Origin of the sequence: Pseudomonas abietaniphila (assembly GCF_900100795.1) — a bacterium.
GTDB classification, from domain to species: domain Bacteria; phylum Pseudomonadota; class Gammaproteobacteria; order Pseudomonadales; family Pseudomonadaceae; genus Aquipseudomonas; species Aquipseudomonas abietaniphila.
Map to the genome: position 1 here is coordinate 507,791 of NZ_FNCO01000002.1, position 56,740 is coordinate 564,530.

57 protein-coding genes and 2 pseudogenes (2 of these 59 cut by a window edge) are annotated in these 56,740 nt (G+C 56.5%); 25 read left to right on the top strand and 34 right to left on the bottom strand.

Features of this window, described 5'->3' with window-relative positions; translation table 11 throughout:
- A protein-coding gene (locus BLS87_RS05770) for a CerR family C-terminal domain-containing protein (RefSeq protein WP_074750951.1) crosses the window boundary here: on the bottom strand, window positions 1-117 show its 5' portion. It extends 579 nt beyond the left edge of the window; 117 of the gene's 696 nt are visible here — the first part of the coding sequence; its start codon is at window positions 115-117; its stop codon lies off the left edge, out of view.
- Window positions 118-349: 232 nt separating this feature from the next.
- On the opposite strand from BLS87_RS05770, the pseudogene BLS87_RS34570 reads away from it, so the two are divergent.
- Window positions 350-472 (top strand): annotated as a pseudogene (locus BLS87_RS34570) (DCC1-like thiol-disulfide oxidoreductase family protein); the annotation flags it as partial.
- Window positions 473-791: 319 nt separating this feature from the next.
- On the opposite strand, the gene BLS87_RS05780 reads toward BLS87_RS34570, so the two are convergent.
- The 6 genes from BLS87_RS05780 to gcvA all read right to left on the bottom strand — a co-directional run bounded on the left by BLS87_RS05780 (window position 792) and on the right by gcvA (window position 10,487).
- The gene (locus BLS87_RS05780; RefSeq protein WP_074750953.1) at window positions 792-1,331 is read right to left on the bottom strand and encodes a P-loop NTPase family protein; all 540 of its coding nucleotides are present in this window, start codon (window positions 1,329-1,331) and stop codon (window positions 792-794) included.
- 776 nt (window positions 1,332-2,107) lie between these two features.
- Entirely contained in the window at window positions 2,108-3,739 is a 1,632-nt protein-coding gene (locus tag BLS87_RS05790) for a BCCT family transporter (RefSeq protein WP_074750954.1), read from the bottom strand.
- Window positions 3,740-4,017: 278 nt separating this feature from the next.
- Window positions 4,018-5,514 carry a CoA-acylating methylmalonate-semialdehyde dehydrogenase gene (locus BLS87_RS05795; RefSeq protein WP_074750956.1) on the bottom strand — a complete coding sequence of 499 codons (1,497 nt, stop codon included), beginning with the start codon at window positions 5,512-5,514 and terminating at the stop codon, window positions 4,018-4,020.
- Between the two features lie 48 nt (window positions 5,515-5,562).
- Window positions 5,563-6,720 (bottom strand): iron-containing alcohol dehydrogenase, encoded by a 1,158-nt coding sequence (locus BLS87_RS05800; protein WP_074750958.1) that lies wholly within the window; start codon window positions 6,718-6,720, stop codon window positions 5,563-5,565.
- A gap of 129 nt (window positions 6,721-6,849) precedes the next feature.
- Entirely contained in the window at window positions 6,850-9,348 is a 2,499-nt protein-coding gene (locus BLS87_RS05805) for a CoA transferase (RefSeq protein ID WP_074750960.1), read from the bottom strand.
- A 209-nt stretch (window positions 9,349-9,557) separates the two neighbouring features.
- Entirely contained in the window at window positions 9,558-10,487 is a 930-nt protein-coding gene (gene gcvA / locus BLS87_RS05810) for a transcriptional regulator GcvA (protein ID WP_074750962.1), read from the bottom strand.
- 77 nt (window positions 10,488-10,564) lie between these two features.
- On the opposite strand from gcvA, the gene acuR reads away from it, so the two are divergent.
- Window positions 10,565-11,197 carry an acrylate utilization transcriptional regulator AcuR gene (gene acuR / locus BLS87_RS05815; RefSeq protein WP_083370626.1) on the top strand — a complete coding sequence of 211 codons (633 nt, stop codon included), beginning with the start codon at window positions 10,565-10,567 and terminating at the stop codon, window positions 11,195-11,197.
- Between the two features lie 47 nt (window positions 11,198-11,244).
- Window positions 11,245-12,228, top strand: coding sequence for an acrylyl-CoA reductase (NADPH) (acuI, locus tag BLS87_RS05820; protein ID WP_074750964.1), 984 nt, complete (start codon window positions 11,245-11,247; stop codon window positions 12,226-12,228).
- 348 nt (window positions 12,229-12,576) lie between these two features.
- On the opposite strand, the gene BLS87_RS34575 is transcribed toward acuI, so the two are convergent.
- Complete coding sequence (locus tag BLS87_RS34575) at window positions 12,577-12,720, bottom strand: AbrB family transcriptional regulator (protein ID WP_074750966.1); 144 nt, start codon at window positions 12,718-12,720, stop codon at window positions 12,577-12,579.
- Between the two features lie 350 nt (window positions 12,721-13,070).
- The gene (locus BLS87_RS05830) at window positions 13,071-14,045 is read right to left on the bottom strand and encodes a DNA-binding protein (protein ID WP_074750968.1); all 975 of its coding nucleotides are present in this window, start codon (window positions 14,043-14,045) and stop codon (window positions 13,071-13,073) included.
- A 78-nt stretch (window positions 14,046-14,123) separates the two neighbouring features.
- Here BLS87_RS05830 and BLS87_RS05835 point away from each other — a divergent pair, with 78 nt between their 5' ends.
- The gene (locus BLS87_RS05835) at window positions 14,124-15,251 is read left to right on the top strand and encodes a tyrosine-type recombinase/integrase (RefSeq protein ID WP_208605139.1); all 1,128 of its coding nucleotides are present in this window, start codon (window positions 14,124-14,126) and stop codon (window positions 15,249-15,251) included.
- 147 nt (window positions 15,252-15,398) lie between these two features.
- Here BLS87_RS05835 and BLS87_RS05840 read toward each other — a convergent pair whose 3' ends face one another.
- The 7 genes and pseudogenes from BLS87_RS05840 to BLS87_RS05870 form a co-directional block, all read right to left on the bottom strand.
- A complete protein-coding gene (locus BLS87_RS05840; protein ID WP_143024302.1) occupies window positions 15,399-15,857 on the bottom strand; it encodes a hypothetical protein in 459 nt (152 codons plus the stop codon).
- A gap of 148 nt (window positions 15,858-16,005) precedes the next feature.
- Window positions 16,006-17,328, bottom strand: a complete 1,323-nt coding sequence (locus tag BLS87_RS33620; protein WP_143024303.1) for a hypothetical protein — start codon at window positions 17,326-17,328, stop codon at window positions 16,006-16,008.
- Window positions 17,325-18,278, bottom strand: a complete 954-nt coding sequence (locus tag BLS87_RS05850) for an ATP-binding protein (protein WP_143024304.1) — start codon at window positions 18,276-18,278, stop codon at window positions 17,325-17,327. Before BLS87_RS05850 ends, BLS87_RS33620 begins: the two co-directional genes overlap by 4 nt.
- On the bottom strand, window positions 18,278-20,254 hold the full coding sequence (locus BLS87_RS05855) for a hypothetical protein (RefSeq protein WP_143024305.1): 1,977 nt from the start codon (window positions 20,252-20,254) through the stop codon (window positions 18,278-18,280). The genes BLS87_RS05850 and BLS87_RS05855 overlap by 1 nt, the downstream gene beginning before the upstream one ends.
- Window positions 20,251-21,006, bottom strand: coding sequence for a hypothetical protein (locus tag BLS87_RS05860; RefSeq protein ID WP_074750979.1), 756 nt, complete (start codon window positions 21,004-21,006; stop codon window positions 20,251-20,253). The genes BLS87_RS05855 and BLS87_RS05860 overlap by 4 nt, the downstream gene beginning before the upstream one ends.
- Window positions 21,007-21,740: 734 nt before the next feature.
- Complete coding sequence (locus tag BLS87_RS05865; protein WP_074750981.1) at window positions 21,741-22,946, bottom strand: MFS transporter; 1,206 nt, start codon at window positions 22,944-22,946, stop codon at window positions 21,741-21,743.
- A gap of 55 nt (window positions 22,947-23,001) precedes the next feature.
- A pseudogene (locus BLS87_RS05870) lies at window positions 23,002-23,184 on the bottom strand (IS5/IS1182 family transposase); the annotation flags it as partial.
- Window positions 23,185-23,276: 92 nt separating this feature from the next.
- On the opposite strand from BLS87_RS05870, the gene BLS87_RS05875 reads away from it, so the two are divergent.
- Window positions 23,277-24,086 (top strand): DUF1206 domain-containing protein, encoded by an 810-nt coding sequence (locus BLS87_RS05875; protein WP_074750983.1) that lies wholly within the window; start codon window positions 23,277-23,279, stop codon window positions 24,084-24,086.
- Between the two features lie 72 nt (window positions 24,087-24,158).
- Here BLS87_RS05875 and BLS87_RS05880 read toward each other — a convergent pair whose 3' ends face one another.
- Entirely contained in the window at window positions 24,159-24,407 is a 249-nt protein-coding gene (locus BLS87_RS05880) for a hypothetical protein (RefSeq protein ID WP_074751397.1), read from the bottom strand.
- 594 nt (window positions 24,408-25,001) lie between these two features.
- Here BLS87_RS05880 and BLS87_RS05885 point away from each other — a divergent pair.
- The 4 genes from BLS87_RS05885 (at window position 25,002) to BLS87_RS05900 (ending at window position 27,395) form a co-directional block, all read left to right on the top strand.
- Window positions 25,002-25,466, top strand: coding sequence for a thiol-disulfide oxidoreductase DCC family protein (locus BLS87_RS05885; RefSeq protein WP_074750985.1), 465 nt, complete (start codon window positions 25,002-25,004; stop codon window positions 25,464-25,466).
- Between the two features lie 141 nt (window positions 25,467-25,607).
- Window positions 25,608-26,168 carry a GTP cyclohydrolase I FolE gene (folE, locus tag BLS87_RS05890; RefSeq protein ID WP_074750987.1) on the top strand — a complete coding sequence of 187 codons (561 nt, stop codon included), beginning with the start codon at window positions 25,608-25,610 and terminating at the stop codon, window positions 26,166-26,168.
- 36 nt (window positions 26,169-26,204) lie between these two features.
- Complete coding sequence (locus tag BLS87_RS05895; protein ID WP_074750989.1) at window positions 26,205-26,915, top strand: SDR family NAD(P)-dependent oxidoreductase; 711 nt, start codon at window positions 26,205-26,207, stop codon at window positions 26,913-26,915.
- A 33-nt stretch (window positions 26,916-26,948) separates the two neighbouring features.
- Window positions 26,949-27,395, top strand: a complete 447-nt coding sequence (locus BLS87_RS05900; protein WP_074750991.1) for a PAS domain-containing protein — start codon at window positions 26,949-26,951, stop codon at window positions 27,393-27,395.
- A 72-nt stretch (window positions 27,396-27,467) separates the two neighbouring features.
- Here BLS87_RS05900 and BLS87_RS05905 read toward each other — a convergent pair whose 3' ends face one another.
- Window positions 27,468-28,028, bottom strand: coding sequence for a carboxymuconolactone decarboxylase family protein (locus tag BLS87_RS05905; protein ID WP_074750993.1), 561 nt, complete (start codon window positions 28,026-28,028; stop codon window positions 27,468-27,470).
- On the opposite strand from BLS87_RS05905, the gene BLS87_RS33625 reads away from it, so the two are divergent.
- Entirely contained in the window at window positions 28,029-28,289 is a 261-nt protein-coding gene (locus BLS87_RS33625; RefSeq protein ID WP_143024306.1) for a hypothetical protein, read from the top strand.
- 82 nt (window positions 28,290-28,371) lie between these two features.
- Here BLS87_RS33625 and BLS87_RS05910 read toward each other — a convergent pair whose 3' ends face one another.
- Complete coding sequence (locus BLS87_RS05910; RefSeq protein ID WP_074750995.1) at window positions 28,372-28,908, bottom strand: cytochrome b; 537 nt, start codon at window positions 28,906-28,908, stop codon at window positions 28,372-28,374.
- Window positions 28,909-29,084: 176 nt separating this feature from the next.
- Here BLS87_RS05910 and BLS87_RS05915 point away from each other — a divergent pair, with 176 nt between their 5' ends.
- Genes BLS87_RS05915 through BLS87_RS05945 form a run of 7 tightly spaced genes read left to right on the top strand, consistent with a single transcriptional unit; the run spans window position 29,085 to window position 35,420 of the window.
- Window positions 29,085-29,762 (top strand): thermostable hemolysin, encoded by a 678-nt coding sequence (locus BLS87_RS05915; RefSeq protein WP_074750997.1) that lies wholly within the window; start codon window positions 29,085-29,087, stop codon window positions 29,760-29,762.
- On the top strand, window positions 29,752-31,233 hold the full coding sequence (locus BLS87_RS05920) for an AMP-binding protein (protein ID WP_074750999.1): 1,482 nt from the start codon (window positions 29,752-29,754) through the stop codon (window positions 31,231-31,233). Before BLS87_RS05915 ends, BLS87_RS05920 begins: the two co-directional genes overlap by 11 nt.
- Complete coding sequence (locus tag BLS87_RS05925) at window positions 31,230-31,919, top strand: iron-containing redox enzyme family protein (RefSeq protein WP_074751000.1); 690 nt, start codon at window positions 31,230-31,232, stop codon at window positions 31,917-31,919. The genes BLS87_RS05920 and BLS87_RS05925 overlap by 4 nt, the downstream gene beginning before the upstream one ends.
- Window positions 31,906-32,715, top strand: a complete 810-nt coding sequence (locus BLS87_RS05930; protein ID WP_074751002.1) for an SDR family oxidoreductase — start codon at window positions 31,906-31,908, stop codon at window positions 32,713-32,715. Before BLS87_RS05925 ends, BLS87_RS05930 begins: the two co-directional genes overlap by 14 nt.
- Window positions 32,712-33,350, top strand: coding sequence for a tetratricopeptide repeat protein (locus BLS87_RS05935; protein WP_074751004.1), 639 nt, complete (start codon window positions 32,712-32,714; stop codon window positions 33,348-33,350). Before BLS87_RS05930 ends, BLS87_RS05935 begins: the two co-directional genes overlap by 4 nt.
- 10 nt (window positions 33,351-33,360) lie before the next feature.
- Window positions 33,361-34,023 carry a response regulator gene (locus BLS87_RS05940; RefSeq protein ID WP_074751006.1) on the top strand — a complete coding sequence of 221 codons (663 nt, stop codon included), beginning with the start codon at window positions 33,361-33,363 and terminating at the stop codon, window positions 34,021-34,023.
- Window positions 34,020-35,420: an ATP-binding protein gene (locus BLS87_RS05945; RefSeq protein WP_074751008.1), complete on the top strand. Its 1,401-nt coding sequence runs from the start codon at window positions 34,020-34,022 to the stop codon at window positions 35,418-35,420. Before BLS87_RS05940 ends, BLS87_RS05945 begins: the two co-directional genes overlap by 4 nt.
- A gap of 37 nt (window positions 35,421-35,457) precedes the next feature.
- Here BLS87_RS05945 and BLS87_RS05950 read toward each other — a convergent pair whose 3' ends face one another.
- Window positions 35,458-37,962, bottom strand: coding sequence for a phosphoketolase family protein (locus BLS87_RS05950; protein WP_074751010.1), 2,505 nt, complete (start codon window positions 37,960-37,962; stop codon window positions 35,458-35,460).
- A 58-nt stretch (window positions 37,963-38,020) separates the two neighbouring features.
- Complete coding sequence (locus BLS87_RS05955; RefSeq protein ID WP_074751012.1) at window positions 38,021-39,229, bottom strand: acetate/propionate family kinase; 1,209 nt, start codon at window positions 39,227-39,229, stop codon at window positions 38,021-38,023.
- 161 nt (window positions 39,230-39,390) lie between these two features.
- Between BLS87_RS05955 and BLS87_RS05960 the strand changes: the two genes are divergently transcribed.
- Window positions 39,391-39,951 carry a GNAT family N-acetyltransferase gene (locus tag BLS87_RS05960; RefSeq protein WP_074751014.1) on the top strand — a complete coding sequence of 187 codons (561 nt, stop codon included), beginning with the start codon at window positions 39,391-39,393 and terminating at the stop codon, window positions 39,949-39,951.
- A gap of 45 nt (window positions 39,952-39,996) precedes the next feature.
- Here the strand turns inward: BLS87_RS05960 and BLS87_RS05965 are convergent, their stop codons facing one another.
- Window positions 39,997-40,908 carry a universal stress protein gene (locus tag BLS87_RS05965; RefSeq protein ID WP_074751016.1) on the bottom strand — a complete coding sequence of 304 codons (912 nt, stop codon included), beginning with the start codon at window positions 40,906-40,908 and terminating at the stop codon, window positions 39,997-39,999.
- Window positions 40,909-41,355: 447 nt separating this feature from the next.
- Between BLS87_RS05965 and fnr the strand changes: the two genes are divergently transcribed.
- A complete protein-coding gene (fnr, locus tag BLS87_RS05970) occupies window positions 41,356-42,108 on the top strand; it encodes a fumarate/nitrate reduction transcriptional regulator Fnr (protein ID WP_074751018.1) in 753 nt (250 codons plus the stop codon).
- Window position 42,109: 1 nt separating this feature from the next.
- Here fnr and BLS87_RS05975 read toward each other — a convergent pair whose 3' ends face one another.
- Window positions 42,110-42,994, bottom strand: coding sequence for a universal stress protein (locus tag BLS87_RS05975; RefSeq protein WP_167362031.1), 885 nt, complete (start codon window positions 42,992-42,994; stop codon window positions 42,110-42,112).
- 248 nt (window positions 42,995-43,242) lie between these two features.
- Here BLS87_RS05975 and BLS87_RS05980 point away from each other — a divergent pair, with 248 nt between their 5' ends.
- On the top strand, window positions 43,243-43,716 hold the full coding sequence (locus tag BLS87_RS05980; protein WP_074751399.1) for a potassium channel family protein: 474 nt from the start codon (window positions 43,243-43,245) through the stop codon (window positions 43,714-43,716).
- 10 nt (window positions 43,717-43,726) lie between these two features.
- On the opposite strand, the gene BLS87_RS34115 is transcribed toward BLS87_RS05980, so the two are convergent.
- Genes BLS87_RS34115 through BLS87_RS06000 form a run of 4 tightly spaced genes read right to left on the bottom strand, consistent with a single transcriptional unit; the run spans window position 43,727 to window position 45,708 of the window.
- Window positions 43,727-43,855, bottom strand: a complete 129-nt coding sequence (locus tag BLS87_RS34115; protein ID WP_244165808.1) for a cation transporting ATPase C-terminal domain-containing protein — start codon at window positions 43,853-43,855, stop codon at window positions 43,727-43,729.
- Between the two features lie 17 nt (window positions 43,856-43,872).
- Window positions 43,873-44,190, bottom strand: coding sequence for an HAD-IC family P-type ATPase (locus BLS87_RS34585; protein ID WP_074751022.1), 318 nt, complete (start codon window positions 44,188-44,190; stop codon window positions 43,873-43,875).
- Between the two features lie 23 nt (window positions 44,191-44,213).
- Window positions 44,214-44,651, bottom strand: coding sequence for a cation-transporting P-type ATPase (locus BLS87_RS05995; protein WP_074751024.1), 438 nt, complete (start codon window positions 44,649-44,651; stop codon window positions 44,214-44,216).
- Entirely contained in the window at window positions 44,635-45,708 is a 1,074-nt protein-coding gene (locus BLS87_RS06000) for an NAD(P)-dependent alcohol dehydrogenase (RefSeq protein ID WP_074751026.1), read from the bottom strand. The genes BLS87_RS05995 and BLS87_RS06000 overlap by 17 nt, the downstream gene beginning before the upstream one ends.
- Before the next feature lie 541 nt (window positions 45,709-46,249).
- On the opposite strand from BLS87_RS06000, the gene BLS87_RS06005 reads away from it, so the two are divergent.
- Window positions 46,250-46,945 carry a hypothetical protein gene (locus tag BLS87_RS06005; RefSeq protein WP_074751028.1) on the top strand — a complete coding sequence of 232 codons (696 nt, stop codon included), beginning with the start codon at window positions 46,250-46,252 and terminating at the stop codon, window positions 46,943-46,945.
- 138 nt (window positions 46,946-47,083) lie between these two features.
- On the top strand, window positions 47,084-49,357 hold the full coding sequence (locus BLS87_RS06010; RefSeq protein ID WP_074751029.1) for a heavy metal translocating P-type ATPase: 2,274 nt from the start codon (window positions 47,084-47,086) through the stop codon (window positions 49,355-49,357).
- A 76-nt stretch (window positions 49,358-49,433) separates the two neighbouring features.
- On the opposite strand, the gene BLS87_RS06015 is transcribed toward BLS87_RS06010, so the two are convergent.
- Window positions 49,434-50,381, bottom strand: coding sequence for a universal stress protein (locus BLS87_RS06015; protein WP_143024308.1), 948 nt, complete (start codon window positions 50,379-50,381; stop codon window positions 49,434-49,436).
- Window positions 50,382-50,709: 328 nt separating this feature from the next.
- Between BLS87_RS06015 and BLS87_RS06020 the strand changes: the two genes are divergently transcribed.
- Window positions 50,710-50,964, top strand: coding sequence for an Lpp/OprI family alanine-zipper lipoprotein (locus BLS87_RS06020; RefSeq protein ID WP_074751032.1), 255 nt, complete (start codon window positions 50,710-50,712; stop codon window positions 50,962-50,964).
- 133 nt (window positions 50,965-51,097) lie between these two features.
- On the opposite strand, the gene BLS87_RS06025 is transcribed toward BLS87_RS06020, so the two are convergent.
- The 4 genes from BLS87_RS06025 to BLS87_RS06040 all read right to left on the bottom strand — a co-directional run bounded on the left by BLS87_RS06025 (window position 51,098) and on the right by BLS87_RS06040 (window position 53,248).
- Window positions 51,098-51,517: a YeeE/YedE family protein gene (locus BLS87_RS06025; protein WP_074751034.1), complete on the bottom strand. Its 420-nt coding sequence runs from the start codon at window positions 51,515-51,517 to the stop codon at window positions 51,098-51,100.
- A 2-nt stretch (window positions 51,518-51,519) separates the two neighbouring features.
- Window positions 51,520-51,954: a YeeE/YedE family protein gene (locus tag BLS87_RS06030; protein ID WP_074751037.1), complete on the bottom strand. Its 435-nt coding sequence runs from the start codon at window positions 51,952-51,954 to the stop codon at window positions 51,520-51,522.
- A gap of 21 nt (window positions 51,955-51,975) precedes the next feature.
- Entirely contained in the window at window positions 51,976-52,203 is a 228-nt protein-coding gene (locus BLS87_RS06035) for a hypothetical protein (RefSeq protein WP_074751038.1), read from the bottom strand.
- A 61-nt stretch (window positions 52,204-52,264) separates the two neighbouring features.
- A complete protein-coding gene (locus BLS87_RS06040) occupies window positions 52,265-53,248 on the bottom strand; it encodes a zinc-dependent alcohol dehydrogenase family protein (protein ID WP_074751040.1) in 984 nt (327 codons plus the stop codon).
- Between the two features lie 348 nt (window positions 53,249-53,596).
- Here BLS87_RS06040 and BLS87_RS06045 point away from each other — a divergent pair, with 348 nt between their 5' ends.
- Window positions 53,597-54,244: a BON domain-containing protein gene (locus tag BLS87_RS06045; protein ID WP_074751042.1), complete on the top strand. Its 648-nt coding sequence runs from the start codon at window positions 53,597-53,599 to the stop codon at window positions 54,242-54,244.
- Between the two features lie 51 nt (window positions 54,245-54,295).
- Here the strand turns inward: BLS87_RS06045 and BLS87_RS06050 are convergent, their stop codons facing one another.
- Window positions 54,296-55,204: a universal stress protein gene (locus BLS87_RS06050; RefSeq protein WP_074751044.1), complete on the bottom strand. Its 909-nt coding sequence runs from the start codon at window positions 55,202-55,204 to the stop codon at window positions 54,296-54,298.
- A gap of 385 nt (window positions 55,205-55,589) precedes the next feature.
- On the opposite strand from BLS87_RS06050, the gene BLS87_RS06055 reads away from it, so the two are divergent.
- A complete protein-coding gene (locus BLS87_RS06055) occupies window positions 55,590-55,925 on the top strand; it encodes a hypothetical protein (protein WP_074751046.1) in 336 nt (111 codons plus the stop codon).
- Window positions 55,926-55,987: 62 nt separating this feature from the next.
- On the opposite strand, the gene BLS87_RS06060 is transcribed toward BLS87_RS06055, so the two are convergent.
- Window positions 55,988-56,740, bottom strand: the 3' portion of a protein-coding gene (locus tag BLS87_RS06060; protein WP_074751048.1) for an oxidoreductase. Its footprint extends 213 nt past the window's final position; 753 of the gene's 966 nt are visible here — the last part of the coding sequence; its start codon lies off the right edge, out of view — the gene reads right to left on this strand; its stop codon occupies window positions 55,988-55,990.

The window sequence follows — 56,740 nt, forward strand, 5'->3', positions numbered from 1 at the left end:
GGAGGCTCTCTCGTACCCACATTCTCCGAACACTGCGACGGCGGCCAGAAGAATGGCAGCACGGGTCTCTTCACCACGCTGATAGCCCCCCTCGCTTGCCGGTCTGTGTCTTGCCATTTACAGCTCCAATCAAAATCCGTATGAGTATGCCAGTCTGGCAAATACACGCTGGCAGAATCTATAGATAATTCGCAGCTGTACAGCCGCTCACTCTTCGCGTTAGGGCTATTCGATAATGATCATTCGTTGCATAGCGATCCCGCCATACGATGACCCTCAATTGCCGCTGCGCAGAGGCCGCAGTAGTGCCCCCTCTGATTCATTTTACCCCGCACCTAGTAAAACCCTGATGCTGTTTGACGGTGTCTGCAAGCTTTGTAACGGCGGCGCTAAATTTTTGATCCGATATGACCGCTACCATCGCGTCCGACTGGCAACTGTACAGTCGCCTGAAGGTCAAGCGTTGTTCTCTTGAGCAGGTTTAGGGGTGGATACATTTGACACGATGGCGGTCATTCGCGACCACCACGAAGGTAATGAGGCGGATCGAGTATCTACCCTAAATGCATACACTTCTGTCTTATTTTTGCCGCTGCAGGCCAGCAGCTTCAGGTCGGTAGGTGCCTCTGGGCCAATTCCACGAAGCGGGTTTCGTAGGGCGTGGACCGTTTCGCAAAGTTAACCAAGGGTGAAGGCATGTTGGTCTAGCCAAGTTTCTTCAACCGGCAGATATCGGCCAGAAGCGGCCGTTCACAATCGGCACCCTCCGTACCAAAGCTATCAGCCGTCGATCAATCTCGTGGAGTTCGACCCGCCGAATATCCAATGCTCGTGAGAAACATGTTGGTATCCCGGTTAGAGCGCAGACGAACAACGCGGCATGCTGATGGTGCAGTCGCCACGAGTTGCTGCATCTTCACCCGAGCTGTTTTATTCGTCCGCCACATGAATCTAAAAAACTCTGGCAGGTTCGCCAGCAGTTCGGGGCAGTTCTCCGGTAGATCAGGCCGAGATCGACCGCGCTGGATCAGCGTCCTCAGCAGCACGCGCCAGAATCGAAGCGTCGCTGAACGATCAATCCATATCAACAGATCTGCACGGGCCATTCGATTCTCCCAAGTGACTGAATGGCCACCTTCGAATATCCAACGATCACGGGCCTCGACCTCGTAACAAAGGTGTGTTTTCTCGTCCCGGCTTCGTTCAATCCACCCTGGCTGCCAGTGGATAGTGTCTATATGAACGACTGGCAAGCCCGTGCGTAGGCCAAGGTTACGCGCCAAAGTGCTTTTGCCCGACCCAGGCTGACCAATAATCATCACGCGCTGCATCGAAGCTCCTTCTCGCTATGCGCGCCGTTTTTTGGGGTGACGATTTTACGTCAACTTCCAACTCCGTCAACACGCGGCCAGCCAAGCCCTGGTAGTCGCGACCGTCCCCTTTGGGTCGACAGCTGTCTCAGGGTTGGTCATCCGCATCACGAATCGGTCTGAGCACTATCACCCCGTTAATCAGTTGCGAAATTGCACTCCACTTGACCACCTGATTGCATCGGTACTGACCACTCGTTTGCATTGCACGTGACCAGGCGATTGCATTCGATCAGACCACCGATTGCATCGGCTTTGACCAGCACGCTTAGTAAACATGATCGGTAGAGAGCTGCCCATTGCTGCCGCTGGCGAAAGGTAGTCATCGGCCGATTCTGTTGAAAAAGTCGGCCATGGTTTCCGCAGTTGAAAAGTACGCGTCCGAGATTGAAATCTTTACTTTTAGCAGAGGTTTCCAGAAGCAGATTTCACGTAGCAGCGTGTAAAAAAGGCGTTTTCACCGGTCAATGATCAGGCAGCTTTGGATGACCGATTTTTTCAACAGAATCGGCCAAAAGCTGCCTGTCACGAAATGTAGAAGTCGACCCATAGCGGCAGGTTAGAGTGTCTACGAAATTAGGGGCGATTCACCCACTCTCCTTCCACTCTGAGCCAGGACTGGATCTTGATGAGTGAGAGCCGCTCCAATAAGTACTCCTGCAAAAGCAGCGGAGACCAGCCCGAACAAAAGGGCCAGTCGATCCACAACACCTAGCCTCTGACCGTGCCAGTTTTAATCACTCGCGCAATGGGACAGGCATCGGCTCCAGCATGACTGGCCTTGCCGCATCTTCTGCTAGCTTCGCAACCGGATGCTGCGAAACAGCAAACACCACTTCTCCATGCTCCAACTGATCACCAAAATCCGTTTTGATCATGCGTATCAGTGACCAGGCAAGCACTCCAAGCACCGGAATCAAAGGAAGCGCCACAACGATGGTAGAAGTTTGCACAGCCTTGAGTCCCCCAACCTTAATCAGGCCAATGCCAATCACAGCCAGAAGCAGCGCCCATACAATCCTCAACCAACGTTGCGGTTCTTCATAGCCGCTAAGTTCGTAAGAAGTAACAGACGCCAGGACGTAAGCTGCCGAATCCAACGTAGTCGCGAGAAACACGAAACACAGCAACACGAACCCAGCGATGACAACGCTGGACATCGGCATGGTTTTTAGAATGGCAAGGACGGCTGCGGGGATACCTTGCTGGGTCAGGATCGCACTGATATCCAGCACGCCCGACAATTGCAGGTTCAATGAGTAGCCACCCCAGACGGCAAAGAATACCCAACAACCCAAACTGCCCCAGACCAACTCAGCAATGATCAACTCCTTGATGGTGCGGCCGCGTGAAATCCGCGCCACGAACAAGCCCATCATCGGTGCGTAGGCTATCCACCAGGCCCAGTAGAAGATGGTCCAGTCTTGTGGGAACGAGCCTTTGGCAATGGGATCAGTCCAGAGGCTCATGTGGACGAAGTTGTTGATCATCAATCCGAGGCTATTGGCCCAACCGTTGAGCAGTATCAGCGTCGGGCCAATGACCGCGACGAACGCCAGCAACAGCAGAGCCAGATAGACGTTGATATCGCTGAGTAATTTGATGCCCTTGCTCAGGCCAAACCAGACACTCATACCGAACATCAGGGTCCAGAGGGCCAGTATGACCATGTCAAATGTGAAGGATGGTTGAACGCCAAAAACATCACTTGCAAGGGTCGACACCAGTGGCACTGCCAGACCAAGGGAGGTCCCCACGCCACCGACAATGCCGAACACTACCACGGTATCCAATAACACCCCTAACCAGCCATTTGCCTTGTCCCCCAGGACACCACGCGCGGCAACCGACAGGCGCACCCCAGGTTGCCGACGCACATACATGGAGTAGGCAATGGGCAACGCTGGTAGACAGTAAAACGCCCACGGCGTCAGGCCCCAATGGAACTGTCCGTAGGTCAGCGCCCATTCGGCTGCCTCACGGCTATGGGCCGCAACATTCATGGGGGGGCTATTGAAATAGTAGATCGGCTCGACCCAGGCCCAGTTGACGATGGCAATACCAATGCCGCCGCAGAAAATCATTGCCACCCAACTGAAGTAGGAAAACTCGGGAGCATCCCCCTCCCGGCCAAGACGGATGTTTCCGTAACGTCCGAAGGCGAGCCACAGCAGGAATGTAACAACCGCCAACCCCGACGTCAGGTATAGCCAGCCGAAACTCCCGGTGGAGAAGGCGAACATCTGGTTGATGATCGCTTCGCCCGACTTGGGGAAAGCAAGTAGGGGGATGGTGATGCCCAGTATTACAATCAGTGAGGGCCAGAACACTCGTCCATCGAGCGCAGCCCCAGTACGGACCTTATTCATTTTTCAAGACTCCTCAGAAGCGCATACCTTCCACGAAAATAGAAAGCCTGGAAGCCGGATCAACTCCGGAAATAGTCCAAAGGGTCGATCGGTCATCCGCTTGACAGGAGGTGTTGGGAAGAGCAGCAGAGCGAGAACTTCTTGTGTTTTTTGTTCATTATCGTCTCTCGGTTATTTGGATTACCGCAGCGAATTAACGCCGCACAGGTAACGCTGAATGAGGCGAGTTTCAGCGACCAGACGGCAGCCAGGCAGCGCCGGCCGGTCGCCGCGACCTGTCATTTCATGGTTGGCATAGAGAACTCGACGCCCTCGCGCACACCCGAAGATGGCCAGCGCTGCGTCACGGTTTTGCGACGGGTGTAGAAGCGCACGGCATCTGGTCCGTAGGCATGCAGGTCCCCAAACAGTGAACGCTTCCAGCCACCGAAACTGTGATAGGCCACCGGTACCGGTAACGGTACGTTGATACCGACCATGCCAACCTTGATGTTGTCGGAGAAGTACCGGGCAGCCTCACCATCGCGGGTGAAAATACAGGTGCCATTGCCGTACTCATGGTTGTCGATCAGCGCCATCGCGTCTTTCATGCTGGCGACGCGCACCACCTGCAGTACCGGGCCGAAGATTTCTTCCTTGTAGCTGACCATCTCCGGGGTTACACGATCGATTAGGGTGCCGCCGACGAAGAAGCCGCCCTCATAGCCTGGAACACAGGACTCGCGGCCATCGACCACGACAGTAGCGCCCTGCTCTTCTGCGCTGTTGATATAGCCGATCACCTTCTGCTGATGCTGGCGCGTAATCACCGGGCCGAAATCGTTCTTGCTGTCGGTATGCGCACCGACTTTCAGGCTTTGCATGGCCACCTGCATTTTCTCGACCAATGCATCCGCAGCGGCATCGCCCACCGCAACAGCTACCGACAGGGCCATGCAGCGTTCACCAGAAGAGCCAAAGGCTGCACCGAGAAGCTGATTGACAGCATTGTCGATGTCGGCGTCCGGCATCACGATAGCGTGGTTTTTTGCCCCGCCCAGCGCCTGACAGCGCTTACCGTGGGCAGTAGCTGTGGAGTAGATGTATTCGGCAACTGGTGTCGAGCCAACGAAACTTACCGCCTGAACGCGGGGGTCGCGAAGGAGGATGTCTACTGCTTCCTTATCACCGTTGACAACGTTCAGTACGCCTTTGGGCAGGCCGGCTTCATGGAGCAATTGGGCAATGTACAGGGTGGAACTTGGATCACGTTCCGACGGTTTGAGGATGAAGCAGTTCCCGCTAGCGATCGCCATAGGGAACATCCACAGCGGCACCATGACCGGGAAGTTAAACGGTGTAATCCCCGCGACCACTCCCAGCGGTTGGAATTCGCTCCAGGAGTCGATGTTAGGCCCGACATTCTTGCTGTGCTCGCCCTTGAGCAACTCAGCGATACCGCAGGCGTATTCGACATTCTCGATGCCGCGTTGTAGCTCGCCGGCAGCATCGTGCGAGATTTTCCCATGCTCTTCGCCAACCAATCGGCAAATGGTTTCGGCGTTCTGTTCCAGAAGTTCCTTGAAGCGAAACATCACTCGCGCACGCTTCATTGGCGGCGTGTCACGCCACGCGGGGAATGCCGCTTCTGCAGCCGCGATAGCACGCTCTACGGTCTGCGCAGACGCCAGTGCAACCTGGTGAGAAACTTCGCCGGTTGCGGGGTTGAAAACGTCCTGGGTGCGTTTGGCGTCGGTGATGGTGTCGCCGTTGATCAGGTGGCCTACGGTGGTCATGAAAACACTCCTCGTACAGTCAAGACAGGTTCGAAAAAAGGTGCGGGATTACCAGAGATTGCGGTACAGCTCGACCATTTCGGCTTCGCTGGGGACTCGGGGGTTATTGCCTGGCGAGCCGGATGCCAGCGCCTGGCTGGCCATGGTCGGCATCAGCGCGAAAAATTGCTCACGGTCTATGCCGAATGCCGCCGGCGTAGGAACATTCAACTCGCGGTTGATCGCTTCCAGTTCAACCAGCAACTTCTCGACCGCAAAGTCATCGCTATCCGAGGAGGTGGCAACACCCATCGCCCGGGCGCAATCGGCGTAACGTCGCTGCGCCGAGGGAATGGAGTAAGCGGTAACGGCAGGCAGCAACATGGCATTGGAAAGCCCGTGCGGTACATGGAAGAACGCACCGATGGGTCGACTCATGCCGTGCACCAGCGCGACAGACGCCGACGAAAACGCCAGGCCAGCCAGAGTCGAGCCCAGCATGACGGCTTCACGGGCATCGCGATCATCGCCGTGGTGATAAACCTGCCTAAGGTTCGGCCCGATTAGACGCATGGCCGCCAGCGCCTGTGCATCGCTGAACAGGTTGGCCTTCTTGCTGACATAAGCCTCGATCGCATGGGTCAGCGCATCGATTCCAGTGTCGGCGGTAACCCGCGGCGGCAGGCTCAAGGTCAATTCGTAATCCACCAATGCAGCCACAGGCATAAAGCCTGCGCCGACGCAGAGCATTTTTTCGTCGCTCTGCTCATCGGTGATGATGGTGAAACGCGTCACTTCCGAACCGGTCCCCGCAGTGGTAGGAATGGCAATAATGGGCAAGCCGCTTTCTGTCACGTTTCTGGGGAATTTATAGTCGCGCATGACACCGCCGAATCTGGCGAGAATGCCAATCGCCTTGGCACTGTCGATGGGGCTACCACCACCCAGCGCAATGATGCTGTCGTACCCCCCATCACGGGCAACGGCAACACCGGCCTGGATCGAGGCGACCGTGGGCTCGGGTACGGTGTCGTAGAACACGTCGGCATTAAGACCTTGGCTGGTTAGGGCATCGCAAATGCGCTGCGCATAGCCCAACTCCACCATCATGCGATCGGTGATAATCAGAGGCCGAGAGCAGCAGAGGCTGGCCAGAATCTGCGGAATCTGTTGGCTAGCACCGGCTCCGGTTTGAAGGATGCGCGGAAGAATACTCGCGTAAGTCATGGTGCATTCTCTTTTCAGGACATGAGCGTGCCCGCAAGCAGGCTGGGCAACTCGTGTGTGAAGGATGGGTTGTCGTGGTCGGCGGCTCATTTCAGCTTCGATTGGAACCGCCGTGAAGCGTTTTGCCAGTCAGTTGGGCAGGTACGTTTCGCTCCAGCTCTCGCCGATGGCGCCGCTTTCCAGCAGCGAATGAATCTGCTCGGCGGAATATCCATAGCGCGCCAACACCTTGCGTGTTGAAGCACCAAACTTCTCCGCTGGCGCCAGCGCTCGGATCAGATGCGCGCGCGGACGGATTGCGTACGGATCAAGTTGGGTAATGCGGTGCCCACTTGGGTGGTCGCTGTACACGCTGAAGGCATAACTACCAACGCTGGTTCCTAGGAGACCATCTGTCGGACGGCTGTGTCGCTGGCGCAGGTTGTCGATATTGTCGGGCACCGCCGCTGCAATATTGGCAGCCTGCAAGCGATCCTGAAGCCTGATACCGCCCATCCGACTGAATGCCTGACTGAGGAAGGCTGCGCGATCAGGCGTGGCGATCACACCTGCCAACTCGACAATGGCAGCAAACTTAGGTAAATCGGACTCGTCGGCATCCAGGTAGATCCAACCGTCCGCCGTGCGATAGAAACGAGACAGATCGCTGTAGCCGAATGCTTCGCGACCGCTCGGTTCATCAAAGGGACCACGTCCTACAAAGTCATAGCAGAACGGAATCTGCACCAGGTTTCCGAGCGCAGCCAAAGACGTACGTGCACGATAAACTTCGCCAGTGTGATGCTTGCGGTACAACGCAGTGGCCACGCCCAGCGCGGCGGCGAAACCGCACATCACATCGATTGTGCCGACATGCGCATGTTCTTCTGGGGTGTCCATGCCACCACCGAATCGCAGCATGATGCCCGTGGTTGCCTGGATCAGATCGTCATAGCCGAGGTAGTCCGTACGCGGGCCACGACGCGGTCCGCCAAAACAGTCGAGCTGGCAGAAAATCACGCCGGGATTAACTGCCTGCAGGCTCGCCTCATCCAGTCCCAGTGGCGCCAGTTGGCGGTCGGGGGCATTCATGACAATGACATCGACTTCACGAACGAGACGATTGAAGACCTCACGCCCATCTGCTTGGTCGAGGTCAACCAGGATGCTTTCTTTGCCACGCGCCGAAGAGAGGCCAAACACGACCGTGTTCCATGGATCGTAGTTCGGAACCACCGGGTCGAGTTTGATCACCTCTGCGCCAAATCGGCCCAGGAACGAGGTTGAATGCGGTCCGGCAATCACGTTGGTGAGGTCGAGTACTTTTACACCGTCCAACCATCCGCCGGGGCTGTCGAGTTGAGGTGCTGGCAATATCGGCGCCGGACGCTCTTGCAACGTTGCCAGCGCCTCGTCGAAAGAGACATCCCGGCGGGACAGGGGCTTGAGCATGGTCTCAGCACAACCCTCCAGCCAGGCCAGCGGACCTGGTTGTTTCATTACGCCATACTCGTGGTCATTCACCTCGACGACCAAGCCTGCCGTATTGGCGTGCTCGTCATGGAGCCATTCCTGAGTGGAGCGGTGTGCGGCCCCCGGAAAGCGTCCCTCGCCAAAAATGACCTCCCACTCTGTTGCCGTTTTAGTGAGAAACACCTCTTTCATTCGCACCGAGATACGCGCAGCCCAATCGGCAGGGAGCGGATAGACGCCCAACGACGCATCGCCCTCCCGTTGATCCATAGACAAGTACGGATCGCTCACCTTAGGCAGACCGGCGGCGAGCATCTCCTCGTACAAGCCCATCGCCTGCAGACAACGCTTGGCATGTTTGCGGTGAGAAGGGCAAACCGCATAGAACTTGCGGCCATCTGCGCATTCATAGGTGCGATAGAACGGATCGAGATAGTCTTGCAGTTGCTCGTAGCTGAGGTTCATCGGCAAGTTTTGCGCTTTGCGCCGTTCACTTTCCTTCTCGCGCAAAGTCTTGTACCGCAGTGGGTAGCCGTCGATCTTGATGGAGTTATAGGACAGCCCCTCCATGACTGCAGCAGCCAGCGGCACTTCGATTTCATCACCAACACCGCTCTTTTCCCGTGCCTGTAACGCAAGTACCACGGACGAAACGGCGAGCATGGTTCCGTAGGCCGAAGCCAGTGGCAGCGGCGAGAAGCTCGGGTTGATACCCATCAACACACGGTTCTGCCCCATGTCGGTAAACACCCCGGACGCCGAGGCAATCACCGACTCGGTGGCACGCCATTCGCGGCGAAGTTGGTCGTTGTTGGCGAAGCCCGGAATGGACAGCGTGATCAGTTCTGGACGGGTGCGGCGGATCTCGGTGAAATTCAAACCGAGGTCAATCATTACCCCCGGACGAAAGTTCTCGATAACGATGTCTGCCTGTGCAATCAGTTCACGCACCTGGCGCAACCCATCAATGCTTTTCAGATCCAGACGCAGGCAGAGTTTGTTGCGATTGAGCGTGGCATTGGCCGGGCTGTCCCAGAGTGGGCCAGCAGGTGGGTCTATATGAATGACCGTAGCGCCAAGATCGGCGAGGATCATGGCCACCGCAGGACCGGCGATGTACTGCCCGAAATCGATGACGTTGACGCCCTGCAGAGGCAGTTTCTTAGCGTTTCCCATGAGGTAACCCTACGTAGCGCCGTGTAGGTCACGCGGACCTAACGCGGTTTATTGTTATTGTGAGTGCCTTGAGTAAACCGTTCATCCGGCCTGGCTTTCAGTACCGGCTGCTTGCGATCTGAGTGCTACTGTCAGAGAAATGCTCCACGACGGAAAGCAATAAAAAATGCCCCTAAGGGGGCATTTTTCTTATGGCTGTAATTTTCCTCTTATTGCTCGTAATCCTCCTGACTGCCAGACTTGGTCGCATTTCTGAAGTCTGTGGCCTCTGCACAAAGCCACTCGGCAAAAGCGGCCGCATCCGGGTTGACCATGCTGTGCGCGGCGTATACCAAGTAGAACGCCTCCTTCGTGGTGACCTCACTGCCAAAGGGCGCAACCAAACGACCGCTATCGAGCAAGTGCCTCACCAGCGATGAGCGAGCTAATGCGATACCCTGTCCCAACTCGGCCACTTCCAGCGCGGAAATCAGCGTGTCGAATTGCAACCCTTGAGATGAGTCGACATCCTCGGCACCGCTTTTCTTCAACCAATATCCCCAACCGTCTTCATACCCCAGCACATGCAGCAACTCATGCCGAATCAAGTCCTGTGGCTGGTTGAGAGGCGGCTCCCCTGCTGCAAGCGCCGCGGAGCAAACCGGCACCAGTGTGTCCCAGGTCAGACGCTCGGACTTGAGTCCCGGCCAACGACCTTGCCCGTAGCGGATATCCAGATCAGCGTCCGATTCAGAGTCTTCGACCCAGATGCTGCTAGCAATTCTCAGGTTGATCTGAGGGTACAAGCGGCGAAACTGAGGTAGGCGCATCGCTAGCCAATGGGTAAAAAACACCAGGCTGCTGCGCACGATCAAAGCGCTGCGATGACCCTGCCCGAAAATCTCATCGGTCGCCGCTGCCAGGCGCTCGACCGACTCCCGCACGACTGGAAAGTAGGACATTCCGGCCTCAGTCAGTTCGAGCCCGCGCGGTAGGCGCTTGAACAGAGCCGCGCCCAATTGCGACTCAAGGGCCTTCAATTGTTGGCTGATAGCCGCTTGAGTCAGATTGAGCTCTTGGGCAGCATGCGTGAAGTTCAATAGACGCGCTGAGGCTTCGAAAGCCCGCAACCAGTTCAACGGAGGAAGACGCTTTTTCATGGATCACCCAGGCTTCAATCGAAGCACTTGATCAATTGATGATTGACATTAGAGACAACCAGTCTAAATTAACTCGCATGACCACTATCAAGCCAGTCGTCCGTAGAGGACGCCCTCCGAAAGTTGCCCGCGAACATGCCGACACACGGGATGCGCTCCTGCATTGCGGGATGGAAATCCTCACGGAGCAGGGTTTAGCCGCAACCTCTATCGACACCGTACTCAAACTTATCCAAGTTCCCAAAGGCTCGTTCTATCACTATTTCGATAGTAAAGAAGCCTTCGGTCACGCAGTGCTTGGGCACTATGCCCAGTACTTTGCGCGCAAGCTTGATCGCTGTTTTCTAGACTCGCGCTTCACGCCACTGCAGAGGGTGTCCAACTTTGTCGAAGACGCCAAAGCCGGCATGACCAAGTACCAGTTCAGACGCGGTTGTCTGGTCGGCAATCTGGGCCAAGAGGTGTTGGTACTGCCGGAAAGCTTTCGCCAGCAATTAGACGCGGTACTGCACAACTGGCAGAACCGCTTGGCCATCTGCCTCGGTGAAGCGGTACAAGCAGGAGAGTTATCCAGCGACTGCGATTGTGACGCCCTTGCCGAATACTTCTGGATTGGTTGGGAAGGCGCAGTACTGCGTGCACGCCTAGTTCAAGGGGTTAGCCCTCTGGATGTGTTCATCAATGGTTTTCTTGCAGGCATCACCCGGTGACTGCTTGCGCCAATTTAAAGACGACCGGTCTAAATTAAGGAGTCGCTATGTTCAAAGCCATTCTCATCGACAGAAAAGACACAAATTATCAGGCCCGCATGGCCGAACTGGACGAATCACAATTGCCTGCCGCAGACGTTACTGTGCGCGTGGCATACAGCACACTGAACTTCAAAGATGCTCTCGCCATCACCGGCCAGAGCCCAGTTGTCCGACAGTTCCCGATGATTCCAGGTATAGACCTTGCGGGTACCGTGGAGAGCAGCGCCCACCCCGCCTACAAGCCGGGTGACCGGGTACTGCTGAACGGTTGGGGGGTGGGTGAAAGCCACTGGGGTGGGCTCGCGCAGAAAGCTCGAATCAATGGCGACTGGCTGATTCCCCTGCCCAGCGGCATTGATGAGCGTCAAGCCATGGCGGTTGGCACCGCAGGCTACACGGCGATGCTCTGCATCATGGCGCTTGAACGTCACGGCTTGGCTGCCGATCGTGGCAAGGTCTTGGTAACGGGGGCAAATGGCGGCGTCGGCAGCTTTGCGATCAGTCTGCTGGCACAGCGTGGCTATTCAGTGATTGCCTCCACTGGTCGCCCGACTGAAGCGGATTACCTACGCTCTCTAGGCGCAGAAACTATTATCGATCGCGCCGAACTCTCCGAACCTGGCAGACCATTGGCCAAGGAGCGCTGGGCCGCGGCCATCGACTCGGTCGGTAGCCATACACTGGCAAATGTCTGCGCAGCCACCCAAGCCGAAGGGCTAGTGGCTGCCTGCGGCCTGGCACAAGGCATGGACTTCCCCTCGAGCGTTGCGCCCTTCATTCTGCGCGGCGTCAGCTTGCTGGGCATCAATAGCGTTACTCAGCCATTCGCAAGGCGCGTCGAGGCTTGGGAACGAATTGCAGCAGAGTTTGACTTGAGCAACCTGGCACTCATCACTCGGGAAATCGGTCTGCAAGAAAGCATTGCTGCGTCGAGCGATCTTCTTAAAGGTAAGGTCCGCGGCCGACTGATTGTGAACGTGGACGGTTGACTCGAATGCTCAGAGAACACCCCGACGAGGCTGACCGGCCGCTTCTGGCCGATTCTGTTGAAAAAGTCGCTTCTTCCAGACTGCCCGCACACTGACCGCTGAAAACGTCTTTTTTACTCGCCACTACGCGATATCTGAGCCCGGAATTTCCTGTTCAACGCAAAGATTTCAATCTCAAGCGCGTACTTTTTGTCGTGGAAACCATGACGGACTTTTTCAACAGAATCGGCCGTTCTCTGCCGATCGTCACAACGGCGTGTACTGGTCAAGTCGAATGCAAACGGTTGGTCAGCACGGATGCAAATGGCTGGTCAGTGGCAATGCAAATGAGTGGTCAAGTCCATGCAATTACGCACCCAGTTCGATGCTCAGGGAGTCACCTAAACCGACGTTCATTCCTGCAAGGACATCTGGGGGAACATCAATGATGACGTCTCCGCTGCCATCACCCGGATCTTGGCATTTTACGACTGCCCGCACGGATTCACTCATAGGAAAAAGCCCTCTCGGGGATGATGGAGTGGGCCTCCATTTTACGCCCGCATAGCTCCACTGGCAGCTATCAGCCGATTCTGTTGAAAAAGTTGATTTTCTCGGATTGTCAGGAAGCTGGTCAATGAAGCAGCCTGTTTTGCGCGCTGCTACAAGAATTCTTTGTCCGAGTACCTGTGCGGCCACTCAAGATTTCAATCTCATGCGCGTACTTTTCTGTCGTGAAAACCGCGTCCGACTTTATCAATAGAATCGGCCAGGACCCGCCACTCAAATTATTCAGCTCCCGGGCGCGCAGGCAGACGACTACAGTTTCATAAGCCTGATCAGAAAACATCCGGCACCAAGGGCTAAGTGTCTTCCGGTGCCGCCGGTTTGGTGACACGTTTCCTGCGAGTCGGCTGCGCTTGGGAGCGCAAATGGGTAATCATTTGCTCCAAGGTTTCTGCCCTAGCTTGCTGCGCGGTTGCCGCATGCTGCGCGCTTTCAAGAAGGATGCAATTTTCGGCGAATTTGGCTTCCCACTCAACCAGCTGTCGCGCGCTTTGGGTTGAGAGGGCCTTCTGGGCGCCCTGCTCGGACTTAAGAAGGTCCAAGGCTTGTAGCGTTGTCTCGAGCCGCTTCTGCAGTTGGACCAATTGCTTCGCTGATTCCTTAAGTTGTACACCAGTTGCCTTGCTCTCCTCGCGAGCACGGTCGACCTCGCGGTGGGCACGCGCCTCCACGTCTCTCACATAGGTTTCCTGTGCTTTTCGAGCTTGGTCTGCGTCATACCGGTCCGACAGCAGTTGTCGTTCAAGCGACTGTATCCGCTCACGACCTGCATCGCGGTCATCCTTCAATCCGTCCCGTTGCTGTGTGAGGTCTTCGATTTGACGCAGGCCTTGCTCAAGCAGGCGTTCCAGATCAGCCAACCGGCGTTCAGCAAGCTGCTGTTGCGCGATCGCGGTCGCGGCCTGCTGACGATACTGAGCCGCCTCCTGCCGGGCCGCATCTTCGATCGCCAACATTTTTGCCCGTTCTTCCACAAGGACCTGCCGCTGGTCGTCTAGAGACTGTTCCGCCACATCTTCTGCAAGGCGCACAGCCTGCTGCCAGATCGTGATGAACGCCTGTGACACCTCGGAAGGCAAAGATGGAAGGCGAGTTTCACTTCTCAGACGTTGCGCCAGACGGTCCCACCATTGGTCCAGGAGGCTACCAACGCGTGCAGGGCTGCCGCGGCCCAATTCAAGCCGGACACGCTCGACTGTGGGCCTTTCCCCACGCGCCAGCACCGTGTCCGCGGCGGCAAAAACCTCCGATTCAGGAACTCCTACCGCCATGCTGAACCTCCGGCTATATTAGGTCTGATAAATGAAGTTTATCCGACTCTATTTTCTGATAACTGCTATTTTACTACGTTGAACGTAATGAATAAAACGATTGAATTGAATACGGCCGTTGATACCCCGTTGGAGCTGAACTGGCTCTCGGATAACGCTCGCGAAGCTGCAAAGGCCTTTATCGCTGCAGGCACCGCCGCCAATACCGTGCGCAGCTACCGTAGCGCCCTCGCCTACTGGTCGGCTTGGCTACAACTGCGCTACGGTCGGACTCTAGGCGACGCGCCACTGCCCGACACCGTGGCGGTACAGTTCATTCTCGATCACCTGGCGCGGCCACTCGACAATGGCAACTGGTCCCACCTCCTCCCAGCGTCGATTGACGCGGCATTGGTCGCTGCCAAAGTGAAAAGCAAGCTAGGTGCGCTGGCCTTCAATACCGTCAGTCACCGGTTGGCGGTGATGAGCAAATGGCATCAGGTGAATGAATGGCCGAGCCCAAGCGAGTCCTTAGCGGTCAGAACGCTGTTGCGCGAGGCACGCAAGGCGCAGAGCCGGCGAGGCGTGCAGGTGCGCAAGAAAACGGCAGTGGTACTCGAACCCCTGCAGGCGCTTTTGGCCACCTGCACCGATAGCGTACGTGGCATTCGGGATCGCGCCCTTCTCCTGTTGGCCTGGAGTGGTGGCGGCCGTCGACGCTCGGAGGTGGTAGCTCTTACGGTCAAGGATGTGCGGCCATTGGATGCTGATACCTGGCTCTATACCCTGGGCGCGACCAAGACAGACACCAGCGGTGTCCGTCGGGAGAAACCCTTGCGAGGCGCGGCTGCGCAAGCTCTGGCGGCCTGGTTAGAAGTTGCACCTACCGCTAACGGCCCGCTCTTTCGGCGCTTGTACAAAGGTGGAAGAGTCGGCAGCGAGGGGCTTTCAGGAGATCAAGTCGCGAGGATCGTTCAGCGCCGCGCGAAGCTCGCAGGCCTAGAAGGCGATTGGGCGGCACACAGTTTGCGCTCCGGATTCGTTACTGAAGCAGGAAGGCAGGGCGTGCCCATGGGCGAAGTCATGGCGATGACAGAACACCGCAGCGTTGCTACGGTGATGAGCTATTTCCAAGTAGGCATACTGCTGGAAAGCAGAGCGACGAAGTTGCTGCCAGACACAATCACAGAACCACCAGTTGCAAAAACGATCAACACGCAAGATTAAAAATTCGTCGAGAGTTGCCCCCCTTGCCAATCGGAGGAAGCGCAAATGACTACCTCACCAGCACTGACACGGGACAAGACAGGCCAGTAATCAGCCGTATCAGGCATGTGTACGAAGCGGCTATCAAGGTGTCGCATGGTTGCAATGCTAAGACCGATCCCGTTTTTTAAGTATGTTTCTGAGCTCTGACATGTCTTTTCTAATTCGTTCCTGCTCGCTTGACAGCAAGCTTATAGCATTCAAATTCTCGAGAATAACGGTCTGAACCAATGACAATATCCGAGTAGCGTGGTCGAACGTGGTATCTAGTCTATCGTGAAGTTGACCAATCTCATCCATGAGCTCCACCAGCTGACCTGGAACACCAGCATTCAAATTCGCATTCTCAGACAGAAGTTTCTGAATCGCGCTGTCAGAATATTCGATCCTCGACATTCTTTCGGCGGCAGGCTCAAGCACCATGCTCAAGAGCAGTTTGACACTTTGATGAGTACCTCGACCAAGAATCTTATGGACGGCGGCAATGCTTATCCGCGAATTATTTCTATTAAGGAAGTCCACAGCTTCTTGTACGTCTGAAAGCTTTATGTCTCGATTTCGTGCCATGATCCCCACCAGTATTGTTAGAGAAATTCGAAGACCGTTAAGAAGCCGATAATGCGTCATATATAAGTTTAGAAAAAATTCGAGCTCGGTTAAGTTACGCAACATAAAGCCATGGGAAAAGTAGTAAATGGCTACCAGTCTCGACAAGCTAGATCAACACTGAAACCAGTTTCTCATCCGAAGCATCTCCACGACTCAACGTAAAATAATTTTCTTCGATGCGCTTTAATCGATACTGTTCCGTGTTGAGTCCGAGCTCTCCTGACAACGCCTGGATACAACTGCGCTCAGATAGCGGGACAATCGCCAAGAATGTTTCACCCACATTATTGACACCGACAGATCGAGCGGCCAGATCATAGAACACTCCACGCCAAGGCTGCATCGCAATGTGTACCACATAGCCCTCTTGCAGATAAGAATTAATGTGAAACATCAGTTTTAAATAGTACACGAACACCAACTCTACAGGCACAAATCGAAAACCAGAGAAGCTCTGCTCCAGCATTCTTACGTACGAAAAGGAAAGATCATCGAGTTTTGAGGAACGTCCATGCTGGAGTGACAATGATGAAAGCCGGAGACGCACCAAAAAATAAGTCACCGAGAGCAGACAAACCTCTTCATCAAGCTCATACCCATCCCAGCAACGAAGGTAGTTCGCATATCTCCCGAGGCAATAATCGTGGTTTTTCAAATGGACGCGCACTAATTGTTCACAAGCAGCCATCCAACCTACATCGGAGTCTGGCTCAGAAATAAAATTCCACCGAATACAGTGTAGCATTCGAGTCGGCCTCGCCTCCGTTTTTTCCGCAAATGGGAATAATTCAAATCGGGTTACCAGTGCTTGAAGCGACGGCGTACCGAAATAATCATCAACTTGATCCAGCATCATGAAAAAATTCTGCCCACCTCGAGCACGTTCTGTAATAAATTCGAACCACGCTTTTTGCTTGCCACCAATAGCGGCAAGCATTCGGACTAATTTACCATCCGCTCGAAATTTCAATTGCTCGGTAGGTCGCAGCCACTGGAATCCACACTCCTCACACACTCCAACTGGCATGACTCTTTTAGGAATCTCGCGCTGGCAGCTCTCGCAAAGTTCTGCTAATGGCTTATCATGAACCAAGCAAAACTTTACCTGCGGAAGGCAGAAGAATACAGAATGGTATCCTAGACACAGGCAGTCCTCGCAATACCTCAAACGTTTCTCTTCAGCGGAAAAACCAAATACTCTGTAGGCGGACGGCACATGCTGAGCAAGCGAAGAAAGACGAGCCTTAGGCAAGCTACCTGGCACTTTCTCAAAATATAGAAGGTCTTCAGGAAAATTCAGACTGCGGCCTGAAACATGCTTGAATGTATCTTCAAGACTAGCATTGTATATAGATGAAATATTGAAGAGAATTCCAAACATCGACTCGTAGGGATAGGCTCCTCGCTGAAAATAAACAGACCTGCTCATGCTATTTTATCCCCATTTTCTTTAGTAAAATTGGCAATATTACTGCGACTCACTGCTTTTTCAATGTCGTGTGTCGTTAGCTCAAGAAATGGGCGATCATGATTTTTGCATTGCCTCAATACGTAACCGATGGTTCTAAACACATGTTCAAGGGGCAAATTTCTTTTGTAGGCCCCGAAAGCCATGAACTGTAGAGCCTTCCATATTTCGTCAGTATAATTTGCAAGTCTAAATCCGTGTGAGTATGCAGCCGGAACCAGACTTTGCGTGCAGGTAAGACCATTAGAATGAGTGTAATCTGACGAACTGTCGACGGCATCAAGAATAAGTTTGAGTTCTGACTTCTTCCTGCAGCCAGCAAATTCAATAAATTCACTCATGAACCTTGATATCAGCTTAGCAGCATCATCGTCTTTTCGAGCCTTCTCCTTCAGTTTAAATACTCCAGGCATAGCAAATGAGATAACTGTCATAATAATGCCTTTTCGATGGAGCATGTTGAACATGTCTGCTAGCTGATGAAGATCGAAAACCCTGAGCCGTTGAAACTCATCGAGCAACAACACCCACTGATTGCAGTTCCGCTCTTTGCACTTAAATTCGATTGCGTTAACTATTCGCTCAAATCTGAGCACCGCCAGTTCACTTCTCTGCTTGAATTCGCACCCCTCCTCGAGCCCAATCTGTACCGCAATGTTACTGGTGTAGCTTTCATTTCTCAGAACCTCGATTTGAGTAACATAAGCACGAGGCATGAAACCCGAGAGACGACTTTTCAACACTTCAGCGCACCGCGATTTACCCAGTCTCGCTAATCCGTAGAAAACTATTCCAGTTTTACGCATGAATACTGCGTCCATGGCGACACTGCAAGCATCAGCTAGCGGAGTGGTGATCACCGTAAACGTTTGTGAAAATACAGCATGCTGCTTATAGTCTGAATCATCCATCATTCTGTCCCCCCCACAGGCATCCTGAACTCCTCGTCTATCGACCCCACATCATCAGGAGCCAAGCTCCCCTTCGAGCCTTGTGGCGAGTCTTCGTTCCGATCGATGCTTGTGATGGGCATGTCACTATCTTCAATATCGGAAGTTTCAAAGTCCAACTCCCCATTTTTCGACATAAGTTCATAATACATGCGTGTAAACTGCAGATTATTTTTCTTGTTGGCATTTTTAGTGAGATGATGCAAGTACGACAAAACGATATCATCCGGATGTGATACTTCGAACGTCCGATCAAGATAAGCCTGGTAGATGATTTTTCTCGTAATCCCACTGTGCCTTGTTTTGCACCAAAACCCTAAAACCGTTAATATCCCTAACGAAGTACCATCAGCCAAATAAGCTTCAACGTATCGATAATCATCTGGGTCAATTTTGATAAGTACTTCATAGCCCAGCAAATGAGTCGATTCAGCCAGCCGAGGATTGGTATACCTTGCCTTAGCAAAGTTGATATGAGGCGCCACGCCGGCTTTAACACTTCCTCTTACCCTTCTAAGCTCTATATCCTCTTTCAGTTGGAACTTGTTTACCGCGGACTGATTCGCTCGCGGATAGATCAACCGCTGCTTTTTATTGTGAAAATGTGCGTACATCAACTCCGCTGGACTCTTAGAATAATTGCTACCCATTTTTGGTGTAATGTTGTACGCCGCCACCCATGTATCCAGGACCTGTCGAGCCTCATCAACAAACACCTCATACATTTCCGCCTTTTCTTCAGCCTTATCAGCCCTCCCAGAGTACGGGTTGCTGCCGGTGGTTGACGGAGTCCTATGCATTATCTTTGACGCTATTTGGTGGAACGTATTCTCAATCAGCCAGCGACGCTCAGGATGACCAAGTTGGCCAAAATTTATTGCAAAACCCAGATTATTACGCAGTTTCTCTTTCACTTTGATAGCGTGGTGCGCCATGGCATTATCCAAAGAGACGCTACTCCAAAGAGTCTTTTGGGTTTCCGGCAGAATATAGCCCATCATGCCGCTACCAGGGCTATATTCAAGATTTTCAACCGTTAGATGTTCTATGGGTTTCCAATCTCCCAAAAACGCATCTACTAGAATATCATGCACATCTTGAGCGCGAACCTCACTACTGAATACAAAGTTGCATGCCAAAAATCCCTTGGTTACTTTTTCCACTACTGCGAGTAGCCAGAACCTTTCGATTACTCGAGGGACATATATGCCCGGTAGCGGCTCTACATTAATTATGCAAAACTTATCCACCTTATATGCATCTAACTCAATCGTGTCGAACGGAATATTTGCGTCAATCAGCCCTAACTCACCGGTCCCGAGGCGGGCATGGGTTTCTCCTTTAGTACCCAAAGTTAAGGAGGCATGCACGAAGTTCGTATCGAGGATTTCATCGATGAGTTTTTCAATCGAGCGTCGGCCACCGCGTCTTTCATTGAACGGCCATTCGTCGTCTCCTACACCCGCTTCTCTTAGGAGTTTTTTAAAAAACGCGTACAAAATCCCTTTTTCAAATTTCATGCCTTTATTGGCAGTATGAATAGACCAAACTTGTTTTACAAAATTTTCTCTCACCGATGGGTATTTATCAAGTGTCGCGCTGAGGACTCCCGAGAGCGAGCCATGCTGACCGGTACGTTTCTTAGCGAAAGGCGCTTTCCTATTATAGCCATTGAGGTGTTTCCCCGGAAGCAGTGCTCTATCACCCCAATATTCGCCATCCGGATCTAGGCTTAAAAAGCGCTTGGTCAGCCTTGATTGCTCGCTATTGCTAACGCCTGTCTGTTCATATATTAAATTTCCGCTCAGGCCAGAAAACCTGAGCTCAATAGCTTTCAGCCGCGAAAGGAATTGGAGGCGAATATCGTCATCCAGCATTTCGGAATTTACAAAACATAACTCGGAGAAATCGTATGCTATGGTCCTCAGTTTTTTCATCTCAAGACCCATTCAGCATCGTAAGAGAAGAAATATGGATTTAGCTCAACGCTTATCAATCCCTCTGCGTACATTTTCGCAAAAAGAAAGCACGCAATATCCTCACTATCTGTATTCAGAGCAGTTAAGAACTCCCTCAAATTTCCTTTAGTTTTTGTTCTTATTATTGCAGATGCTTCTTCTAACAGACTGTACGAAACTAAAGTATTTCTACCAACTGAAAGGCAGGCTGAAACCCTAAGAAGCGGCATGATTTTGTACTTCATAGGCATAATTTCGTCGATGCCGAATAACCGCAATGTGGCACCTTTGAGATGTGCGTGTTCGTCAAGCGCATTGAGAAACGATTCATCCTTCTGACGTTCAGCAGAGACTAACAAGTGCCACTCTAGGCTTCCGTCAAAACGAGAAACCTCAGCATCAAATGATATCTGGTGAGGCTTAGGGTTTAATATGAGGCGAGGTGCAGGATAGAGCTCAAATGTTTTGACTTCCTGGTCAAACTCAAGGAAACATAACCAGTGCCCTAGAGCCAAATCACTACACAATCTGTAACTGCTGGACGTCTTATAGCTGTACACACTCCAAGCATTACCGAAGTGCTGTCCGCGGTTAGTGAAGTAGGAAGTTTTTGATCCTTTTTTAGCCACAATATCCCACCTCCCGACTGTTCGGAATAATGGGATTATTCTGGCCGCCTCAATATAATTTAAGACTGCCTCCTGCTTCCAAATCCTTAATGAATAATCCAAATTTGATTTTCTTCTACACACTCACGTTACAGGCCTCGTCGAAATCTGCAATGATATTTTTCTATGAGCCGAGACGCAGAAATAGGCGTCAATCATATATATCACTACGATCTATGCATGCAACTGCGATACCATCCACTATTTTGGATATTTAGTTCGGAATGGTCTGCAAGACTTAATTTTGCACCTTGAAGCCTGCACAAAATCCAAAAGCCAGCGAACGACAGATTTTGATTTAGCGAAAATTGTAGAAAAAAGATAGATTTACGAATTTTTCTGTTTTTGAGATTCAGTTCGGCACACTACAGGTCGTCCGGTGAAAGTCTGCGCAAACAATCACCCACTCCGACGAAGGCCTCTTCCCAGGTCGTGGCTACGTATCGGCCTGATTCGGGTCGCAACGCATCGCGGGTAATCCGACCGTAATGCTCAAGGTCGTGATCGCTCCAGTTGCGTAACTCGCTCAGGGAATGCTGGTGAAAGAAATCAGGTTCAGTGCGCAACGACGTTAACTCCCATGTGGTCGCTTTCGCTCCGTTTTCACAGAATTCCAATGCATGGGTTCACCGGGCTTGGCCCAGGCACAACTGACGCAGGCAAAGCCGTCAGGCTTGTTTTGCTTGAGTAATGCCTTTGTCCCCTTGATACGGTCTGTTCCGGCCAAAGGATGTTCATTACCGAATGAGCAGAGCCCTACTCCCGGACGCCCCCGTCGCACGCTTCGCCATCAACCGTTAATCAATGCTGCCATAGTCATGGCGGTTGGAAAAAGAGGCGCCCATCAAGTAAAAACACCCACCTGCCACGATAAAGGCGGCGAGCATGTAGAACATGAACTGCGGCGGCTGCGATGCCAATGCAAATCCGCACAATATCGGGCCCAGAGCGCCCCCAAGGCTCGACAGGTTTTGCGCACCGTAATACATGCCGCGCAAGTGCTCGGGCGCGATGCGATCGATGAACATGTACTCGGCGGGGAAAACAATGACTTCACCCACGGTGAATATCCCTACTGCCAACGCCCAGTGCCAGACGCTGGTGGACAGCGCAAATCCGACGACCCCCAGCAGAAACAGGCTGAAGCCTGCGGTCAACCATCGATTCAGATGCTCGTTGGTGATGCGTTTGCCAACCAGGTACTGCAGACAGATCACCACCGTCGCGTTCACGGCGACCACTGCACTGATGACTTGATAGGTGAATTCCGGCGTGCTTGTAGTCACAAGGTATTGCGAGATATAGCCGGTAAACTGGCCGAACGCCACGGCGCTTAGCGCGCCACCAACAGTGAAGCAGACCAGACGATGATCCTTTAGCAGGGTGCGCCCCACAGAAGCGAAGGAGATAGGCAGACTGGCCCGGTCAGTGGGGCTAAGCGTTCTGTCGCCCCAGATCATATAAGTCAGAAAGGTACCCAAGCCCAGCGCCGCTGATATGAGGAATGGCAATTTCATATCCATGTGCGCGAACCCAGCGCCAATGAATGGCCCCACCGCATAGCCGATATTGATCAGTGAGTAGCGCACCGAAAACACTTTGCCACGCTCGGCTTCTGGCAGCAGTTTGCCGAACGCCGCCTTCACAACAATATCGATTACCGAATAAGCAAAATTGAATGCCACCAGAAACAGGAAAAACATCCAAAGGTGCGCAGTGACGCACATCCCGATGAAGCCCAGAGTAAAGAACCCCGTAAAACTCAGGATCAATCGATAACTGGACATTTTGTCAGTCAGGTAGCCGCCGTACACGCTGAGCAGCGAGCCAACGAGCATGGCGCTGCCCACTACCAGACCGATATCACTGACTCCCAACGTGAAGTTGGAGGACAAATAAATAACCATGTAGGGCAAGGTAATGGCGCGCCCCATTGTCAGGAACAAAGACGACAGCAGTAGCAAATTGACCGAAAACGGATAATGTTTGAAGACCGCGAGCATCTGCGTCTATTCCTACGGTGGCTGCATCGAAGCCAAGGAGCATATCGTTAAACATTCAGCTTCGTCTTCCTAACTGATGCTCATGTTCGACGGCCGGCGTTTCAACCAGCGTGAATTCATCCTTGGCGCCACTCATGCCACGTCGCTGCAGGCGATCCAATTTCAGGATGCGCTTGAGGTGGGCAAACAACATTTCGACCTTTTTACGTTCATGGCGAGAGCGCTGATATGCCGGCGTTGCAACTCGTGGGATAGGCGAACTTCGAGTCAAGGACCGAACCCCTTTAGGCCAAAGGGGTCTGCTGCTGTATTACTTTCGGAATACGTCCAATGTCCACGCAACAGAACCTTGTGATACTTGCCCGGGGCGGATACGCCGCCCGAGGAATGCTTTACCTGATCATCGGTATCTTCGCATTGCTGGCCGCCCAGGATTCGACAAAACCCAAAGACAGCCACAGAAGTCTGGAAGCCTTGCTGGCACAGCCGTTTGGTTATTTTTTAGTGGGGCTCGTGGTGGCGGGCTTGCTCGCGTTTGCGGCCTGGCGCGTACTGCAAGCGACGCGTGATGTCGACCATCACGGCAAAGATCTTAAAGGTTTGACCATTCGCACTGGCCTGCTTGCGGGAGGTCTGGTGAACGGTGCTCTGGCATTTTTCGCGTTAGGCCTGCTGGTGAGCGGTATTAAAAGCTCGGGCAGTTCTGGAGGAAAAACCAAGGACTGGCTGGCGCATCTGTTGTCTTGGGAATACTCCAACTTACTGGTGTACTTGATCGCTCTTATTCCATTGGGCGTTGGAATTGCTCACATCATCAAAGGCTGGAAGGCATCGTTTGAGAAATACTTTGAGGCCGACGAAGACGTCATGCGATACGTTCGCCCGGTATCACGGTTTGGCCTGATGGCCCGTGGCGTGGTTTTTATAGAGATAGCGGTGCTGCTGGCGGTCAGCGGTTCCGCTTATCAAGCCATGGACCCGCCCGGTATGAAGGAGGCTCTGGACGCACTCCAGAATCTTCCGGCTGGATGGCTGGCTTTGATGACGATGGCCTTTGGGTTGATTGCTTTTTCGGTTTACAGTTTTTCCGAAGCCTTCTGGCGGAAGATCAATATGCAAATACCAGGCGTGTGTGGATAGTGATTCTTCACTGGATGCATTGAGCTGGATGCATTGAATAGCTAGGGCGTGAGCCCTAGCGACCAGCAGATGTCACTTCTTCTTTTTCGCGGGCTTGTCTGCTTTGCCTGATTTCGACGGCTTTTCAGGCTTGCTATCCGCCTTTTTGGCGGACTTCTTCGGCTCAGCGTCTTTTTTCTTGTCTTTCTTCTCAGAAGATTTCGCAAGCGCTGACGCCGCTGCTGATTTTTTTGCTGGTGACGTCTTTTTGTCTTTTAGCTCTTTGCTGGCTTTTGAAGGACTTTCTTTGGATTTCTTTTCGTCTTTAGCCACGTTCATCACCCCCTCGGGTATGCCGCTATCGGCACATCGCCAGTGGATTATCCACAAGCTGATCATTAGGCGAGCACACGAAGAAGCGGTTCAAACTTTCTGACGCCTTGCCCTCGTCTCAGGTGCCCGCACCGGTTTCAACGCTACCTCAACACTGCTTAATCGTCCTCGGTCTCCGCCTTGTCACCCTCCTCCATGGGATCCTCGTGTTCAGGTGCATGCTCAGGGGGATTGGGCATCACATCAGGTCGTCCTGGCTCCAGCGGTGCTATTGACGCCCCGTTACCGGACCCACCTTCCAGCTCTGACTTACTTTTCATTATTTGACTCCCAGGGTCGCAAAAAGGGTTGCGACGTATGGGTTCGAAGCTGGAAACGTGGCGTCGTTCGGTGAATCTTTCCCGGTGCCGACAAATGAGCGTCAAGTCCTGGAGCGAAGGCGAAGACCAGGGCTTCCGATCATTGCTCAAGAGGCAGAATCCAGCAGCCCTCTCCTTCTATACGCGTCTGATCGATCTGACGGTTGCCTAAAAAGAATGCAGCCCATTGTCAGCCTGTTTCTTTCAGCCTATCTTGTACAAAACCTATACAAGGCCGTGACTGATGTACAACAAAGTGAAGTGGCCGCTGACGCTGTACTTTGACGGCGATTGCCCGCTCTGCGCTCGCGAAATCAGGCTTCTTCGCCGACACGCTGCAGCGCAGCGCCTGCTTTTCGTTGACATCAGCAGCGGTGAATTCGACGCGACCACACTTGGATTCACGTTCGGGCAGATGCAGTCGTTGTTGCATGCCCGTTTCGCCGATGGGCACTGGGTGACCGGGCTGGATGCGACACTATGGAGCTGGCGAGCCGCGGGTTTGGGTTTTTGGGCTACGCCACTGACATGGCGAGCACTCCGTCCGCTGCTTGAAGTCGGGTATCGCCTTTTCTGCCGGCTGCGTCCCGCTTTGGCGTGGTTACCTCATCCGGATGGAGGCCGCCGCTGTGTCGATAACCGGTGCGCGGTACCGGAATCCAAACCTTCACCGAAGGAGGCGCCCGGCCTGAAAACTAAGCAGAACTAGAACGCTTCGCTTCGACACTGGCGCAGAGGAGCCCGCGCCATAGGTCGTCCCGCGAACCCTGTGTTATCGGGTGCGAAGTACGCATCCCCTACTCCCAACGATCAAGCCACATTTAGCGCAGCATGGCTGCGAGGTATCAAAATGAACCTACCATTAGCCGAACACTACCGTGAAATTTTAGTCGGCGTAGGCGAGAACCCGGACCGTGAAGGCCTTCTAGACACGCCCAAGCGCGCAGCCAAAGCGATGCAGTACCTGTGCAATGGCTACTCGTTGAATCTGGAGGAAATCATTAACGGCGCACTGTTCGAATCCCAAAGCGATGAAATGGTGATCGTGCGCGACATTGAGCTGTATTCCTTATGTGAGCATCACATGCTGCCCTTCATCGGCAAGGCCCATGTCGCGTATATCCCGACTGGCAGGGTGCTGGGCCTGTCCAAGGTCGCTCGAGTGGTCGATATGTTCGCCCGCCGCCTGCAGATTCAGGAAAACCTGACCAGGCAGATCGCGGACGCCATTCAGCGGATAACCGACGCCGCCGGCGTGGCGGTGGTCATTGAGGCAAAGCATATGTGCATGATGATGCGGGGCGTCGAGAAACAGAATTCGGTGATGACTTCATCGGTGATGCTGGGCGCATTCCGCGAGTCCTCGGCGACGCGTCACGAGTTTCTCCAGCTGATCGGGCGACTCAGCTAAAGCAAACGGATCGAGGCTATCTGCGGGAGAGTCCAGATGAACGGTTCCTTTACGATGAGTTCCCTTGGTGACGATTACCGTGCCTTGGTGATCGGCGGCAGCGGAGCGCTCGGCTCGGCGTTTTGTGAGTGGCTCAATGACGATCCGCGCTGTGCCGGTGTTCGTCAACTGGGGCGCAGCACCATTCCAGCCCTGGATCTTGAACATCCCGACAGCATCGCCCAAGCGGCTGCCGAGCTGGCTGAGGAAGGGCCTTATCAATTGATTGTGCATGCCGCAGGGCTCCTGCATCGCGACGGCATCAAGCCTGAAAAAAGTTACGCGGCGATTGAGGCCGATGCCATGCAGGCGGTATTCCAGGTCAACACCCTGGGGCCCGCGTTGGTTTTGCGCCACTTTCTGCCGCTGCTTGATCGCAGCGGGGCCATGGCGATGCTCTCCGCCAAGGTGGGCAGTATCGGTGATAACCGTCTGGGCGGCTGGTATGCCTATCGCTCTTCCAAGGCCGCGTTGAACATGCTGATTAAAACAGCTGCCATCGAGCTGGCGCGAACGCGACCACAGATCCGTTTATTGAGTCTTCATCCAGGCACCGTGATTTCGGGCCTGTCGCAGCCCTTTCGGGGGGCCTCAGGCGCCCGGCCGGCACGTATTGCTGCCCGTGAGTTGTTATCGCTAATCGACGGTCTGACGCCTGCCGACAGTGGCCGTTTCTTTGCCTATAACGGAGAGCGCCTACCCTGGTAGGCACTGATGTGACATTCCTCGAGAACACTGAACATGATAAATGCAGAACTTTTGCAGCTGATGGTGGAAGCATCCAGCGATGGCATCGTGGTTGCCGAGCAGGAAGGCGAAGAAAACATCCTTATCTATGCCAATCCCGCGTTCGAACAGCTGACGGGCTACAGCAATGACGACATCCTTTATCAAGACTGTCGTTTTCTGCAACGTGATGACCGTGACCAAAGTGGTCTGACGCTCATCCGCGAGGCCATAAAAAACCATCAACCCTGTCGGCAAATCATCCGCAACTATCGCAAGGATGGCAGCGGTTTCTGGAATGAGCTCTCGATAACCCCGGTGTTCAACGCCGCAGATCAGTTGACCTATTACATCGGCATTCAGAGGGATGTGAGCGTCGAGGTCGAGGCTCGCGAGCGAGTGCGCGAACTCGAGGCGGAAGTCGCAGCGTTAAAGGAACAACTGGCTCAATCGAAGCGCTAAGCCTCTCTGTGTCAGCTACCAATACGCCGGTCCCGACCGGCCCCTGTCGACAGTGGCACCGCTCGCAGTCCCCTACTCATCGAATGGCAATGGCGTATCAGGATCTCGCCGTACGTCAAAGGCATTGAGCGTCATCGCAACCAGCGAGTAATACCCATAGACGCCGATCAGCTCGACCATGGCAGGCTCGCCAAAGAGCGCGACGCCCTGATCGTAAAGCGCGGTATCCACACGTCGGGTTTGATACAGCGACTGGCCGATCTCGTAAACGCACTGCTCATCCGGACGTGTAAACGTCGGCGTCAGTTGCTGCCTGAGCGCCTCGATCACGCTGTCGCAAACGCCCGCACGCCTGGCAATGGGCTCATGAATCTGCCACTCCGCCTGGGAGCGCCACCAGGCGGCGGTCGTCAGGATGGCGAGTTCAGTCAGCCGTAATTCCAGCGCGGTTCCGTACCGGCAGAACGCGCCCAGACGCTGGGCATGGTCAGCCAGCGCCGGGCTGTGAATCCACGCGAGGAAAGGACCGTCCAGGTTACCGCGAGGTCCCTTCAGAATTTCAGCCAGCACGCGCTGTTGATCTTCGCTCATCTGATTGGGCTGCAAGGGTGTGAGGCGCGACTGAATGTCCATGTGTTCTCTTTTCCCAAGCCGGTCGTTAACGCTATCGAGGACGTCGCCAGCGCACTGATTCATGACCTGCTCAGGGTAAACCGGAACAAGGCACCCTCGCCAGAGCGCAAGCGCGTGCAACGCCAAGGCCCGGCCGTACGTTCGAGTCAGCCCAGGTCGCCACTCGGGCGGGTCATCGGCTACGGGCTGGTGCGAACCGCCCGACTGATTTTCGACGGTGTCGTGCATATTCCCGCAACGGCGTGGCGCGTCCCGAGATGAAGCCCGGCTCGAGGCCTTGAGTGCTTCTGCTCTGCGCACAGACAACCGCATACGTTCAAAGTGGAGGTACGCCTGACCACGCCTAGCGCGGCAGCATGCGCCTGAGGGTGTTGTCCCGGACGTAGTAGTGATGGAACAACCCGGCAGCAGCATGCAGCCCAATCAGCCAGTAGCCCAGATTGCCCAGCCACTCGTGCCATCCCTTGATCTGCTTGGCCAAGGCGGGATCCAGGGCGATAGGCGCAGGCATGAAGAACTCGAAATAAGGCATCGGTTTCCCTCCCGCTGCCAACATCAACCACGCCAGGACGGGCGTGACGATCATCAGTCCATAGAGCGCTGCGTGCATCGCGTGCGATACCCCGGTCTGCCAGGCCGGCGGCGTCGGGCTGATAGCGGGTGCCTTGTTCATCAGCCTGCCCAGCAGGCGAATCCACACCAGTGCAAAGATGGAAAGACCGAACAGGCCGTGAAAGCCCAGCGCCGCTGAGCGCAGGGTGCTCCCGCGAGGCGCCAGGCCTTTGAGCTCGATGCACGCGTACACGCCGACAAACAGCGCCAGCATTAACCAGTGCAGATACATCGAGAGCTTCGCGTAGCGTGGGGATGATGGATTCATGCCGGGTACTCGTCAGTTAGGTCGCAGAAAGGCCTTGAAGGCGTGCGGAATGTGCAGCAGTTGCCTTAAGGAAGTCTGAAGGTGCCCGGGACATTCATTTTTTTCTCACCTTCAGACTTCATTAAGAATCGGCGTTGATACTTCCTACCATTCGCCACTGGGGAGGAGCCTCGCCCATGCAGGGTCTGGATTGGAACATCTGTTTACCGTTTAGCTTCGGCAACGCCGCGGCACCCACACTGTCGCTTAACCGCGCGTTGGTTCAGGAGCCGCTGCGCGCGGAGTTTGAGGCCTTTATCCATGAGCGCTTTCACAAAGCCCATAACGCCGAAGTCAGCCACTTCATGCCGGAACTGTTCGGGCTCAATGATGAGGCAGGTACGCTGTGTGCGGTGGCGGGTGTGCGCAAAGCGATGTCCGGACCGTTGTTTCTGGAGCACTACCTGGATGAGCCGATCGAACGGGCCATAGAAGGACACGCCGCCAGACCGGTCGATCGCCAAGCCATTGTCGAGGTGGGCAACCTGGCCGCGAGCACACTGGGAAGCGCGCGGTTGAGCATCATTACGGTCACCTGGCTATTGGCGATGGGCGGTCTGGAATGGGTGGCGTTCACGGGCAATGCCGGGTTGGTCAACAGCTTCAACCGTCTTGGCCTGCGCCCCGTCACCTTGTGCCCGGCCGATCCGATGCGCCTGGGCGAGGAGCGACATGCGTGGGGCAATTACTACGACACCCAACCCCACGTGCACGTCGGGGATATCCGCTCAGGCTTCCTGCATTTGAGTCATAGCGGCGTGTTCGAGCGATTCGGCCTTCCCCTGACCCTGGAGCAGACCTGCCATGTCGCCTGAACTGACCGCGTTTCGCCTGCGAATTTCCGACCTCGCCATTGAGCAGCCCCATGCCTACGCCCTGTGGGGCGATGACCTCAAGCTCGACTATGCCGAGCTGGATGCCGAGATCCAGTTACGTCAGCAGGTGCTCAAAGACCTCGGCGCCAAGGTGGTTGCGATAGCCCTCGAGAACGGTCCGGACATGCTGATCTGGGACCTGGCGATCCTGTTCGAAGGGCTCGCGTGTCTTGCCCTGCCCCCTTTCTTCAGCGCCGCTCAGCGGCTTCATTGCCTTGAGCAAAGCCAGGCAGACCTGATGATTGCCGAAGCGCATTATGAAACTGAACTGGAGCAAGCGGGGTTCAGGAGCCATGAAGGGTTCTGGGTGCGACAGGTCCGCCAGCCCTCGCCTCTGCCCGTGGGCACCGCGAAATTGACCTTCACGTCGGGCACCACCGGCACGCCCAAGGGCGTCTGTCTGAGCGCACACAGCGTATTGTCGGTCGCCCGCGAGCTTTATCGCGCCAGTCAATCGCAACAGCCTCGTCATCACCTTTCGTTGCTGCCTCTGGCCATCCTCCTGGAAAACATCGGCTGCTACGCCGCGCTGTACGCCGGCGCCATGCTGAGTGTGCCCAGTCAGCGCGAAGTGGGCATTCAGGGCGCCAGCGGCGTGGATTTACCGCGCCTGCTTTCAACCCTGAAAACGCGAAATCCGCAGAGCATGATTCTGGTGCCGCAACTGCTGTTGCTGTTGGTCAGCGCCTGTGAGATCGGAGCCTTCGACGCCAGTGAGTTGCGATTCATCGCCGTGGGCGGCGCCAAGGTCACCCATGAGTTGTTACTGCGTGCCGAGTCGGTGGGCATTCCTGTTTACGAAGGCTACGGACTTTCCGAGTGTGCATCGGTGGTGGCGCTGAACCGCCCTGGAGCGCATCACCCCGGCAGCGTGGGCAAGCCGCTCCCCCATGTGCAGATACGCCTGGCAGAAGACGGCGAAGTCCTGATCGCAGGCGCCGGCATGCTCGGCTACCTGGGCGACACCGATGGCGTTCCAGAGTGGTGGCCGAGCGGCGACCTCGGTGAGTTCGACGCCAATGGTTATCTCTACCTCTATGGCCGCAAAAAACACCAGTTCGTCACCAGTTATGGACGCAACGTCAACCCCGAATGGGTGGAGGCCGAACTGACACAACCCGGGCGCATTGGGCAGGCATTCGTCTATGGCGAGGCCATGGCCCACAACCACGCCTTGCTCTGGCCTGCCCGTCCGGAGACCACCGACCTGCAGATCGCCGACGCCGTCGCCCACGCGAATCAAGCCCTGCCCGACTACGCCCGTGTTCACAGCTGGACACGGCTTGAGCAGCCGTTCACCACGGGCAATGGGATGGCCACCGCGAACGGCCGACCGAAACGCGACGCCATCCTGGCGCATTACCGACACCACTTTATCGAGCCCACGCGAGCCGAGGACGTTCAATCATGAGTTTTTTCCAGACGCTGCAAGACGAAACACGTATCGAACGCGAGACGCTGTTCAACCTGCCCATCATTCATCAGGCGCTGTTCGGGCAAGTCACGCTTGAGAGTTACCGTGCATTTTTGACTCAAGCCTATTACCACGTTCGCCACACCGTGCCCTTGATGATGGCTTGCGGCGCACGGCTGCCCTCGCGGCTTGAGTGGCTGCGCGGTGCTGTCTGCGAATACATCGACGACGAATACGGGCATGAGCAGTGGGTTCTCAACGACCTGCGGGCCTGCGGTGCGGATGCCGAAGCAGTGCGTGACGGTGCGCCAGGCCTGCCCATCGAGTTGATGGTCGCCTATCTCTACGACCTGATTGCCCGGGGTAATCCCGTGGGACTGTTCGGTATGGTCAACGTGCTGGAAGGCACCAGCATTGCGCTGGCGACACACGCCGCTGGGAGCATTCAGCAACGCCTCGGCCTTCCACCCACCGCGTTCAGTTACCTCAGCTCCCACGGCAGCCTCGACGTCGGGCACATGGAAACCTATCGCAAATTGATGGACCGCCTGGAAGACCCGGACGACCAGGCGGCAGTGATCAAAGCCTCCAAAGTGGTGTACGGGCTGTACACCGAGATGTTCAGGCAATTGCCGACGGCGGCGACCGAACCTGAAAAGGAATCCACTCATGCGTCTCTCTGAAGCCCGCGTGGTCCTGACCGGTGCCAGCGGCGGTATCGGCATGGCCATTGCCGAAGCGCTGTGCAGCCATGGCGCGGAAGTGCTGGCGGTCTCTCGTCATCGAGAGCCGCTGATGCCCTTGCAAGCGCAATACCCGCATCTGCTGCATTGGGTGAAAGCCGACCTGACGACCCACGAGGGCCGTCAGCACGTGCTGATGACGGCGCAGGCCATGGAAGGCATCAACCTGCTGATCAATGCCGCCGGTGTTAATCATTTCGCCATGCTGGAACAACTGCCGGGCCGTGAAATCGACGCGATGCTCAACATCAACCTGCACGCGCCCATTTTGCTCACCGGGTTGATGCTGCCGATGCTGCGCAATGCGCAACGGGCCATGGTCGTCAATGTCGGCTCGACCTTTGGCTCGATCGGCTACGCCGGGTACGCGACCTACTGCGCCAGCAAGTTTGCCTTGCGCGGGTTTTCCGAGGCGTTGCGCCGTGAGTTGGCGGACACGCGCGTCGGGGTGCTGTACGTCGCCCCGCGCGCGACTCGCACGACAATGAACAGCCCAGCGGCACGCGCCCTGAACACCGCCCTTAAAAGCAACGAAGACGATCCGCAGACCGTCGCCGCTGCCGTCGTCAGCGCCATCGTGGGCAACCAGCGCGAACTGTATCTGGGCTGGCCGGAACGATTCTTCGTGCGACTCAACGGCCTTCTGCCTACGGTCGTGGATCGTTCGTTGCGCAAGCACCTGCCGCTGATCCGCAAGCTCAGCAATACGCCTTTTGAAGAGAAACCCAAACCATGAAAAAAATACTTGTGCTGTTTGCACTTCTCAGTGTGCCTGCTTGGGCACTGGATGCACCCGACCAGCAACGTCTGTCTTCCATCCAGCAGCAATGGGCTCACATCCAGTACCAATTGCCTGAAGACCAGCGCGTGGCAGCGTTCGAGAAACTGGCATCCGAATCATCATCTTTCACCCAGCAACGCCCGAATGCGGCTGAAGCCTGGATCTGGTCAGGGATTGTCACCAGCAGTTGGGCAGGTGCCCAAGGTGGTCTCGGCGCGCTGAGCAAGGTCAAGCAGGCCAAGGCTGACCTGGAAAAAGCCATGACCCTGGACCCCAATGCCTTGCAGGGTTCGGCGTATGCAAGCCTGGCGGCGTTGTACGATCGTGTGCCCGGCTGGCCCATCGGCTTCGGCGATGCAGACAAAGCACAGGCACTGTTGGAACAAGCCTTGAAAATCAACCCCAATGGCATAGACCCGCTGTACTTCTGGGGCGATCATCTGTTTCGCCAAGGGCACTATGCTCAAGCCAAGGAGGCGTTGGACAAGGCCTTGCAAGCAGCGCCCCGCCCAGGCCGTGAAGTGGCGGACAGTGGACGACGCAAGGACATTCAGCTATTGCTGGTCGACGTGAACAAAAAACTGAAATAACGGAGCGTTCATGCGTTTGCTGTTGATCGAAGACGATGTTGCATTGGGCGAAGGCATTCACCAGGCTTTGAGCCGTGAGGGTTACACCGTCGACTGGGTCAAGGACGGAGCGAGCGCGTTGCATGCGTTGCTGAGCGAAGGATTCGATCTGGCGATTCTTGACCTCGGCTTGCCCAAGCTGGACGGGTTGACGGTGTTGAAGCGCCTGCGCGAAAGCGGATCGGCCCTGCCCGTGCTGATTCTGACCGCTCGCGATGCCACCGAAGACCGCATCGCCGGCCTGGACGCAGGCGCTGACGACTACCTGATCAAGCCGTTTGACCTGTCCGAACTCAAGGCGAGGTTGAGGGCATTGCTGCGGCGCAGTGCCGGTCGCGCGCGGGTGATGATCGAACATGCGGGCATCAGTCTGGATCCGACGACTCAACAGGTGACTTACCATAACGAACCGGTGTCTCTCACGCCCAAGGAGTATCAGCTGCTGTATGAACTCCTGTCGCCACCGGGACGGGTGATGACCCGCGAGCGGCTGATTCAGCTGCTGTACGGCTGGAATGAAGAAGCCGAGAGCAATACGCTGGAGGTGCACATTCATCACTTGCGCAAGAAGTTCTCTACGGAGCTGATTCGCACCGTTCGCGGAGTGGGTTATCTGGTGGAGGACCGTCCTTGACCTCGATCCGCCGACGCACGCTGACCATCATCCTTGGCCTGGTGATCGCTGGATTGCTGATCCTGACAATGGTCAACGTCCACGACAGCAATCACGAAATCGCCGAGGTCTATGATGCCCAGCTCGCGACCAACGCCAGGTTGCTGCAAGGTGTGATGCGCATGCCGCTCGCTCGCCAGGAGCATGCGCAACTGTACCAGGCGTTCAACCAGGCACTGGGACAGGCGGACCCCAAGGTCGACGGGCATCCCTACGAGAGCAAAATCGCCTTTCAGGTGTGGGATCTGCAGGGCAATCTGCTGGTCCACACGCCCAGCGCGCCTACGCTCACCCATGCCCCGCAGTACACCGGGTTCAGTGATATCGATGACCTGGGCAAACATCAGTGGCGTACGTTCGTCCTCAAAGACGAGCAGCACAATCTGCTCATCTGGGTCGGAGAACGTGACGATGTGCGTTCGGACCTGGTCAATCGCATCGTGCGGCACACCGTACTGCCCAACCTGATGGGAAGCCTGCTGCTGATGGCCGCCATCTGGTTGGCAATCGGCTGGGGCCTCAAGCCGCTTGCCAACCTCGCAACGATCTTGCGCGGCCGACATCCCGGTTCGCTGGAGCCGTTGCAACTGGCACCTCTACCCAGCGAACTCGAACCGATGCAAGCCGCGCTTAACCGCCTATTAGGGCAAATTCAGGACGTCCTGAGCCGTGAACGGCGGTTCATTGCCGATGCCGCCCACGAAATGCGCACACCCTTGGCCGTGTTGCGCGTGCATGCGCAAAACGTGCTGGAGGCCCACAATGAGGCGCAGCGGCGGGAGTCTCTGAATTATCTGATTGTCGGCGTTGACCGCACCACCCGGCTGGTCAACCAACTGTTGACCATTGCACGGCTGGAACCCAACGCAGGGCTGCCGACGACGCGTACCGACCTGGTCAAAACCGTCCGTGACAGCCTGGTGCAGCTGACACCCTGGGTGTTAAGCCGAGGCCTAGAACTCTCCTTTGAATGCAGCGAGCAAGCGTACGTCCTCAAAACCGACGTCTCCGCCATCGACATTGCCTTGCAAAACCTGGTGACCAATGCGGTGAATTTTTCGCCATCGGGAGGACAGATCACGATCACGCTCCAGTTCTCCGCAAAGCGTTTCCAGCTCGCCGTCACCGACCAGGGGCCGGGTATCGACGAAGCAGAACGCGAGAGGCTTTTCGAACGCTTTTATAGCCGTGCCAACGATCAGGGCGTTGGACTGGGCCTGACGATCGTGCAGGCGGTGGCCGTGCGTCTGGGCGGTGAAATCCGTCTCGAGAATATTTCGCCCCATGGCCTGCGTGCCGTCATGGACATCCCCCTGGCCGCACACAATGATGATCCGGCTACACCTGCGATCATCTGATCGGGATGTGGACGAGATCAATGCCTTGGCGCTGTGCTCAGGCATCGGTGAACGGCTGGCGTTTCACGTGACCTATCGCCAGGGGCGGCGGTTGCTGTGACTCAGAGAAATCGGAGGTCCATTGCCAGTTACGGATTTCGGGCAGGTCCTCAAAGTGCTCGCGGATCCAGACGTGATGTCGACGCAGTTGTGCTTCGAAAAAAATCACCGCCTGCGCCGCGTCTTCTCGCAAACGCGGGATGTGGGAGAGTGCATCGATTGCCAGTTGATACCGGCTCATCGTGTTCAGTACCACCATGTCGAACGGCGTTGTCGTGGTGCCGCGATCACTGAAACCGCGCACGTGAAAGCGCGCCTCGTTCGCACGCCCATGGACCATCGAATGAATCACCCAGGTCGAACCGTGGAAGGCAAACATCACCGGCGCCTGGGCCGTAAAAAGCGCTTCGAACGATGCAGTGTCAAAACCATGGGGTCGTATCTCCGGTGCGCTGAGCACGCCCAGGTCGACCACGTTGACGAGCCTGACCCGGATGCCGGGAACGTGCTTTTGCAACAGCCAGCTCGCGGCTACGGCTTCGGTGGTAGGGACATCCCCTGCGCAGGCCAGTACCACGTCGGGAAGCTGATTCTGGTCATTGCTCGCGAACGGCCATATCGAGGCGCCGCGCGAGCAGTGCTCCCGCGCCTGGTGCGGGCTGAGCCATTGAAAGTCGGGTTGTTTACCGCACGTGATGACGTTGATGCAGTTGCGGCTGCGCAGGCAATGGTCGAAGACGTTGACCAGACAGTTGGAATCCGGCGGGTAATACACGCGGATCACGTCGGATCGCCGTTGCAACACATTGTCGACGAAGCCGGTGGACTGATGACTGAATCCATTGTGATCGTTGCGCCAGGCATGGCTGGTCAGGAGGATATTCAGTGATGCCAGCGGCCGTCTCCAGGCGAATTCCCTGCACTGCTGCAGCCATTTGGCGTGTTGGGTGACCATCGAATCAACCGTCTGGGCGAAGGCTTCATAGGTGGACCACATCCCGTGTCGCCCCGTCAGCAGATACCCTTCCAGCCAGCCCTCGCACAGATGTTCGCTGAGTACCTCCATGACTCGGCCATCGGCGGCCAGATGATCGTCGACCTCAAGGCAAGGACCGGCAGCGGTTCGGTCGCTGGCGTCGAACACGGCGTTGAGCCGATTGGAGTTGGTTTCGTCTGGCCCGAATACCCTGAAGTTGTACGGATTGTTGCGCATGACGTCCCGTAGATACTCACCCAGCTTGCGCGGCGCCTCTGCAATCACCTCCCCGGGCTGTGGAACCTCAAGACCGTAGTCGGCAATGTCGGGGAGATCCAGCGCAACCAGCCGACGCCCGCCATTGACACTGGCCACAGCCCCCATGCGCAGCGCCGCTGGAGGTGTCAGCGCCTGTAGCTCCTGTCGCAGCGTTCCGCGTTCGTCAAACAGCGATTGCGGCGCGTAACTGCGCATCCACGCTTCAAGCTGCTGCAGATGCTCCGGGTTGCTCACCACCGTGGCGAGCGGCACCTGATGTGCCCGAAAGGTCCCCTCCACGGGCAGCCCATCGACCACCTTTGGCCCGGTCCAGCCCTTGGGACTTCGCAGGATAATCAATGGCCAGCGTGCCCGGACGGGCACGCCTCGTTCTCTGGCGTCTCGCTGTATCTGCCGGATGGTGTCGTGGCAGGCATCGAGCGCCGCCGCGAAGCGTTGGTGCATGCCCGGCAGGTCATCCCCGGCCACGACAACGGGCTGATACCCGCGACCGCGATAGAGGTCAATCAGGTCTTCGTGGGACAGGCGGGCTTCTACCGTGGGCCCCGAGATCTTGTAGCCATTGAGGTGCAGAATCGGTAACACCGCACCGTCGCGCCTCGGATCGAGAAAATGAACGCTTTTCCAGCTGCCCTCCAATGGGCAGGTCTCGGCTTCACCGTCACCAATGACACAGGCGACCAACAGGTCCGGATTATCGAAGGCCGCGCCGAACGCATGCATCAGCGAATACCCCAGCTCCCCGCCTTCGTGCAGCGAATTCGGGGTATGCGGCCCGCAGTGGCTGGGAATGCCGCCGGGGGTCGAAAAGCTGCGAAACAGCCGGAGCATGCCGACTTCATCGCGGGTAATGCTCGGGTGGACTTCGCTGTAAGTCCCTTCGAGCCATGCACAGGCATTCATCGCGGGGCCGCCGTGGCCGGGGCCGGAAATGAAGACCGTCTCGACGCCACGTTCGCTGATCAGGCGGTTGACATGCACATAAATGAAGTTCTGCCCGACTGATGTCCCCCAATGGCCCAGCAGACGCGGCTTGATGTGCTCGGCGCGAAGCGGCTCGCGCAGTAAGGCATTGGCTTTCAGATATATCTGACCAACGCATAAATAGTTGGCGGCGCTCCAATAGCGATGCAGGCATGCGAGCCTTTCGGCATTGAGAGGCCCCACGTTTTCAGGAGCGGTTGGCGGAACCGGCGCTGTGGTTTCGGTGCGATCGGCACTGGATAGCAGAGCATTGAAACGATACATGGCAACTCCGTGTAGACCCCGGTGAGAAATAACGTGCAGCAAGGTCATCGGCAAGGGTTCAGGCGGTCTCGCGCAAAGCCCGCAGGGCGTGTCGAGCCATCATCAGGTTTTCGTCGGTAGGAATGACCCAGGCCGACACGGCGCTCCCCAGACAGGAGAGTCGAAGAGGTCCTTCAAGGGTGTCGTCGGTCTTCGGCTGCAAACCGAGCCATCGGCAACCGTCGAGGATGGCGTTTCGAACGCCGACGGCGTGCTCGCCGATGCCAGCGGTGAACACCAGCGCGTCAACGCCGCCGAGCGCCGCCGCCATGGTCCCGATTTCACGGACCACGCTGTGAACGAACAATGCAATGGCCTCTTTGGCCTCGGGTGCAGGGCTGCTGGCAAGCACTCGCATATCACTACCGATCCCCCCTGAAACCCCGACCAGCCCGCATTCGTGATAGAGCAGGTGTTCAAGGGTTTTCACGCTCAGGCCCCGTTCGCGCATCAAGTACAGCAGCACTCCGGGATCCAGACGTCCGGGCCGGGTGCCCATCAACACGCCGTCGAGCGTCGAGAAACCCATGGTGGTTGCGCGACTCACGCCATTGTTCATGGCGCACAGGCTTGCACCGTTGCCCAGATGAGCGACGATCGTTCGCCCTCGTGCAGCCTTTTTGTCGTAGTCCGGCAAAACGCTTGCGATGTATTCATAGGACAGACCATGAAAACCATAACGCCGCAGGCCTTGTTCGCTCAGTGCTCGCGGCAGCCCGAAGGTGTATTCCTGCGGCGCCAGTGTTTGGTGAAACGCGGTATCGAAGCAGGCAAACTGGGGCATGCGCGGGTGTTCATCGATGAGATAACTGATGGGTAGCAGGCACTGTCCCTGATGAAGCGGCGCCAATGGCGTCAACGCCTCCATTTCTGCCATCAGCCCAGGGTCGACCCGGCAGACCGCTTCGGCCCGAAGGCCGCCATGAACCACCCGATGGGCAGCGGCGCAAACCTGCCAGTCGGTGTGCTGCTCGATCCACTGCATCAGGTTCAGCAGTGTCCCCTGCCGGGAAGACGCCACGCCACGTGGCCATTGCTGTTGATCAGGTGACTGACTGCCCGTGCGCTGAAAGACCAGGGTCGACTGCTCGAGGGTGAGTTCGAATACGCCATGCCCATAACACTGAGGCCCCGACCAGGCGTCCGGATTGGCCTGATACAGGGAGAACTTCATGTTGGAGGATCCTGCATTGAGGACCAGCAGCACTTGGCGCGACACATCAGTCATGGGTCTCTCCCTGAACAACTCTCGACGCTCGGCCCGTTCACCGGTGGTCAGTCTCTGCGCGTGGCGGCAGTCAGTATTGATCTGGATCAGAAACGAACCACATGCGTGGCGTAAACAGACGGTTCCACCTTGTTTCTGGCCGGTAAATCGAGGACACACACATGACCACCCTGCCCCATACCGCCTCAACCCATGAGCCTGGCGTGAGAACCCGACATTGGGTCGATCCGTTGAATGACGGTACGCACATTCTGATTCGTCCTCTGGAAGCCAAAGACCGTGACCGGGAGTTCGCTTTTATCAGCGGCCTGTCGCCGGAATCCAGGCACTTCCGGTTCCTGAGCACGATCAAGGAGCCCAGTGAGCCGCTGATGAATCAGTTGATGGACGTGGATTACCGGCTGCGCATGGCATATGTCGCACTCACCATGGAGGGTGGTCAGTTGATCGAAATAGGGGTGGCGCGTTATGCCGCTGCACCTGGCGACAGCCAATGTGAATCGGCGGTCGTGGTTGCCGACAGATGGCAACGCAAAGGGCTGGCCAGAAGACTGATGCAGCACTTGATCGACGCTGCAAAAATCAACGGGTTCGAGTACATGATGTCGATGGACAGTTCAGCAAATACGCACATGCACCAACTGGCGGAGGACCTTGGTTTCGAATGCCAAACCGATCCGCTGGACGCCACGCAGGTGGTGTATCGCCTGAAACTGACATAACCCTCGAGACAGGCGCCGCCTGCCTGGCGGCGCCTGCCCTTTGCATCACTCGTCGGCGATATGCGGCTTTACGGCCAACAGGCTACAGGGCGCGTGATACGCCACTTGCTCGGTGGTACTGCCCAGCAGCCTGAGGGTGTGTCGGCGATGGACCGTTCCCATGACGACCACATCGATCCCTTCCGATAGCACCAAGGCTTCGATCTGTTTTGCCGGGCTGCCCATGGCCAGATGTTGCCGATTCTCGGGAACGCCAAATCGCTCCACCAGCTTGCGAAAGGCCAGCGCGTCGGTTTCATATAGCTGTTGCGCCAGGTCCGAAGAAAAGCCGTCATAGCCTCCCGATGCAAAGACGTAGGACAGGTCGTAGGCGTAGAGCAGGTGCAGTTCGGCACCACACTGCGCGGCCAGTTTTTCCGCAGCGGCGATGATGTCCCCGTTGAAATCGTCGTACTGCTCATCGGGGCGAAACGGGTCGACCGCCGCCAGCACCTTACGCGGTTTGGCGTGGGTCACATGGGACACCAGCTGCAAGGGCACTGGGCATTCATGCAGCAGGCGCAGGTCAAGAGAGGTGAACATGGCACGGCTAATCCACGACTCATGCTCCAGATCCTTGATCACCATCGAGGGGTTGAGCTCACGAATGTGCACCACGATTTCCGTGAATGCACGCAGGACCCACACCACTTCAGTGGTCACATGAACCCCTGTTCGACGCATGCCCTCGGCTTGCTCTTCAAGCCATTGGCGATGACGCTCCACGTAACCTTCGCGCATTTCTGCCAGCGCCTTTTCATTCACTAAACCCGCCGTGGCCAGGCCGTCGACATAATCGAACGCGACGATGTGCAGCGAAGCATCCATGGCCTTCGCCAGCGCGCTGGCCCGATCAAACGCCGGGGTCCTGTGCATGATGGGTGAAGCGATCAACATCAAGCGTTCTGAGTCGATCATGTGACACCTCCAAAAGCATCAACAGAGAGTAAGCCTGCGACGGCAAGGCTCGGGGTTCGGGTCTGTGCATGATTGTCGTTGGGGCCTGCCGTGACTTGATTTATGTCAGGCCGGTGCCAACAGCCGCGTCCTTTTCTAAAGGCGCCGGTGTCCAGCGGAGTAAACGGGCAACGAAGAGTCAGGCCGTGAACGTAAAATTCTGACCTGGATCAATATTTTCAGGAAACGCTGACGGGCTGGGGGTAAATACCGTTTTTCTATCCCGATGGACATAAATTGAACCCGCAGCAGCGCAGTCATTCCGAACGGATAGCCGGATATAACGCGCTTGAACATTCTTTATAACGCGAGGTTCAATCGACCTTGATCCACTGATCCAGAATGCCCCCCCGTTCAGTGGTGTTTGTGTTAAACCGTTCCTTGCCCCGCGAATAAAGGACCGCCGTTATGGAAGCACGACCGGTTACCGTGCCGAAGCTGCAACTCAAGACGGTGTGCTCCAATTGCACCGTCCGTGAGCTGTGCCTGTCGGTAGGCATGAGTGTCAGCGACGCCACACGTCTGTCTGACATCATTCCGCAACGAATCAAAGTCAAAAAAGGCGCCGCGCTTTATCACGCCGGCGATCCATTGCGTTCCCTGTATGCCGTGCGTTTCGGTTTTTTTAAAACCACGATCATTTCAGAGGACGGACGAGAGCAACTCACCGGGTTCCAGATGGGCGGAGAAATGCTGGGAATCGACGCCATCAGTGACGACCGGCATGTGTGTGATGCAATCGCCCTGGAAGACAGTGAGGTCTGCCCAATCCAGTTCAGTGAACTGGAGAAGCTGTCCCGGGACCTGCCTTCTCTGCAACATAACCTCAATCGCATTCTGAGCCAGGAGATTGTGCGGGATCATGAGATGCTGCTGTTGATGGGGAATTTGAACGCAGAAGAACGGATGGCCGCGTTCCTGCTTAATCTCTCCAACCGCATGAAACATCGGGGCTACTCACCGACTGCGTTCGTGTTGCGCATGACACGTGAAGACATCGGTTCCTATCTGGGGTTGCGCCTGGAAACCATCTGCCGGGCCATCGGTTACTTGCGTGACAACGCCATTGTCAGGATCTCTGGCCGCGCGGTGGAAATCCTCGATCTTGAACGCCTTAAGCTGCTCATCAATGGCTGCTCTCACCGCGCGCATCCACTGTGAATCAAACGTCGTCACCCCCGTTACGCGCCTTCACAATCAATACGCTACACGGCGCATGACCCAGCAAGACCTCGGCGGTATTACCCATGATTCGGGTAAGGTTGTGCCGAGGCAAGGTGCCCACCACCAGCAGATCAAACTCATTCTGACGGGCGAAGCCGTTGATGGTCGAAATCGGCGTGCCTGTCATGAAATGCCGGTGCCTGTCGTCAATTCCGTGACTCTGGCACAGTCTGGCGAACTCTTCCTCGTGGGCGTCGCTCAACGCTTCCTCAAATCCGCTTTCGACAGGCATCCCCAGCCGGGGCATCCCTGCTGCGTAAATCGACGACCAGTCATAGACATACAACACATGCACGCAGGCACCGGTCTGCCGGCCCAGCTCAGTGGCCTCCAGCAAGACCGCATCGTTCAAACGAAGATCGGCGTCGTCGGCCCGGTAAAGGTTCACCGCCGCGAGTATCTTGCGTGGCAACGCGTGAGGGGACGGGGTTACGAGCTGCGCAGGGCATTGACATCCTTGCAGCAGGTGCCAATCCAGGGGCGTTGAAAACACGCGCTTGAGAACTGATTCACGGTGTATATCCTTGATCAGCATTGCGGGCTGCATCGACGCCAGGCAATTACGGATTTCATCGACTACCTGATCGCTCCACATCACATGAACGCTGCAATCCAGGCCTCGCTTGCGTTCGTACGCGGCTTCGCTCTGCAGCCAGCGGCGATGAGTCTGCAGGTAGCTGTCGCGCAACGTCACCAGAACCTCCTGGTTGAACAGGCCGAGCACCTCAAGAACCCGGATGTAATCCACCGCGAGGATCCGCAAACCGCACTGACAGGCCTCGGCCAATGACACCGCACGCTCGAATGCGGGTGTGCGCTGCATTCTGGATGACGCGATCAAGAGAAGTTGTGCGGGATCGTCCATAGCCACCTCGGCGGAGACAGGGGGATGTGAGCGAGGCTCAGCGCCTGTTTTCCTCGCTCTGGAGCCAGTGTGACGAGGCTTTGACAGGGCCATCTGATGTAGATCAGAAATACCGCCGGTGGCGACATTCATTAAGGGAGGTGATTTTTATCAAACCCGATCTGGCGTAAGCGATGCACACTGAGGGCTTGCCGGAGGCCGTTCTCATGATTGTGATCACCCTGATCAATACGCTGATCATCACCACCGCCGTCATCGTCCATTACGAGTGCCTGATGCGGCTCAACCTGCTGATGCCCAGACTCAACATCTGGCATCGCTTCAGAATGGTGTTCGGTGTCCTCGGCGCATTGGTGGCGCATGCCATTGAAGTCTGGATTTTCGCGCTGGGGTATTACCTGATGAATGCGTCTGAACACCTTGGGCAACTGACCGGCGATTACGACGGCAGCTTCATGGACTCGGTGTATTTCTCCTTTACCACTTTCACCACCATAGGCTTCGGCGACATCACCCCGATCGGACCGCTGAAATTTCTGACGGGGCTGGAGGCGCTGACAGGTCTGGTACTGATCACCTGGACGGCCTCGTTCCTGTTCATCGAGATGCAAAAGTACTGGAGTGACCAGGACAAGCGCATTAAAGCGCGTCCGGGCGTTAACCGGCGTGACAGACATTGAGCGTCCTAACTCATGGGGTGTATTCGTTTGTTCCGCAGCAAGATAGGCACAGCGCCAGTGCGAGGGCGGGAAACACATCGGTAATCATGTTGAGCCAGAGGATATGCAACGGCACAAGCGGTAACGGGAGGCTACCCATGATTGCCAGAAAAACGGTCAGCAGCTCAGCCAGGTTGCAGGACAGTAAGTAGTGCACGAAATGAATGATGTTGGCATACAGAATTCTGCCTGCTCCACGGCCTTGACGATGGTTGAAAAGTTATCGTCGGTAATCACCATGTCAGCAGTCTGCCGCGCGACATCGGTGCCGCTGATCCCCATGGCGATACCGATATCTGCCTGCTTGAGCGCCGGCGCATCGTTCACCCCGTCCCCGGTCATCGCAACCACATGCCCCATCTGCTGAAACGCATGGACGATCTGCAGTTTATGCCGAGGTTCGGCTCGGGCGATGACAGCAGTGCGTGCCAGCACGCCGCCCAGGTCTGAGGGCTGATTTACGCCAGGGATTGAGCATGTATCGCTTCGTAGACCTTTCCATCGACCGATCGGTCAATGCCCAACCGGCGACCGATGGCCTGGGCGGTTGCGATTTGGTCTCCGGTAATGCGGATGACCCTGCTCCATTTCTCCTCGCACGCCTGCAGATTCAGCAGCGTTCGCTGCGCTTTCCATTCGGTAAAGAACCCGATCAGAGCGTTCAGGAGGATGACAACCAGGACCATCGCGGCTTCAAGCCTGTCGCCCATGATCCAGGCCAGTACAGTGGCGATTAGTAACAGCGCGACGATCAGGCTTCGGAATTGATTGATCGCGATCATCAGGGTCGAACGGCCCGTTGAGGGGGCCAGGTGATTGCGGCCATAAAGCTGTCGGCGGGCTCGGGTTTGATCTAAGTCAACAAACCGACTTCTTTGCTCAGGGGCAGATGGCAACCTTGATTACGCCATCGCGCTGGTGCGAGAAAAGCTCATACGCCGCCTCGATTTGGTCGAGCTTGAAGCGGTGTGTCACCAGCGAGGAAAAATCGACTGAGCCAGTGGCGACCACCGCCATGAGGCGCCTCATGCGCTCCTTGCCGCCGGGGCACAACGTGCTGGTGATGCTGTAATCGCCAAGCCCCGCAGCAAAACCGGCGAGCGGGATATTCAGATCGTGAGAGTAAACGCCCAGACTGGAAAGCCGACCACCCGGGCGCAGGACTTGAAGCGCCCACTGAAAAGTGCTCTGCGTGCCCAGCGCCTCGACAGATACATCCACGCCCCGACCATCAGTCAGTGCCATTATCTGATCGACCACATCCCCGGTCTTGAAATCGATGACATCTGTGGCCCCCATGTGCCGGGCGACCTTTAAACGCTCGGTGACCGTGTCGACACCAATAATGCGAGAGGCCCCTCTGAGGCGTGCTCCAGCGACAGCACAGAGCCCAATGGGGCCAAGCGCGAAGACTGCCACCGTGTCGCCTATGGTGATTTCACCTCGCTCCGCGCCGGAAAACCCCGTCGACATGATGTCCGGACACATCAGAACCTGCTCATCGCTCAACGCATCCGGAATGGGGCACAAGTTGGCCATCGCATCGGGAATCAGCACGAACTCGGCCTGGCATCCATCAAGGGTATTACCCAGCTTCCAGCCACCTGCCGCCTTGAACCCATGCCGTGTGCCGGGCCCATCCTGGGCACCACATCCGCACAGACACGCGTAACTGTGCCCGCTGGGCGTGATGGCGCCTGCGATCACGCGCTGCCCTTCGGTGAACCCTGTGACGTGTCTGCCCAGGCGCTCAATCACACCGACGGGCTCATGACCGACGATCAATCCGGGCGCCACAGGATATTCGCCCTTGAGAATATGCACATCCGTGCCACACAGGGTCGTCGTGGTGATGCGCAGCAGCGCGTCGAGCGGTCCGACCTCAGGGACGGGCTTGTCCTGCAGAACGATTCTGTTTTTTTCCACGAAAACCGCGGCTTTCATCATGTTCATGCTGATGCTCCTGGCTGCAGCGGCTGCGGCAGGGAAAACATCAGGTTGCGCTGATCGAGCGCCAGGAACTTGATCTTCATCAGGTTTTAAGGCTTCAGAGCTTAAATACGACAACGGGGCGCCATCAGGTCGTGGATGGCCTTTGAGCCGGATCGAGATGTCTGGCAATGGCGATGCGCAACCTCCAGAGACTCAATGCCCATGCAAAAAGCGAATGAAACGTCCGCGCCCTCCATGGAGCCGACGACCCGTTGCACACCTGTGTGTCAATCAAAGGCTTCACCCACAGCCAGATCGGTCATGTTGATGAAGATTGATAAAACTCAAGGGATCAATCTCCCGGATGGCGTACACAGAGATCACGCTTTCACGTGCGAAGAGTTATAGAGCGAGGATGACTTTCATGACCGACATTCAGAGAGGTGCATGTTCACCTGTCGTTTACCTGAGGCACTGAACAGTGGTCTGCAAGCGTCCTTCCGGTATTGGCTGACGGCCCCCTTCCCCCCTCTAAAGCAAGATCAAACGGAGTGATGACGCCATGAACGCAGCCGATAAGCTGAAATTGACCGTTTGGCTGAGAAGGCCCAGAAGCAGCTTCGGGTTGCTTGCGGGCATCGCTTCTTTCGTGGTGCTTATGTCGCTGGCAGCCTGGATGGAACACGCCTACGACCTGATGCTGAGCGCGCCTTTCACCTTGATCACCTTTCTTTTGGTCAGCATAGGCACCGGCATTGTCGTGCAACACCGATTCACCCTGCGTCTGGGTGACACCCTTTTCAACAGCCCCGCACAAGGCTGGCAACGCGCCTGGCACCAGCTTTCGACACGGGCCAGAGAATCAAACATTCTTCTGGCCATTTTGCTCGCCCTTTGCATCGGATTCCCAGTCACGATGTTCTATGCGGTGCAGTCGATTCAGACCATTGTCAGGGACTGTCAGCAGGATCTCGAATCCCAGGCTCAACTGTACGAAGAGCAAATCCCGACCACGTCATTCTCAAGACCGCTGTGTGAATGCCTGTCGCAGCAGTTTCTGAGGCAGAACGGTGTTGTGCGCCTCGCTTTGTTCAACACCAGAATTCTGGATATCACGGATTTCGAGGGCGTCACGCCAACCGATGAGCAAGTGTGTCTGAACAGTGTGCTGGGGGTAAACGTCGAATTGTTGTCTCGGCAAACGTCACCCGTCAGGTCTTGGGGCGCCTTGGCGCGTATGAAGCCCGTCCGCGAATGATGATCAACGCTTCCGCCGGGGCGGGTATCGAGAAGTCAAACAGCGTCCGGCCGACGAGGGGTTTTTATTCCTCCCACTTCCCGTTCACGTTCCTGTGCCTTGAATGCCTTGCGTGCGGATCAGTCAGAAGGAACGATCATGCAACGCAGCAAACTCGATCCCACGCTGTTACTGATTTCAATCGCCGCGCTGCTGGCCGGGATTCTGGCCGACGCATACGGGCGTCCCGAACTTACGCAGCTTTGCTGGATAGGCTCGGCGGTCCTGTTGATGGCGGTCACCGGTGTGGAGGTGGTTGTCAGCCTGCTACACAAGCAGGTCGGTGTCGACCTGATCGCCCTGTTATCCATAGCAGCTAGCCTGTGGTTCTCGCAGTTTCTGGTGGCTGCGGTCATTGCGATCATGCTCGCGTCCGGACGCTCTCTGGAGTTTTACACCTCCCAGCGAGCCGAGCGTGAACTACGACGCCTTATCCAGCGCGCTCCCACCTTCGCTTGGCAACTGGAGGGCGAGAGCCTGACGCAGGTCCCTTTAGAGCGTGTCGTCCCTGGCCAGCGAATTCTGGTGCGCATGGGCGAGGTGATCCCGCTCGACGGCGTCCTGGTGATCAATGGTGCAACCGTCGATGAGTCGGCACTCACGGGCGAACCGATTCCTGTCGAGTTTTCCGCGGGGGCGACTGTCAGAAGCGGTGCAGTCAACGTCGGAGCACCCTTTACGCTTCAGGTCACCCACCGTGCAGGCGAAAGCACCTATGCAGGCATCGTGAGAATGGCCGAAGCCGCACGGCGTTCAAAAGCGCCCTTTGTGCGGGCAGCGGATCGTTATGCGCTGATACTCATCCCCGTGACACTGTCGATAGCGGGTGTCGCCTGGGCGGTGTCGGGCGATCCGCTTCGCGCGCTGGCGGTGGTGGTGGTGTCGACGCCCTGCCCGCTCATTCTCGCGGTGCCGATCGCCATTCTCTCGGGTATTTCGCGCTGCGCCCGCCGCGGCATTCTGGTTAAAGACGGCGCCACACTTGAGGCAGTCGCGCAAACCCGCTTCCTGATGCTGGACAAAACCGGCACGCTCACCACCGGCCGTGCGTGCATCGACAGTGTAGAAACCGCGGGCGATATCAGTCAGGACCGCTTGTTGTATGTGGCAGCGTCGCTGGCACAAGCTTCCGTACACCCGGTGGCCAGTGCCATCGTCACCGCCGCACAGACGGCCGGCGTCGGACTGGGCGTACCGACAAACATCAGCGAAACCGCCGGGGCCGGGCTCAAGGGCCTTGTCGACGGACAGAGCGTCGAGCTGGGCAGCCTGACCTATCTTGGTACGCAGACGCCGTGGTCGGCGGCACTGCTGGCACGCCTGGATTACCAGGGCGCGGGCGCTAGTTTTATCGCCGTCGACGGCAAGCTCGCGGGCGCTGTGGTGTTCAGCGATCAGCTGCGCGTGGAGTCCGCTGGCGCCGTGCGCGCAATCAAACACATGGGTGTCGAAAAGGTCACCATGCTGAGCGGTGACCGGCTGGAAACAGCCCAGTGGATAGCCATTGGTGCGGGTGTCGACGAGGTACGCGCCCGTCTGGAACCTCAGGATAAAGTTCTCGCCGTCCAAGCCTCGTGCGCTATGGGCATGACGATGATGGTGGGAGACGGAATCAACGATGCACCGGCTTTGGCAGCGGCTGACATCGGTGTCGCGATGGGGGCAGCAGGCGCCAGCGCAGCGTCGGAAGCTGCGGGGATGGTGCTGTTGGTTGACCGGTTGGACCGTGTCGCACACGCCATGGAAATCGCTCGCCGCTCCTGCCGCATTGCCCGAGAAAGCATGCTCATCGGCATGGGTTTGACGATGCTCGCAATGCTCATTGCCGCTGCCGGGTACTTACCTCCGCTCGCCGGGGCTGTTGTACAGGAGGTCATCGATGTCGGCGTCATCCTTAACGCTCTGCGAGCGCTGACGCCACCGGGCTGGCGGACGCTGCCCAGTCTGGGCAGTGACCCTCTCGAACGGCTCGGTGACGATCATCAGGAAATGACGCAGGTATTGAAGAAGCTGCATCGTCTGGCCGGCGAATTTAATCGTCTTGGGCCTGAACGGGCCCGTACCGAATTGCGGTCATTGGTGACGCTGCTCGACGCGCAACTGCTGCCTCATGAACACGATGATGAAAACCGGCTCTATCCGTTTCTGGTTGCCTATCTGCACGGCGCCGACCCGTTGGCAGCAATGAGCCACACACATCGCGAGATTTTTCGGCTGGTGAACGTTCTCGAACACCTGAACGACAGACTGGCTCAAGATTCTGCCGAGGTTCAGAGAGACGAGATCCACGCGATGTTGATTCGGCTGGACACACTAGTCGCCCTGCACTTTTCGCAGGAAAACGAAATATTCAACAGCCTCGATCGACGTTGAACGGGGTTGGCAACACACGTTTCCCGCATATAAAGAAGCGCCCTTTCGAGCGCTTCTTGGTGTAAAGGGAGGGGATTCAAGTGAGATTCACGGCAGTGTATTCATGAGTCGATAAAGCCGGGCGCACGTGAACGTCGCGATCCTTGAGCGCCAGAAGACTGCAGGGTGGATGGCCGAGCACTCTCTGTGCGGTGCGGCCAAGCAGCATGTCCGTTGCCATGTAGTTCGTGGCGCCGAAGACCAGCACGTCGAAGTGGCAATTGCTCACATACTGATTGATGCTGCTCGCACAGGCGCCCACCACGAAGTGTCGGCATTGAGCAGAGATTGCATATTGATCCGCCAACAGATCGAAGCGTTTTCTGGCCTGCTCGTAGGTCAACAGCGAAGGCGGACAGAAATCGTTGCCCTCTGCGACCGGCAACGCTTCCCGGTCGTACACAGACAGTATGTGAACACTCGCGCCAAATGAATCAGCCAGCTGACTGGCAGCCTCGATGCTGCTGCGGTTCATCTCCCGCACCTGCGGTTCGTGATGCAGGACATCCACCGCTGCAACGATCTTGCGGGACGTCGCGGCGCCATCGTGCTGGACAAACAGCACGGGCACCCGGCTTTCGTGCAGCAGCTGCCAATCCAGCGTTGAGAAAGTACGTCCTTCTGAGGTGATCTCCTCTTCCAGGTCTTTGATGACGTAATCGACTTCGGCTTCTTCGATGTAATGACAGAGGTTGATCACGTTTCTCTCGCACCACAGAACTTCTGCACAGACTTGAAGGCCACCTTTGGACAACAAGCCAGCCTCGGCACTGAGCCAGCGCTGGAACGACCACAACGGCGATCGATGTGCCGTCTTTGGCTCTCCTTGATGAGCATCGACCTCGTCCAGGATGTTCTGGTGCACAAGCGCGACGATGCGCAAGGTGGCATTCATTCCTTGGGCCATTTGTGCCGCACGCTCAAATGCCAACGTGCAGACCATTCGGGATGGGGCAATCAGAAGCAATCGTTTAGGTTGTGCCACCGCACACCTCCTTGGCGTATCCGGCTCAGTCCTCACCTGAAGGTTCGGATGAGCGGACAGCAGGACTGTCTATGAGGGGACGCATGCAGGCCTCCTGCTTCGTCCCGGCGTATTAGACACGCCGGACTGCTCCGCTCGGCGAAATCACCCTGATACTGTCCACTTTCTGACAGACCGACGGATTGATTAAGATCAACTGAGATGCACGCCCAAACACCTTAGTCGCAGAGCGCTTCTGACTTTAATCAAACGGTTTTCCCGTGGTAGCGATACGGTTCGGTCACCCGGCAGCTTTTGCCGTTTCTATCGCCACCACGAGGAATACCCCATGAAACGCCTATCCATGACTGCTTTCGTCGTCATTACCCTTGCCCTTACAGCCGGTTGCGGTCACCGACATGCTCAAGAAATGAACGCGCGCATGGAAGCCGTTGAAGACACCGCAGCGACCGCTCGGCTTAGGGCAGATCAGGCCTACGACAAGGCAGAAATGGCGATGAGTGCGGCGACTCAGGCGCAGAGGACAGCTGATGAAGCGAATGAACGGGCCATTCGCATGATGGAAAAGGCCACGCGTAAATAGCGTGTGGATGAGCCGCCAGTTCGGGTTTGGCGGCGGCTTATGATCCGGAATCGGATGAATCAGAGGTACAACCGCTGGCGTTAGGTGCGGCCGTGTGTCAGCGCAAAGCCCCCTCAGCACTCAGCACTCAGCTTCATCGGCTGCGCCGAGCCTCTGGAACCGTGAATAACAGCATGCCTGCCACCATGGCCAGCATGAACACAATAACTTGCCAGTGCCCTGTCAACAGGATTGCTACGGCGGGTCCGGGGCAAATACCTGCTATTCCCCAGCCGATACCAAACAACACGCTGCCGCCGATCAGGCGCCGGTCCAGCGAATGTTTCATCGGTAACTGCATGGGGTTTCCCAAGATCGATCTCGACTGTCGGCGAGCCCAGGCCATGGGGCCAATGGCCACAGCAATTGCCCCTACCATGACCAGTGCCAGAGAAGGATCCCAAGCGCCGGATACATCAAGGAATGCCAGCACCTTTTGAGGGTTAGCCATGCCCGCCAGGAGCAGACCCAAACCAAACAGAATGCCGGCGAGCAATGCGGTCAATTTATTCATGTTCAGCTTCCCCAAAAGTGACGTGAGACAAACACCGTGGCGACACCGCTGAACATGAAACACGCCGTCGCCACGATTGAACGAGGCGAGGCCCTGGCGATTCCACAGACGCCATGGCCGCTTGTGCAGCCAGCGCCATAGCGTGTGCCGACGCCAACCGCCAACCCGGCGACTATTAACCCGGGCCAGCCGCCGGAAAATTCAAGGGTCGGAAGCGAGCTGAACAGGCTCCAGAGCAGTGGCGCCACTAGCAACCCTGTCAGAAAGAGCACATTCTCGATTGCCCCGGTGCGGCGTCGTTGCAAAAGGCTGCCGATCAACCCGCTGATGCCAGCAATACGACCGTTGGCGACGATGAACAGACTGGCCGCCAGGCCAATCAACATGCCACCGATAAGGGATGACCAAGGTGTGAAATTGGGCCAGTCGATCGTCATGGGTTTCTCACTTGCGGTGAATTAAAGGTCCAGATCATGCACCAGGCGATCGTAATCCGTGCCCAGGTTGACGGAGGTGAAACCCGATCGTTTATACCAACGATGAACCGGATAATCAGTGCAAAGGTCTGTCGAGGTCATGGTGCCGAATCCGGGTGCCATTCGCTGCCAGGCATCAGCAACGGCCACCGAGCAATCACCTGCGCGTGAGTCGGCAATCAGTGTCGCAGTGTACTCGTTGGCGAACATAGGTCTCTCCCGGCGTGATGAGGCCACGTCCCAGCGGGGGGGGGCCGACGCCTGAGTGCGTTCAGGGGATGAGCACCGCTGCGCCCTGAAACACACCTGAACGCAGATCGTCCAATGCCTGGTTGGCTTCGTGCAGCGGATAGCTGTGCGTGTGAGTGACGATCCTTATGTCCCTGACCCGCTCGAAAAACTCGATGCCGTCCTGACGGGTCAAATTGGCCACCGACAACAGAGAGCGCTCTTCCCACAACCAGCGATACGGAAAACGCGGAATATCGCTCATGTGGATACCGGCGCACACCACTCTTGCGCCCTTGCAAACGGCGTGCAGTGCCAGCGGAACCAGCGCGCCGACCGGTGCAAATATGATGGCGGCGTCCAGCGGTTCCGGAGCAAGCTCGTCAGAACCGCCCGCCCACACCGCGCCTAGAGACTTTGCAAACGCACGCGCTTCGTGGTCACCGGGCCGAGTGAACGCAAAGACCTCCCGACGCTGTGTAATGGCAACCTGAGTGATGATGTGAGCCGCCGCACCGAAACCATACAAACCCAGCCGTTTCCCAGGGCCGGCCATGGACAATGCCCGCCAGCCGATCAAACCGGCGCATAACAGCGGCGCGACTGACTCGTCAGTGCCTCGTTCATCCAGAGCGAAAACAAAACCCGCGTCGGCCACGGTCGCAGTGGCAAAACCGCCATCAAGGGTGTAACCGGTAAAACCCGGCGAATCGCAGAGGTTTTCTCGATGGGAGCGGCAGTAGCTGCACCCCCCACACGTGTGGCCCAGCCAGGGCACACCGACCCTGTCGCCTGGTTGGAAGCCCTTTACACCGGCACCGATTGCCGAGACACGCCCGACGATTTCATGGCCAGGAATCAAAGGAAGATGCGGATGAGGCAATTCCCCGTCGACAACATGAAGATCAGTGCGACAGACGCCGCAGGCTCCCACATCGATCAGTACCTGTCCCCTCCCGGGCGTGCGGTCCGGTAACTGGCAATGCACCAATGGCTCGCCAATACGGTGTAAGACCATCGCGTACATGCTACCTCCGACCTTGAGCGATGCCTGGCGGTGAGTGCCTCGTCGGGCGTTTGTTGTTGTCGGCTCCTTCGGCGTGAACCAGCCCCCGCCCCTAATGCGTGGCGCATCGAAACGGAACCGGGCAACCCCAAGACTGAGGCTGTGGGCATCGATCGTTATTGACGAAAGTCAGAAAACCTCGCTGCCGGTACTGGCCTGTCTGGACACCCCAGGCAAACACCACGTGAGGTTAGATGCCTCGCGAAATCCTGATAAAGCTCAACGTTTTTTTCTTCTGTACGCGTTCAATGGACGGTGTTCATTGGCATGGCCCGTCCCGGGGTCATTCACGTATCTAGGGGAGCGAACATGAACGACTTGATGCTGCGCAGAACCATTCTTGACGAACTTGAATTTCAACCCCACATCGACGCTGCCGCCATAGGTGTAGCCATCGAGAATGGCGTGGTCTGCCTGACCGGCCATGTGAAAACCTACGCAGAAAAGATCGCGGCCGAGCGGGCGGTCAAAAGCGTCAAGGGGGTAAAGGCCGTTGCCGAGGAGATTAAGGTCAGGCTTCCTTCAGAACTTGATGTCGGGGACGAATCCATCGCCTCGCGGTGCATGGATGTGATTCGGTGGAACAGCTCCATCCCGCAAGACCGCATGCAAATCAAGGTGCAGCAGGGTTGGGTGACCCTGGAAGGTGAAGTGGACTGGCAATATCAGAAAGAAGCGGCTCAAAGCGCGGTCCGAAAGCTGGCGGGTGTGGCCGGCATCAACAACCTGCTGGTGGTTCGGCCCAAGTCCGATCCGGATGACATCAAGGCGCGTATCGAAGCGGCCATCGCGCGAAATGCCGAGCTCGATGCCAGCAAGATCCGCGTGACCGTTGAGGGCAAGACAGTCAAGCTCGAAGGCCACGTCGATCTGTGGATGCAGAGGAAGGCCCTTGAGACAGCAGCCTGGGCGGTGCCCGGTGTATGCCATGTCGAAAACTACATTCTGATCGCCTGACCTGTCGGCCCGGACAACAAATGTGCATGCGTTGTCCGGGCCTTGGGCTCGTCAGAGCTGTGATCCGGGATGGATGGTCAGTAAGCTGCTGGGGAGATGATGAGCCAGTTGCTCGGTGGTACTGCCTATCAGTTTGTTGACGATGTCGCGGTGCACCGTACCCAGCACCACGACGTCAATGCCAGCACTTAGCATGAACGTCTCGATGACTTTGGCTGGATTCCCCATCATCAGATGCCGGCGGTCATCGGGAACGCCGTAGCGGTCAGCCAGCTTCGCAAAACCTGAGCGCTCGTGCCTGTAGAGCTCGTCTATCACGGATGGCTGATAGCCAAACCCGCCGTCCAGCGCATACACGTACGACAAATCATAGGCGTACAGCAGATGCAGTTCGGCATTGCACTGCTCTGCCAGCGTTTGAGCTTCTGCGATGATCCGGTCATTCAAACGTTCGGCCTGATCGTCAACGCGGAAAGGATCGACAGCTGCGAGAATTTTGCGTGGAATACCGTGCTGAACCTTGGCAACCAGGTGCAAGGGGGCCGGGCAGCTGTGCAGCAACCTCATGTCCAGCGAGGTGAACAACGCCCTGCTCAGCCAGGACTCGTGCAGCAGGTCCTTGATGACCATTACTGGGTCAATGCCGTGGATATGATCCAGAATGTCTTCGAACGGGTGCTTCGTCCACGCCACCTCAGTGGTCACATGGACGCCCATGTGACGGATCCCGGCGGCCTGCCCATCAAGCCACTCACGATGGCGGAACACATAACCCTCGCGCATTTCTTCAATCGCCGTCTCATTGACGAGGCCTGCGTTGGCGATACCTTCAACGTAATCGAAGGCAACGATATGCAGCGCTGCAGACTTGGCCTTGGCCAGGGCGGCCGCGCGATCAAACGCTGGCGTGCGGTTCATGAGGGGTGAAGCAATCAGTAGTATTCGCTCGATTTCGGCCATTTCACACCTCCACAGGTTCAACGGGTCCGCAGCGTCTCAGCGACGGCGGATGTCGAGGTCAGTGTGGGTCTGGCACAGGTTGGCGCGCTTGACGTATGTCAGAAGACGCCTGTACCCAGTGCAGTGGCGTGTCCTCAAATTGCTCGGCCACAAACCGTAGCCGATCACGTACTGGGCATTGTTGCTTTCCCGGCGATAAAGTCGGCGGCAGCGCCCAACCTCTCCGCCCGGGGAATCAGGCTCGGACCTGTTTGACGAGGAGCTGTGTAATTTTTTCTAGGCGCCGCCGATCGGTGGTGGCAATATACTGGCGCCAGAAGAAGGATCAGAAGGCCGTTAGAGCTCTCGGTCTGCCCATTGCCCTAACCTGCTCTGTGAGTTAACCATGATTGCGTTTCTTGCCCCGGTACCGCCTGAGGTCGCCGCGGGGCTTTCTACTTTGACGTTCCTGACAGGCTGGATATTCGCTCGCTTCAAGACCAAACCGCTTCGTGCTTTTTGGGTCGGGACCGAAGATGTCTACGCCGCACGCTCCGAATCACATGCGCTCAAGCTCGCCACAGATGACGGCGCGAAGTTTTTAACGCTTGACGACATTGATGAGGTTTGCGGGCTACCGCTTTACTATCCGATGCCTGACGAAGCCGAGACTGGGCAAACGCTTGCCCAGTTGCTGCGAAAAACCCGAACGCCAGGCTGGATTGCAACCGCACGCGGCTGATCGCTAGCGCTACCGGCACGCGAAGCATCCGTTGTCGGTCGCGAAGACAATGGCTTGGCCTTTCAGACGCTCATCCCCGTCCACTGCTCCGACAGACGCCAAAGCCGTTCAGCGTATTCCGGGTCGACCGCCCACTGCGCCACGCCTTTACGCCCGATTTCCGAGCGGTTGAGCGTGGCGATATTGCAGTCTTCGCAATAGACACCGCCTTGGCCTTCCAGCGCGGGACTGGTCGCACACCACAAACCGGTCGATGCACCTTGCTCCAGCGTCTTGAGACCGAGCTCGGGCGCGATTTTCTGCTCCCCGTTTTCGTCGAACACGTCAAACGCGGCAATCTCGGCGCTGCTCAGATGGCGGCCGAGGTCCGTCAGGATCTGGCCGGGATGCAGCGAAAACGCACGAACACCCTGCTCGCGTCCTCGGCGGTCGAGTGCCACGGCGAACAGGGCGTTGGCGGTTTTCGACTGACCATAGGCTGTCCATTTGTCATACGTGCGACGGATGAAATCGATGTCGTCGAAGTCCACTCCCGCGATCTGGTGACCCCGCGACGACACGGCAATCACGCGCGCGTTACCCGAAGCCCGCAACGCGGGCCACAGTCCACACGTGAGTCGGTAGTGCCCGAGGTGATTGGTGGCAAACTGGCTTTCGTGCCCGGCAGCGTCGCGCAATAGCGGCGACGCCATGACGCCCGCGCAATTGATCAACAGTGAGACCGGATGCCCACGCCCGACCACGTCTGCGCAGAACGCCTGAACAAAGTCGGGACTGGCCAGGTCCATCGGTTGGACCGTGACGTTCCTGACACC

Coding starts and splice junctions, on each gene's coding strand:
- acuR (WP_083370626.1), top strand. CDS start 10,565: ATGACCACTATCAAGCCAGTCGTCCGTAGAGGACGCCCTCCGAAAGTT.
- BLS87_RS06030 (WP_074751037.1), bottom strand. CDS start 51,954: ATGACGATCGACTGGCCCAATTTCACACCTTGGTCATCCCTTATCGGT.
- BLS87_RS06050 (WP_074751044.1), bottom strand. CDS start 55,204: ATGGCCGAAATCGAGCGAATACTACTGATTGCTTCACCCCTCATGAAC.
- BLS87_RS05905 (WP_074750993.1), bottom strand. CDS start 28,028: ATGGACATTCAGTCGCGCCTCACACCCTTGCAGCCCAATCAGATGAGC.
- BLS87_RS05840 (WP_143024302.1), bottom strand. CDS start 15,857: ATGGCACGAAATCGAGACATAAAGCTTTCAGACGTACAAGAAGCTGTG.
- BLS87_RS34575 (WP_074750966.1), bottom strand. CDS start 12,720: ATGAGTGAATCCGTGCGGGCAGTCGTAAAATGCCAAGATCCGGGTGAT.
- BLS87_RS05980 (WP_074751399.1), top strand. CDS start 43,243: ATGATTGTGATCACCCTGATCAATACGCTGATCATCACCACCGCCGTC.
- BLS87_RS05935 (WP_074751004.1), top strand. CDS start 32,712: ATGAAAAAAATACTTGTGCTGTTTGCACTTCTCAGTGTGCCTGCTTGG.
- BLS87_RS05790 (WP_074750954.1), bottom strand. CDS start 3,739: ATGAATAAGGTCCGTACTGGGGCTGCGCTCGATGGACGAGTGTTCTGG.
- BLS87_RS05955 (WP_074751012.1), bottom strand. CDS start 39,229: ATGACTGATGTGTCGCGCCAAGTGCTGCTGGTCCTCAATGCAGGATCC.
- BLS87_RS05960 (WP_074751014.1), top strand. CDS start 39,391: ATGACCACCCTGCCCCATACCGCCTCAACCCATGAGCCTGGCGTGAGA.
- BLS87_RS05875 (WP_074750983.1), top strand. CDS start 23,277: ATGTCCACGCAACAGAACCTTGTGATACTTGCCCGGGGCGGATACGCC.
- BLS87_RS06040 (WP_074751040.1), bottom strand. CDS start 53,248: ATGTACGCGATGGTCTTACACCGTATTGGCGAGCCATTGGTGCATTGC.
- BLS87_RS05950 (WP_074751010.1), bottom strand. CDS start 37,962: ATGTATCGTTTCAATGCTCTGCTATCCAGTGCCGATCGCACCGAAACC.
- BLS87_RS05910 (WP_074750995.1), bottom strand. CDS start 28,908: ATGAATCCATCATCCCCACGCTACGCGAAGCTCTCGATGTATCTGCAC.
- BLS87_RS05850 (WP_143024304.1), bottom strand. CDS start 18,278: ATGGATGATTCAGACTATAAGCAGCATGCTGTATTTTCACAAACGTTT.
- BLS87_RS05925 (WP_074751000.1), top strand. CDS start 31,230: ATGAGTTTTTTCCAGACGCTGCAAGACGAAACACGTATCGAACGCGAG.
- BLS87_RS05865 (WP_074750981.1), bottom strand. CDS start 22,946: ATGCTCGCGGTCTTCAAACATTATCCGTTTTCGGTCAATTTGCTACTG.
- BLS87_RS05800 (WP_074750958.1), bottom strand. CDS start 6,720: ATGACTTACGCGAGTATTCTTCCGCGCATCCTTCAAACCGGAGCCGGT.
- BLS87_RS05915 (WP_074750997.1), top strand. CDS start 29,085: ATGCAGGGTCTGGATTGGAACATCTGTTTACCGTTTAGCTTCGGCAAC.
- BLS87_RS05805 (WP_074750960.1), bottom strand. CDS start 9,348: ATGGGAAACGCTAAGAAACTGCCTCTGCAGGGCGTCAACGTCATCGAT.
- BLS87_RS05795 (WP_074750956.1), bottom strand. CDS start 5,514: ATGACCACCGTAGGCCACCTGATCAACGGCGACACCATCACCGACGCC.
- BLS87_RS05930 (WP_074751002.1), top strand. CDS start 31,906: ATGCGTCTCTCTGAAGCCCGCGTGGTCCTGACCGGTGCCAGCGGCGGT.
- BLS87_RS05975 (WP_167362031.1), bottom strand. CDS start 42,994: ATGCAGCGCACACCCGCATTCGAGCGTGCGGTGTCATTGGCCGAGGCC.
- BLS87_RS05855 (WP_143024305.1), bottom strand. CDS start 20,254: ATGAAAAAACTGAGGACCATAGCATACGATTTCTCCGAGTTATGTTTT.
- BLS87_RS33620 (WP_143024303.1), bottom strand. CDS start 17,328: ATGAGCAGGTCTGTTTATTTTCAGCGAGGAGCCTATCCCTACGAGTCG.
- BLS87_RS06025 (WP_074751034.1), bottom strand. CDS start 51,517: ATGAATAAATTGACCGCATTGCTCGCCGGCATTCTGTTTGGTTTGGGT.
- BLS87_RS05780 (WP_074750953.1), bottom strand. CDS start 1,331: ATGCAGCGCGTGATGATTATTGGTCAGCCTGGGTCGGGCAAAAGCACT.
- BLS87_RS05900 (WP_074750991.1), top strand. CDS start 26,949: ATGATAAATGCAGAACTTTTGCAGCTGATGGTGGAAGCATCCAGCGAT.
- BLS87_RS05830 (WP_074750968.1), bottom strand. CDS start 14,045: ATGGCGGTAGGAGTTCCTGAATCGGAGGTTTTTGCCGCCGCGGACACG.
- BLS87_RS06020 (WP_074751032.1), top strand. CDS start 50,710: ATGAAACGCCTATCCATGACTGCTTTCGTCGTCATTACCCTTGCCCTT.
- fnr (WP_074751018.1), top strand. CDS start 41,356: ATGGAAGCACGACCGGTTACCGTGCCGAAGCTGCAACTCAAGACGGTG.
- BLS87_RS05965 (WP_074751016.1), bottom strand. CDS start 40,908: ATGATCGACTCAGAACGCTTGATGTTGATCGCTTCACCCATCATGCAC.
- BLS87_RS06005 (WP_074751028.1), top strand. CDS start 46,250: ATGAACGCAGCCGATAAGCTGAAATTGACCGTTTGGCTGAGAAGGCCC.
- acuI (WP_074750964.1), top strand. CDS start 11,245: ATGTTCAAAGCCATTCTCATCGACAGAAAAGACACAAATTATCAGGCC.
- BLS87_RS06045 (WP_074751042.1), top strand. CDS start 53,597: ATGAACGACTTGATGCTGCGCAGAACCATTCTTGACGAACTTGAATTT.
- BLS87_RS06055 (WP_074751046.1), top strand. CDS start 55,590: ATGATTGCGTTTCTTGCCCCGGTACCGCCTGAGGTCGCCGCGGGGCTT.
- gcvA (WP_074750962.1), bottom strand. CDS start 10,487: ATGAAAAAGCGTCTTCCTCCGTTGAACTGGTTGCGGGCTTTCGAAGCC.
- BLS87_RS06010 (WP_074751029.1), top strand. CDS start 47,084: ATGCAACGCAGCAAACTCGATCCCACGCTGTTACTGATTTCAATCGCC.
- BLS87_RS05940 (WP_074751006.1), top strand. CDS start 33,361: ATGCGTTTGCTGTTGATCGAAGACGATGTTGCATTGGGCGAAGGCATT.
- folE (WP_074750987.1), top strand. CDS start 25,608: ATGAACCTACCATTAGCCGAACACTACCGTGAAATTTTAGTCGGCGTA.
- BLS87_RS06000 (WP_074751026.1), bottom strand. CDS start 45,708: ATGAACATGATGAAAGCCGCGGTTTTCGTGGAAAAAAACAGAATCGTT.
- BLS87_RS06035 (WP_074751038.1), bottom strand. CDS start 52,203: ATGTTCGCCAACGAGTACACTGCGACACTGATTGCCGACTCACGCGCA.
- BLS87_RS05885 (WP_074750985.1), top strand. CDS start 25,002: ATGTACAACAAAGTGAAGTGGCCGCTGACGCTGTACTTTGACGGCGAT.
- BLS87_RS05895 (WP_074750989.1), top strand. CDS start 26,205: ATGAACGGTTCCTTTACGATGAGTTCCCTTGGTGACGATTACCGTGCC.
- BLS87_RS05920 (WP_074750999.1), top strand. CDS start 29,752: ATGTCGCCTGAACTGACCGCGTTTCGCCTGCGAATTTCCGACCTCGCC.
- BLS87_RS34115 (WP_244165808.1), bottom strand. CDS start 43,855: ATGGGTAGCCTCCCGTTACCGCTTGTGCCGTTGCATATCCTCTGGCTC.